We start from the raw sequence: 56,413 nt of genomic DNA on the forward strand, positions 1-56,413 counted from the left end.
CAACCGACCCCGCCGTATCCTCGGCTACAAGAAGCCCAAAGAAGTCTTCGCCGAACTGCTGACCAGCCAGATTGCTTCCACCGGCTGAGCACGGGCCCGCCATCCGTGAACCCGAGTCGATCAACCGGCGGCACCCGCGCCGGACCGGGCAGATCAGGCGAGCGGGAGGTACACCCGGCCGCCGCCGGAGACGAACTCCTCCGACTTGTCCTTCATGCCGCGTGCCGCGTACTCCTTCAGCTCTTGGGTGATCTTCATGGAGCAGAACTTCGGGCCACACATCGAGCAGAAGTGGGCGGTCTTCGCCGGCTCCGCGGGCAGGGTCGCGTCGTGGTACGAGCGCGCCGTCTCCGGGTCCAACGAGAGGTTGAACTGATCCTCCCAGCGGAACTCGAACCGTGCCTTCGAGAGGGCGTCGTCCCAGGCCTGCGCGCCGGGGTGCCCCTTGGCCAGGTCCGCCGCGTGCGCCGCGATCTTGTACGCGATCACGCCCGCCTTCACGTCGTCCCGGTCCGGCAGGCCGAGGTGCTCCTTCGGCGTGACGTAGCAGAGCATCGCGGTGCCGAACATGCCGATCATGGCGGCGCCGATCGCGGAGGTGATGTGGTCGTACGCCGGAGCGATGTCGGTGGTCAACGGACCGAGCGTGTAGAAGGGCGCCTCGTGGCACCACTCCTGCTGGAGGTCAACGTTCTCCTTGATCTTGTGCATCGGCACGTGACCGGGGCCCTCGATCATCACCTGGACGTCGTACTCCCAGGCGACCCTGGTCAGCTCGCCGAGGGTGCGCAGCTCGGCGAACTGCGCCTCGTCGTTGGCGTCCGCGATCGACCCGGGGCGCAGCCCGTCACCGAGGGAGAACGTCACGTCGTACCTCGCGAGGATCGCGCACAACTCCGCGAAGTTGGTGTAGAGGAAGTTCTCCTCGTGGTGCGCCAGGCACCACGCCGCCATGATCGAGCCGCCCCGGGACACGATGCCGGTCACCCGGTCCACGGCCAGCGGCACGTACGGCAGGAGCACCCCGGCGTGCACCGTCATGTAGTCGACGCCCTGCTCGGCCTGCTCGATCACGGTCTCCCGGAACACCTCCCAGCTCAACTTCACCGGGTCGCCGCCGACCTTCTCCAACGCCTGGTAGATCGGCACCGTCCCGATCGGCACCGGCGAGTTCCGGACGATCGCCTCCCGGGTCTCGTGAATGCGCTTGCCGGTGGACAGGTCCATCACGGTGTCCGCACCCCAGCGGGTGGCCCAGGTCAACTTCTCCACCTCCTCGGCCACCGACGAGCTGACCGCCGAGGTGCCGATGTTGGCGTTCACCTTGACCAGGAACGCCTTACCGATGATCGCCGGCTCGCACTCCGGGTGGTTCACGTTGAGTGGTAGCACCGCCCGACCGGCGGCGATCTCGGCCCGCACCAGCTCCGGGTCGACGTTCTCCCGGATCGCCACGAACTCCATCTCGGGCGTCACCACACCGGCCCGCGCGTACGCCAACTGGGTGGGCCGACGATTGCCCACACCGCCCAACGGCGTGCCGGCACCCCGCACCGGCGCCACGTCACCCCGCTCGGCGATCCACGCGCCCCGCAGTGCGGGCAACCCCACCGACGGGTCCGAACCAGGACCGGACGTGTCGTAGAGCCGCACCGGCGGTAGGCCCCCGGTCAGCCCCACCTCCGCGAACGGCACCCTGACGTCCGGCCGCGAACCCTCGACGTACACCTTGCCTCGTGCGTGCATGACAGCCTCCCTGGTGATCAGGCGGACCAGCCGAAGTGGTTCAACGGCCCGCGCCCCGTGCCCAGCTCCCAGCCCCGCGCGCCGGTCAGCGCGCGGAGCACGTACTCCTTGGCGGCCCCCACGGCGGCCGGCACCGGATCGCCCAGGCCGAGCCGCACCGCGATCGCCGCGGAGAACGAGCACCCGGTGCCGTGGGTGTGCCGGGTCGCCACCCGGGGCGCGCGCAACAGGGTGGTGACGCCGCCGCCGTGCAGCACGTCGACCGCCTCGCCCCCGTCCAGGTCACCGCCGGTGACCACCACGTACTCCGGGCCACCGGCCCCCAGGGCCTCGGCGGCCACGACCATCGCGGCCACGTCGTCCACCTGGCGTCCGGTGAGCGCCGCCGCCTCCGCACAGTTCGGGGTCGCCACCCGGGCGTACGGCAGCAGCCGCTCCACCGCGCCCACCACGCCGAGCCGGTGACCACTCGTGGCGACGAGTACCGGGTCGACGACGAGCTGAGGCAGCCGGCCGTCCCGCGCCGCCTCGGCCACCACGTCCGCGATCGCCGGGGTGCCGAGCATCCCCGTCTTCACCGCGCAGACGGCGAAGTCGCTGAGCACGCTGTCCAACTGCTCGGTGACCGTGCGCGGAGGCAACGGCAGTACCGCGTCGACACCCCGGGTGTTCTGCGCGGTGACCGCGGTGAGGACGCTGGTGCCGTACCCGCCCAACGCGGCGAAGACCTTCAGGTCGGCCTGGATGCCGGCACCGCCGCCGGAGTCCGAGCCGGCAATGGTCAGCAGTGTTCGCGGGGTCATCTTTCCTCTTTGGTTGCGGTTTGGGTCAGCACAGGGGTGACCGCCTTTGCGAAGGCGCTGGTCAGGGTGGCGGCTGTTTCGATGGTGTTCTCTGCTCGCATGAGGGCCCCTAGTACTGCTACTCCGGTGGCTCCTGTTTGGACACAGGCGGTTACCTGTTGTGGTGTTTCGATTCCGCCGAGGGCCAGCACGGGTACCGGGCTGACCTCGATCAGCGTGCGGAGGCCGTCGGTGCCCAGGGGTGGGCCGTAGCCGGGTTTGGTCTTCGTCAGCCAGACCGGGGAGACGGTGGCGTAGTGCTCGGTGGTCAGGCGGTTCAGCTCGCTCCGGTCGTGGCAGGAGCGGCCGACCAGGGGGCGGGTCGGCGGCGGGTACGGGCCGGCGGCGGGCAGGTGCACGGCGTCGCCGCCGAGCGGGTCGGGCCCGGCCACGACGAGGGTTCCGCCGACGTCGGCGAGGATGGCACGCAGGTCGACGGCGAGGGCGGCCCGCTCGGCGCGGGGCAGGTCCTTCTCCCGCAGCACCACCCAGCGCACTCCCCCGGCCACCGCCCCCGCCACGACCCGGTCGAGCCCACCCCGCGCGACGAGCCGATCGGTCAGGACGACGATCCCGGACGGCGCGGTCACAGCTCGGGTCTCCCCTCGTCGGGCGTGGAGGCGAGCGCGTGGAAGCGACGCTCGATCCGGCCGGCGCCGGCGGCCAGACGCCCGGCCTCGACCGCGTGCCGCATGGCGGTTGCCATCGCCACCGGGTCGGCCGCCCGGGTGACCGCGCTCGCCAGCAGCACCCCGTCGCAGCCCAGCTCCATGGCCAGGGCCGCGTCGGACGCGGTGCCGATGCCGGCGTCGAGGATCACCGGCACGTCCACGACCTGCCGGATGAGTCGAATGTGGTGCGGGTTGCCGACGCCGAGCCCCGACCCGATCGGGGAGCCGGCCGGCATCACCGCGGCGCAGCCCACGTCGGCGAGACGGCGGGCGAGCACCGGGTCGTCGCTCGTGTACGGCAGCACGGTGAACCCGTCGGCGACCAACTCCTCGGCGGCGCGGAGCAGTTCCACCCCGTCGGGCAGGAGCGTCCGCTCGTCGCCGATCACCTCCAGCTTGACCCAGTCGGTGTCGAACGCGTCCCGGGCCAGCCGGGCCACCGTCACCGCCTCGGCCGCGGTGTGGCAGCCGGCGGTGTTCGGCAGCAGCCGTACTCCGCACCGGTCCAGCAGCTCCAGCAGCCCGCCGGTGGAGCCCGGTGCGGTGCCGACCCGGCGCAGCGCCAGTGTGACCAGTTCAGTGCCGGACGCGCGGATCGCCTGCTCCAGCACGTGCAGGTTCGCGGCCCCGCCGGTGCCGAGGATCAACCGCGAGGTGAACGTCTGCCCGCCCAGTACGAACGACACCCCGCTCACCCGCCCTGCGCCGCGGTGAGCACCTCGACCCGGTCACCGTCGCGCAGCGCCCGCTCCGGCCAGCCGGCCCGGGGTACCACCTCGCCGTTGACCGCGACCGCCACGCCGCGCGCGTGCGGCACGATGGCGCTGACCAGGTCCGCCACCGAAGCGCCAGCGGCGATGCTGCGCTCGGCCCCGTTCACCGTCAACTCCACAGCTTCCCCTCCGTCATTGGGTCAGGCCCGCCCCGGGCGACAGCGCCGAAACGGTCGGCACGAAAGGGCCCGAGCATCGGGTCGGGTACGCCGCCGAGCACCAGATCGGCGATCAGATCGGCGGTGACCGGAGTGAGCACGATGCCGTGCCGGTGGTGCCCGGTGGCGGCCAGGACATCCGGCCGGTCGGGCAGGGGCCCGAGGATCGGCGCGTTGTCCGGGGTGCCGGGGCGCAGCCCGGCGACCGCCTCGACCAGCTCGTACTCGGCGAGTTCGGGCAGCAGGTCGACCCCGGCGCGCAGCAGCCGCTGCACGGCACCGGCGGTGACGGTGGTGTCCGAGCGCTCCTCGACCGTCGCGCCGAGCACCACCTCACCCCCGGTGCGGGGCACGAGGTAGACGTGCTCGCCGTCGGCGTACCCCCGGATGACGTGCCGGAAGCCCGGCGCGACGCCGTCGGGCGTGCGGAGCCGGAGGACCTGGCCCTTCACCGGCCGCACGGGCAGGCCGGTGAGCGCCGCGGCGCCGCAGCCGGCGGCGATCACGGTGACCCCGGCGTCCACGTCGGACAGGTGCCGAACCGGCTGCGGCACGAGCACCGCGCCGGCCCGCTGCGCGGCCGTGCGCAGCGCCGGCACCAGCAGCCGGGGGTCGACCTGGTGGTCGGTGGGTGCGAACGCGCCGCCGCGCACCCGTGGGGCGAGCGCCGGCTCGCGGTCGCGCAGCTCGCTGGGGCGCAGCGGCGTCACGGGCAGCCCCAACCCCTGCTGGTACGCCCAGAGCCGGCGCGCCTCGGCCAGGTCGTCGCCGGTGAGGCCGACCATCAGGGTGCCCTCGGTCCGGTAGCCGATCTCGACTCCGGTCGTCGCGGTCAGCTCGGCGGCGAACGCCGGCCAGCGGGTGGCGGACGCCAGCAGCAACCCGGTCAGCTGCCGCTCGCCGAAGTACGCCTCGGCGACCGGGGAGAGCATGCCGGCGGCGACCGCCGACGCCCCCGAGCCGGGTGCCGGATCGTGCACCACCACCCGCAGCCCACGAGCGGCGCAACGCCAGGCGATGGCGAGCCCGATGGGCCCCGCCCCCACCACTGCCACGTCCGGCCGGACCCGGTCGCTCGACGGCGGTGACGGGGACCGGCCGGTCAGCACGTCAGGGCCTCGATCAGCTCCGCGGTCGCCCGTGCCGGGTCGGCGGCGGAGGAGACGGCACCGACCACCGCCACCCCGTACGCCCCGGCGGCCCTCAGCGCCGGCACCCGGGCGGCGGTCACCCCGCCGATCGCGATGACCGGAACGTCGACGGCCTCGACGACGGCGCGCACCCCGGCGGGCCCGATGGGGTCCGGCAGCCCGGTCTTGGTGCTGGTGTGGTGGCACGGCCCGACGCCGAGGTAGCTGGCTCCCGCCGCGACGGCCTCGCCTGCCGGGCCCGGCGCGCGGGCGGTGGCTCCCAGCACGCAGGTGGGGCCGAGCACCCGGCGGGCGGCGGCCACCGGCAGGTCGTCGGCGCCGACGTGACCACCGGCGGCACCCACCGCAAGCGCCACGTGCAACCGGTCGTTGACCAGGCAGGTCGCCCCGTACGACACGCAGAGCGCCAGCACCCGCCGGGTCAGGTCGTACGCCTCGCGGTCGGTGGCGGAGTCCTCGACACGCACCTGCACCACCAGGTCGGCGCGGGCCACGGTGAGGGCGGCCTGAACCACGGCGAGTGGGTCACGACCGGGTCGGGTGTCGGTGATGAGATGCAATCGCCCCAGGGACGGCACGGCAACGCTCCTCCCTGCGCCGGCATTATCCGGATCAGGTTCGACGGTCGGGGGCTGTCAGCCCCCCTCTCAGCCCGGTACACCGGGCTCCCGTGGGTTACTTGCGTGTCACCGTACGACAGATTCGCCGGCCTGCCAAGGCGCGGTCGGCGACGGCCGGCGGGGCGGGTCGGCGGGGTGGGCCGCCGGGAAACGAGCGAGATCCATGGGGCACTTCATACGGTCCTGTTCGGAATGTCGCCCCCCGTTGCAGAACCGTTACCCGTCCGCATCTTGCCCGACATCGAACCAGCCGAATTAATTTGTTCAGCGATTCGACAAAATGTCGGTGGGGGCACCCTGGCACGGTGTGACCACCGACTCCATCAGGGACGGCCTTCGGCGAGCCGACTCCCGCGAGCCCTGTCACTACGACACAGGAGGCGGCGTGTCCCGTTCTCGTCGTGCCCGCGTACCAATCACCGCAACCCTGATCTCACTGGCCATGGCCTCGACCACCCTGTTCGGCGCGCCTGCCCAGGCGGCCGCCCAGGTTCCCCCACGGGATGCGCAAGCCGCAGCCCCGGTCAGCCAGGTGGTGCCGAAGGCGCCAAAGGCCGCAGCAGTCGATCCCTTCTCCGTCCTGATCTTCTCCAAGACCGCCGGCTTCCGGCACGACTCGATCCCCACCGGCATCGCGGCCATCCAGCAGCTCGGCGCTGCAAACGGATTCACCGTGGACAACTCCGAGGACGGCGCGTCATTCACCGACGCCAACCTGGCGAAGTACAAGGCGGTGATCTGGCTCTCCACCACGGGTGACGTGCTCAACGCCGACCAGCAGGCCGCGTTCGAGCGCTACGTGAAGGCGGGCGGCGGCTACGTCGGCATCCACGCCGCGTCGGACACCGAGTACAGCTGGGCCTGGTACGGCGACCTGGTCGGCGCGTACTTCGCCAACCACCCGCAGAACCAGACGGCCACGGTCAAGGTGGAGGACCACGCCCACCCGTCCACGGCCGGACTTCCGGACCGCTGGTCCCGGTTCGACGAGTGGTACAACTACCAGTCCAACCCCCGGCCGGACGTGCACGTGCTGGCCAGCCTGGACGAGAAGAGCTACACCCCCGGCGCCGGCGCGATGGGTGCGGACCACCCGGTCGCCTGGTGTCAGGACTACGACGGTGGCCGGTCCTGGTACACGGGCCTCGGGCACACCCGGGAGTCGTACGCCGAGCCCCAGTTCCTGTCCCACCTGCTCGGCGGCATCCGGACCGCGGCCGGCGTCGAGAACGCCGACTGCGGCGCCTCGAAGACGTCGAACTTCGAGAAGGTCACGCTGGACAGCAACACCAGCAACCCGATGGAGCTGGACATCGCCCCCGACGGGCGGGTCTTCTACATCGAGCGCGACGGTCGCGTGCAGATCGTGAAGCCGGACACCGGCAGCACCGTCACCGCCGTCGACCTGGACGTCTTCACCGGCAACGAGGACGGTCTGATCGGCATCCGGCTCGACCCGGACTTCGCCACGAACAACTGGGTGTACCTGTACTACGCCCCGAACGACGGGGTCACCCGCAACCTGCTGTCCCGCTTCACGGTCACCGGCGACACCATCAGCCTGGCCAGCGAGAAGCAGGTGCTCCGGGTCGACACCCAGCGCAACACCTGTTGCCACGCCGGCGGCAGCATGACCTTCGACGGCGACGGCAACCTGTACCTGGCCACCGGTGACAACACCAACCCGTTCGAGTCGAACTCGTACTCGCCGCTCGACGAGCGGGCGGGCCGCCAGGACTACGACGCGCAGCGCACCTCCGCGAACACCAACGACCTGCGCGGCAAGGTGATCCGGATCCACCCGGAGGACGACGGGACGTACACGGTTCCGTCGGGCAACCTCTTCCCGGCCGGCACCGAGAAGACCCGTCCCGAGATCTACGCGATGGGCTTCCGCAACCCGTTCCGGATCGGCACCGACCCGAAGACCAACACGCTGTACGTCGGCGACTACGGGCCGGACGCCAACACCGACAACCCGAACCGTGGCCCCCGCGGCCTGGTCGAGTGGAACATCGTCACCCCGGGCAACTACGGCTGGCCGTACTGCACGGGCACGAACGAGGCGTACAACGACTACACGTTCCCGTCCGGCCCGAGCGGCGCGAAGTTCGACTGCGCCGCACCGGTGAACAACTCGCCGAACAACACCGGCCTGACCAACCTCCCGCCGGTGGTCCCGGCGACCGTCGACTACGGGTACGCCGGTGACGCGCGCTACCCGGAGATCGGCGGCGGCGGTGCCCCGATGGGTGGCCCGGTCTACCGCTACGACGCCGACCTGAACTCGAACCGCAAGTGGCCGGCGTACTACGACGGCAAGGCTCTGCTCGGCGAGTGGAACCAGAACAAGATGTACACCATGCAGGTGACCCCCGACGGCAAGTCGTTGGTGGACATCAACCAGTTGCTCACCGGCATGAGCATGATCCGGCCGATGGACTTCGAGTTCGGCCCGGACGGCGCGCTGTACCTGATCGAGTGGGGCAGCGGCTTCGGTGGCAACAACGACAACTCCGGCGTCTACCGGATCGACTACACCGCAGGTGACCGTGCGCCGATCGCGGCAGCGTCCGCCAACCCGACCTCGGGTCCGGCGCCGTTGGCTGTCACGTTCTCCAGTGCCGGCTCCCGGGACCCGGACGGTGGCACGCTCACCTACGCCTGGACGTTCGGCGACGGGCAGACCTCGACCGAGGCCAACCCGACGCACACGTACGCCACGGCGGGCAACTACACCGCCCAGCTCACCGTCACCAACCCCAAGGGCCGGACCGCGGTGGCGAACGTGCCGGTCACCGTGGGCAACACCGCGCCGACGGTCTCCATCGAGTTCCCGCCGGAGGGTGGCTTCTTCAACTGGGGCGACCAGGTCCGCTACTCGATCAAGGTGACCGACCCCGAGGACGGGCAGATCGACTGTGACAAGGTGCAGCTGCAGGTGCTGCTCGGTCACGACGAGCACGCCCACCCGCTGGAGCAGCACACCGGCTGCACCGGCACCGTCCAGACGTCGCTCGCCTCCGGGCACGGCGCCGAGGCGAACGTCTTCGCGGTCTTCGAGGCCACCTACACCGACGAGGGTGGTGCCGGCGGGTCCGGTGCCCTCACCGGCCGGCAGATCGAGGTCCTGCAGCCGAAGCAGAAGCAGGCCGAGTACTTCACCGCCACCGGGCGTGCCCCGGTGAGCACCGGCGGCGGCGACGCCGGCGTGCAGCGGGAAGCCGCCACCGACACGGCCGGCGGCGGTCAGAGCATCGCGTTCATCGAGGACGGTGACTGGTGGTCGGTCGCTCCGGCGAACCTGACCAACATCACCGAGATCCGGTTCCGGGCCGCCTCGGCCGCCGCTGGCGGTCGGATCGAGGTTCGCGCGGGTGCTGTCGACGGACCTGTGGTCGCCACGGCCACCGTGCCGACGACCGGCGGGTGGCAGACGTACACGGACGTGAGCGCACCGGTCACCGGCGCCGCGAGCGGCTCGCTGTACTTCCTCGCCCGCGACCCGAACGGCGGAAGCGGTTCGCTGTTCAACGTCAACTGGATGGACTTCGTCGGCCGCGGTGTCACCGAGAACGGGCCGCCGGTGGTCAGTGCCACGGCCACCCCGGCCACCGGCACCGCACCGGTCACCGTCGCGTTCGACGGCACGGCCACCGACGCCGAGGGCGACACCCCGCTGACGTACGCCTGGGACTTCGGTGACGGCGGCACGGCGACCACCCTGGACGCCAGCCACACCTACACCACCGCAGGCACCTTCACGGCCACCCTCACGGTGACCGACAGCAAGGGCGCCAAGTCGTACGCCACGGTGCCGGTGCGGGTCGACGCTCCGGACACGTCCTGCTTCGGGGCGCGTTCGGACGACTTCAACGGCAACAGCCTCGACAAGGAGCGCTGGAGCGTCGTCCGGGAGAACCAGCTCTACTCGCTCAGTGGCGGCGCGCTCCAGCTGCCCACCGCGGTGGGTGACCTCTACGGCGCTCGCAACGACGCCACGAACCTGGTGCTCCAGCCGGCGCCGACCGGCGCGTGGGAGATGACCACCAAGGTCACCCTTCCGGTGACGGCCAACTACCAGCAGGCAGGTCTGCTGGTGTACGGCGACGACGACAACTACGCCAAGGTGGACCTGCTGTACAACGGCACTCGTCGGGTGGAGTTCATCCGCGAGACGGCCGGCACGCCTCGCAACGAGGGCGCCGACGCCACCAACGCACCGGCGGGTGACACCGTGTACCTGCGGGTCACCAGCGACGGGACGAACCTGACCGCGGCCTTCTCGGGCGACGGACAGACCTTCACCCCGGTCGGCCGTTCGGCCGCGCTCGCCGGCATCACCAACCCGCGCATCGGGGTCTTCGCTCTCAACGGCGGCACCGAGGCGCCGGTCGTCAACGCGGCCTTCGACTCGTTCCAGGTGACGCCGGACGCCCCGGCCGGGCCGGTCGACCCGTCGGACGAGTTCAACGGCAGCACGCTGGACAAGTGCCGCTGGGACGCGATCCTGCGGGAGGACCCGAACGGTTACCGGGTCACCGGTGGCGCGCTGCGCATCGACGTGCCGAACGGTGACATCTACGGCACCGACAACACCGGGCCGAAGAACTTCATCCTCCAGACCGCGCCGTCGGGCGACTGGACCCTGGAGACGAAGGTCGACGGCAGTCTGCTGAACGAGCAGTACCAGCAGGCCGGTCTGCTCGTGCAGGCCGACGACGACAACTACCTGAAGTTCGACTTCATCGCGGACAACACGGCCGGCTCGGCGGTGACGCGGCGGATCGAGTTCCGCAGCGAGATCGCCGGGGCGGTGCAGAACCCGCAGCCGGAGGTGACCGGGCTCACCACCGCCGTGTGGTTCCTGCGGTTGGCGCGCACCGGCGACACGTTCACCGCGTCGTACTCGGCCGACGGGACGACCTGGACCGCGTTGACGGCGCTCACCAACGCCACGGTCGGGGCGACCCCGAAGGTCGGGCTGTTCACCCTCGGCGCCAACCAGACGGCGTCGAAGACGGCAGCCTTCGACTACTTCCGGTTGAGCACGAAGGTGGCCGACGAGACCGCGCCGGTGACCACGTCGGCGGTGTCCGGCACCCCCACCGAGGGGTGGCACACCGGGCCGGTGACGGTGACCCTCACCGCCGCCGACGAAGCCGGCGGTAGCGGGCTCGCCAGCACCGAGTACCAGCTGGACGGGGCCACCACCTGGACGGCCTACACCGCTCCGGTGGCCATCAGCGGGGACGGCGAGCACCAGCTCCGGTTCCGCTCGACGGACAAGGCCGGCAACGTGGAGGCGACGAAGACCGTCTCGCTCAAGATCGATGCCACCGCGCCGGTGACCTCGGCGACGTTCGCTCCGGCGAACGACGCCGGCTGGCACAACGGCACGATCCCGGTCGTACTGGCCGCCACCGACGCCGGTTCCGGCGTCAAGACGGTGGAGTGGTCGCTCGACGGTGGCGCGTGGACGCCGTACACGACGCCGGTCGAGGTGACCGGCGACGGGCAGCACGAGCTGCTGTACCGCTCGACCGACAAGGCAGGCAACGCCGAGACGCTCAAGTCGGCGGTCTTGAAGATCGACGGCACCAAGCCGACGCTGCTGGTGTCCGGGCTGGCCGACGGTCAGCTCTACGGCGACAGCCAGGACGTCCGGGTGTCGTGGCAGGCCGTCGACCCGAGCTCGGGCATCGCGTCCGTGGTCGGCCAGTTGGACGGTCAGACGTACGCCAGCGGCACCCTGCAGGCCATGTACGACCTGTCACTCGGCCTGCACGAGCTGACCGTCACCGCGACCGACAAGGCGGGCAACAAGACCACCTCGACGGTCCGGTTCTTCGTCACCACCTCGTTCCGGGACATGCAGAGTCTGCTGGACCGGTTCAAGGCGACGGGGCGGCTCTCGACCAAGGCGCACAAGCAGTTGTCGAACAAGCTCGACGCTGTCCGCGCCTCCGAGGCGGCCGGCGACGACAAGGCTGCCGTCCGGCAGCTGACCGCGTTCCGGACGCTCGCCTCCGACACCGCGCTGGTGGGCGAGGCGGAGGTCCGGGACGTCCTGATCCGGGACGCCGACGCCATGATCGTCCGGCTCGGCGGTGCGGCCAGCAAGGCCGGGGTCAAGGCGAACGATGGTGACCCGGTCAAGGGCACCGGACGGCTCGGTGGCGATGCCACCCGGCTGGCACCCGGTCGCCAGCTCTGATCCGACGAGGCCCCTCCCCGGCGCTGCGGCGTCGGGGAGGGGCCTCCCTCATCGGTAGTGAGGAGATGTCCGTGACGGGTATCCGCAAGGTGCTGGCCGCCGTGTTCGCCGGACTGGCCCTGGCCCTGTTCGCCGGTGCCCCGGCGGCTCAGGCCGCGCAGGCCGCCCCGGCGGCTCAGGCCGCCCCGGCGGCGCAGGCCGCCCCGGCGGCGCAGGCCGACAAGCTCAAGATCAAGGTGGCCGGCGACGGCGCCGAGGGCGTCACCATCCAGGCCAGCCACCCCGATGGCCGCCGGCTGGAGCAGGTGGTGCGGCTGGTCCTCACCGCCACCGGCCCGGACGGGCAGCGGATCGGGCCGGTGCAGTTGGATCCACAGCCCGAGGGGCACGGCTTCTACAGCAGCGGCCCGCTGCTCTCCACCGGCACGTGGAAGGTGACGGTGAGTTCTCCCGCCCCGCTGGCGGGTAAGGCCACCGCGACGGTGCAGGCGAAGGCGGCACAGTCACCGCCGGCGCCCGAGCCGGTCGCGGTGACCACACCGACGGACGACGCCGGCGGCGCCGGCTGGTGGCCGTTCGCGGCGGCCGGTCTCGTGCTCGTCGCCGTCGCGATGGGGGTGGCCATGCTGTTCGGCCGTCGACGCACCACCTGACCGACCGACGCACCACCTGACCGACCGGCGCACCACCTGACCGACCGGCGCACCAAGCAGTGACAACGACCGGGCCGGGCCGCTACGAGCGGCCCGGCCCGGACTTGCTTGATCGCTTGGTGATCGACTCGACATCCCTGAAGTCGGGGGGTCCCGCACGAGCGGTCACCCCGACTTCAAGAAACGCGAGTGGATCACGCCCGCCGCCCGCCGCCCCGCGGCGCACGCCACCACGCGGCGCGCACGCCACCACGCGGCGCCCGCCGCCACGCGGCGCACGCCACCACGCGGCAGGGCACCGCGACAGCGCGCGGTCAGAGGATGGCGCGCAGTGCCGCCAGATCGTCGTCGCCGGGCTCCCAGGTGCCGGCGGCGGCGTTGGCACGCACCTGCTCCGGCGTGGTCGCACCGGCGATCACCGAGGTCACCGCCGGCTGGGCGGCCAGCCCGCCGATCGCGACCTGGAGCATTGTCAGTCCCCGCTCGGCGGCGTACGCCTCGATCGCCTCGATGGTGTCCCAGTCGGCCGCGGCGAACCGCTCCGCGTACCGGCCACCGCCGGAGAGCCGGCTGCCGGCCGGGGGCTGCTCACTGCGCTTGTACTTGCCGGTGAGCAGACCGTTGGCGAGCGGGAAGAACGGCAGCATGCCGAGGCCGAACCGCTCACACGCCGGGATCACCTCGGCCTCCACCGAGCGTTCCACCAGGCTGTAGTGGTTCTGCGCGCTGATGAAGCGGGACCGGCCGTTCGACGAGGCGACCCAGTCCGCGTCGGCGATCTGCCAGCCGGCGAAGTTGGAGTTGCCCAGGTAGCGCACCTTGCCGTCGCGGACCAGGTCGTCCAGGGCGGCGAGGGTCTCGTCGATCGGGGTGCCCGGGTCGGGCTCGTGCATCTGGTACAGGTCGATGTGGTCGGTGCCGAGCCGGCGCAGCGACGCCTCCACCGCGCGGGCGATGTACCGCCGCGCACCACGCGCGCCGTAGTCCGGCCCGTTGAGGCCGTTCATGTCCATGCCGAACTTGGTGGCCACCACCACGTCGTCCCGGCGGCCCTTGAGTGCCTGCCCGAGCAGTTCCTCGGAGCCGCCCTGCGGCTCACCGTAGATGTCGGCGGTGTCGAAGAGGTTGATCCCGGCGTCCAGGGCCGCGTCCACCACCGCCCGGGTGCCGTCGAGGTCGAGTTTGCGGCCGAAGTTGTTGCAGCCGATGCCGACCACGGACACCACGAGCCCGGAGTCGCCAAGCCGGCGATAGGTCATGTCAGTCACGCGATCCACCCTATGCCGGGCGAACGGCGGCCACCTCGGCGGCAGTTCAGCCGACCACCTCGGTGACCAGCTCACGGGCGGCGTTGAGGGTCGCTGCCAGCTCGGTCGGACTACGGCCGGCGGCGCCGAGCAGAGCCTGCGCTCGCTGCTCGAAGTGTGGCGGGGCCCCGGGCAGCCGCCCTGCGGCCGCGATCATCCCCTTCTCGTTGACCAACCACCGGCCCGCCCGGGCGTGCAGCACCTGGGCGAGTACCCCTACCACCCGGAACAGGCAGCCGGCGACGTACCCGCTGTCCCCGCCGACGCTGGCCTTGGCCGCGCCGGTCAACAGAAACCCGGCCTCCCAGCCGCTGGCCACCAGCGCGTCGGCCAGCGCGGGCGGGTACTCCCGGGTCTGCTCCCGCAGCCGGGTCAGGTGGCCGGTCGGGTCCGCCAGCACCTGGCACAGCGCCACCTCGCCGACATAGGCCGACGAGTAGAACCCGAGCGGGTGCCCGGCCTGCACCCCGACCTCGTACCGGCCGGCCCGGCAGTCCGTCCAGACCCGGTGCACCCGGTCGAGGTCACGGTAGATCCAGTCCACGGCGATCCCACCGATCCGCAGCCAAGCCCCGCCGTCGACCCAGGGGCCCCATCCACCCGGGGCGGTGAGCGCGACGTCGGCGTCGTCGCTGACTGTCGCGGCGACCGCACGCAGCGCCGGCACGTCAAGCTCGCCCCGGTAGTACAGGCCCAGGTCCCAGTCGGAGTCCGGGCGCTGCTCGCCACGTGCCCGGCTACCACCGAGCGCCACGGCGACCACCCCCCGGACGGCGCAGAGCCGGTCGGGGAGGTCGGCGGGGATCACCCGACGTCCCAGACCGGTTCCGGGGTCTCCACCACCTCGCTGTCGCCTCGGAACAGCACGAACCTGTCGAACGAGCGGGTGAACCAACGATCGTGGGTGACAGCGATCACCGTCCCCTCGAAGGCGTTCAGGCCCGCTTCGAGCGCTTCCGCGCTGGCCAGGTCGAGGTTGTCGGTGGGCTCGTCGAGCAACAGCAGGGTCGCCCCGGACAGCTCCAACAGCAGCACCAGGAACCGGGCCTGCTGCCCGCCGGAGAGCGTGCCGAAGCGCTGGTCGCCCTGCGCGGCCAGCTCGTAGCGACTGAGCACACCCATGGCCGCGTGCCGGTCCATCCCGGTGCGGTGCTCGTCGCCCCGCCAGAGGATCTCGACAAGCGTCTTCGACATCAGCTCCGGCCGGTCGTGCGTCTGCGAGAAGTGCCCGGGGCGGACCCGGGCACCGAGGCGCGCCACGCCGTCGTGCACCACCGGAGCGAGCGCCGCCGCGCCGTCGACCGGCCCGTTGGCCGGGTCCGGATCGGTGCCGCCGCGGGCCAGCAGCCGCAGGAAGTGCGACTTGCCGGTGCCGTTGGCACCGAGCACCGCCACCCGGTCGCCGTACCAGATCTCCAGGTCGAAGGGGAATGTCAGGCCGTCCAGCTCGAGCTGTTCGCAGACGACCGCGCGCTTGCCGGTCCGTCCGCCGCTGAGGCGCATCCGGATGTCCTGGTCCTTCGGGGGTACGGGCGGCGGCCCGGCCTCCTCGAACTTGCGCAACCGGGTCTGCGCGGCCTGGTAACGCGAGGCCAACCCGTCGTTGTACGCGGCCTTCTGCTTATACATCAGCATCAGTTCGCGCAGCTTCTGGTGCTCCTCGTCCCAGCGTCGGCGCAGCTCGTCGAGGCGGGCGTGCCGGGCCACCCGAGCCTCGTGCCAGCTCGCGAAGCCGCCGGGGTGCACCCAGGCGCTGCCACCCTCGACGGCAACCACCCGGTCGGCGCTCTGGGCCAGCAGCTCACGGTCGTGCGAGACGTAGAGCACCGACTTCGCCGACTCGCGCAGCCGCGCCTCCAGCCAGCGCTTGCCGGGCACGTCGAGGAAGTTGTCGGGTTCGTCGAGCAGCAGCACCTCGTCCGGGCCGCGCAGCAGCAACTCCAGGGCGAAGCGCTTCTGCTGGCCGCCGGAGAGGGTCCGCACCGGCCGGTCCCGGACGGCGTCCCAGGGCTTGCCGAGCACGATTGTCGCGACGGTGTCGAAGAGCACCTCGGCGTCGTAGCCGCCGGCCTCGCCCCAGGCGCCGAGCGCGTCGGCGTACGCCAACTGGGCCTTGCCCGCGGCGGTGCTGAACTTGCCGTGGGCCTCGGCCGCGCGCATGGCCGCCTCGGTCCCACCGAGCCGACGCCCGGCCTCGCGCAGTGCCGGCGGGGCCAGCGACAGCGCCAGGTCGGCGAGGGTCGACTCGTCGCCGATCATGCCGATGAACTGGCGCATCACGCCCAGCCCGCCGGCCCGCGCGACGACGCCGGTACGCACCGGCAGGTCCCCGGCGACCATCCTCAGCAGCGTCGTCTTACCTGCTCCGTTCGGCCCGACCAGGGCTACCTTGCTGCCCTCACCGACCCGGAACGACACCTCGGCGAAGAGTTCCCGGCCGTCGGGCAGGATGTGCCCGACCGCTGCCACGTCCACGTATCCCACGCCGGGATCCTGCCCCAGCGAGGGGCGCAGGGCATATCCATTTACCGGGTGACCCGCAGCACCCGGAAGCCCTTCTGACTGGCGTGCCGCTCGACCTGCCAGCCCTGTTCGGTGAGCCAGCGCTGCAGAGAGTCGCCGCCGAGGTGTCGGGCGACGACCAACCAGCCGACGCCGTCCGGGGCGAGTCGGGGCAGCCACCGCAGCAGGAGGTCGTGCAGCCCGTCCTTGCCGATCCGGATGGGTGGGTTGGACCAGAGCTGGGCGAAGCGGACGCCCTCCGGTACGTCGTCGGGTGCGCTGACCCGGACCCGGTCGCCGGCGCCGAGTCGGGCCGCGTTCGCGGCGGTCAGCTCACGGGCCCGGGCGTTGACGTCGACGGCCCAGATGGTGCTGGCGGGCGCGAGGTCGGCGAGCACGCAGGTGATCGGCCCGAAGCCGCAGCCGAGGTCGAGCAGGTCGCCGGTGGTGTCGGCGGCGGGCAGCTCGGCTTTGCGCAGGAGCACCGCGGTGCCCGGGTCGAGCCGGCTTGCGGAGAAGACCCCGCCGGCCGAGGTGAGCCGGTAGTCGCGGTCGGCGACGGAGAACTCGACCTCGCGCGCCGGGGCGTCGCTGGTGGGCTGAGCGGTGAAGTAGTGGTCGCCGGTCACCTGGCGATTCTCGCACCGGCCTGCGGTGGGCCCGACACGGCCCACGCGCACATTTCCCCGGTATTACCCCCTAAAGGGACAATAACTCCTACTCTGGGCGACATGGTGTATCGGTACCAGTCCGATGAGGACGCTTTCGAGGAGTACCCGGAGCCCGGGTCCGACCTGTCGGTGCTCGGCGCCGGTTCGCCGCCGCCGGCCGGGCCCTCTCCGTCGCGTTTCCCCACGCCGTCACTGCCCCGGCCCAACCAGCTCTCGCTGCCATCGTCGGGATCCGTCCCGACCCGTGGCGTGCCGCAGCCCGGGCCTGGTCGCGCCACCGTGCCGCAGCCACTGCCGGCTCACGCCGACGTCCCGCCGGCCCCGCCCCGCAGCCAGATCTACACCTCGGCGATGCCCGTGGAGCCGCCCGCCCGGCGCGGCGGTGGCCGACTGTGGCAGGTCCTGATCGGTGGCGCGGCAGTCCTGGTGCTGCTCGCCCTCTGCGGCCTCGGCGCCACCGCACTGCTCACCAACCGGAACGAAGCCCCGCAGAGCGACCCGACGTACCAGCCGAACGCCGCCCCGACGTCGGCCGCGGCGGATCGGCTGGCCCTCGACTCCCGGGACACCGACCAGGCTCCGCTCACCGCCAAGGAACTCTTCCCCGGCAAGGAGCTGAAGCTCACCGACGGCCAGCCGAGCTATCAGGTGCTCAAGACCCAGTCCAGCGGCAGTTGCGCCGTCGCCGCCACCGACGAGGTCGCCGACCTGCTCGTCCGCCTCGGCTGCAATCAGATCGTCCGGGCCACGCTGAGCACACCCGACGACAGCCACCTGGTCACGGCCGGTCTGTTCAACCTCACCGACAAGGTCACTGCGGAAAGAGTCCGCGACCGGCTCCGGCAACTGCTCGACGAGCGGCAGGGACGGTTCCGTGGTCTCACCGCAGACGACGGTGACGGCACCGACGTCCTGGCCAGCGCTCCGGCCCGCGTCGGCTGGCAGGTCCGCGGCCACTACCTGGCGTACGCCCTGGTGGTCCGCAAGGACGGGACGGCGATCAAGGCTGGTGACGCCAAGGTCCGCGAGATCCTGTTCGACATGATCGAGCTGCACCTCAGCCGGGGCGTGCTGCAGAGCCGAGCCGACGGCGGCACCGCCGCCCAACCGACCGCCGCCCCGACCGGCAGCAACGCCAACCAGAGCGGCGACGGCGGTCTGCCTGGCGACTGACCCGACAGCCGGTCAGCCCTCGACCGGCACCCGCAACCGCCGGGTGAGGGTGGCGCGGTCGGCGTACTCGGCCGGATCCGCCGGGTAGCCGACGGCGACCAGGGTCAGCCCTCGCGCGGGCGCCACGGTCACCTCGCTGGACCGCTCCCGCTGGCTGAGCAGGGTGCCCGGCCACTCCACCGGACGGCGGCCGTCCCCGGCCACCAGCATGGCCCCCACCAGGCTGCGCACCATCGCCTGGCAGAACGCGTCGGCCTGCACGGTGGCGACCAGGATCCCGTCCGGGTCGCGACGCCAGTCCAGCCGGGTCACCTCGCGCAGCGTGGTCGCGTTCTCCTTGCGCCGGCAGTACGCGGCGAAGTCGTGCTCCCCCACCAGCCCGGTCGCGGCGGCGTTCAGCGCGGCCAGGTCCAACGGCCTCGGCCAGGACAGCACCTCGTGCCGGCGCAGCGGTTCCGCACCAAAGGGCGCATCGGTGACCCGGTACTCGTAACGCCGGAAGGTGGCCGAGAACCGGGCGTCGAAGTCGGCCGGCACCTCGGTCATCGCGCGTACCCGAACGTCGGTCGGGAGCAGCCGGGCCAGGCGACGCAGCAGCCGGCCCTCGTGCTCTCGCCACACCTCCACCGGCAGGTCCAGGTGGCACACCTGCCCGCTGGCGTGCACCCCGGCGTCGGTGCGCCCGGCCACCGTCAGCCCGGTGACCGTACCGGCGCCGAGGACCAGGTCGAGGGTCTCGACGAGCACCCCCGCGACGGTGCGCCGGGTCGGCTGGGCCGCCCAACCGGAGAAGTCGGTGCCGTCGTACGAGACGTCCAGCCGCAGCCGGATCCGCTCGTCCACCTCGTACCTCCCGTTACGGGTCGGGCCCGGCACCCCAGTGGGGTGCCGGGCCCGACGATGCCCTTGATCAGGCCTTGTTCTCGGTGGCCTCGTCGCTGTCCTCGCGGGCGGCGTCGGTGTCACCGGACGCCGACACCGGCGCCTCGGAGTCCTGGTCGGCCGGGGCCGACTTCGGGGCCTCGTCGGCCGGGGCGAGCGCCTCGACCTTGTCCTGCTGCGCGGCCTTGCGGGCGGCGGTCTTCTTGTTCACCTTCGGCTCGGCGACCTCAAGGGCCTCCACCAGCTCGATGATGGCCATCGGCGCGTTGTCACCCTTGCGCGGGCCGGTCTTCACGATCCGGGTGTAACCGCCGGGGCGGTTGGAGTACCGGGGCGCGATCTGGTCGAACAGGGCGTAGACCACGTCCTTGTCCTTGACGACACCCAGCACCCGCCGCCGCGAGGCGAGGTCACCGCGCTTGGCCTTGGTGATGAGCTGCTCGGCCAGCGGGCGCAGCCGCCGGGCCTTCGTCTCGGTGGTCTGGATCTTGCCGTGCTGGAACAGCGCGGTCGCCAGGTTGGCGAGCATCAGCCGCTCGTGCGAGGGGCTGCCGCCGAGGCGGGGGCCCTTGGTGGGCGTGGGCATTTTTGGTGCTCCTCAGTTGTGGCGGCAGCGCGGACTAGAGCTGCTCGGTCTCGCGGTAGTCGTCGGTGTCGTAGTCGGCCTCGCCGAAGGTGTCCACGACGTGCGCCGGGTCGAAGTTCGGAGCCGAGTCCTTCAGCCCGAGACCCATCCCGGCGAGCTTCATCTTGACCTCGTCGATCGACTTCTGACCGAAGTTGCGAATGTCGAGGAGGTCGGCCTCGGTACGCCCGATGAGCTCACCAACGGAGTTGATGCCCTCGCGCTTGAGGCAGTTGTAGGAGCGGACGGTGAGGTCCAGCTCCTCGATCGGCAGGGCGAGGTCCGCCGCCAGCTGGGCGTCCTGCGGGGACGGCCCGATGTCGATGCCCTCGGCGGTCTCGTCCAGCTCCCGGGCGAGCCCGAACAGCTCCACGAGCGTCGAACCGGCGGAGGCCAGCGCGGTACGCGGGCCCATCGACGGCTTGGTCTCGACGTCGATGATCAGCCGGTCGAAGTCCGTGCGCTGCTCGACACGGGTCGCCTCGACGCGGTAGGTCACCTTCAGCACCGGCGAGTAGATCGAGTCGACCGGGATGCGGCCGATCTCGGCGCCGGACTGCTTGTTCTGCGCCGCCGTCACGTAGCCCCGGCCCCGCTCGACGGTCAGCTCCATGTCGAGCCGGCCCTTGCCGTTCAGGGTGGCGAGCTTGAGATCCGGGTTGTGCACCGAGACTCCGGCCGGCGGCTGGATGTCGCCGGCGGTGACGTCGCCCGGACCCTGCTTGCGCAGGTACATGCTGACCGGCTCGTCGTGCTCGGAGCTGACGCACAGCTCCTTGATGTTCATGACGAGCTCGACCACGTCCTCCTTGACACCGGGGATCGTGGTGAACTCGTGCAGCACACCGTCGATCTTGATCGAGGTGACGGCCGCGCCCGGGATCGACGACAGCAGCGTGCGCCGCAGCGAGTTGCCCAGGGTGTAGCCGAAGCCCGGCTCGAGCGGCTCGATGGCGAACCGGGAGCGGGTCTCGTTGATCGACTCCTCGGAGAGGGAGGGTCGCTGACTGATGAGCATCTTGTCTCTTCTCTTCCGGGACGCCCGCTATTTGACGCCCACGACACAAACTGTTCCGGTGGCCCGCCCCGAAGGGCGGGCCACCGCAACGAGCCCGACTACTTGGAGTAGAGCTCGACGATCAACTGCTCCTGGACCTGCGTGTCGATGACCTGCCGGGCCGGGAGGGAGTGCACGAGCACCTTCATCTGGCTCGGGATGGCCTCGAGCCACGCCGGAACCGTCTTCGAGCCGGCCTGAGCCTGCGCGACGATGAACGGGGTGAGCTCCTTGCTCTTGCCCCGAACCTCGATGATGTCGTGCTCCTTGACGCGGTACGACGGGATGTCGACCTTCTTGCCGTTCACCGTGAAGTGACCGTGCTTGACCAACTGGCGGGCCATGTCCCGCGAGTGGGCGTAGCCGGCCCGGTAAACGACGTTGTCCAGCCGCGACTCGAGGATCTGCAGGAGGACCTCACCGGTCTTGGCCTGCTTGCCAACGGCTTCCTCGTAGTAACCGCGGAACTGCTTCTCCAGCACGCCGTAAACCCGACGGGCCTTCTGCTTCTCACGGAGCTGGAGCAGGTACTCCGTCTCCTTGGTGCGGCCGCGGCCGTGCTGCCCGGGCGGGAACGGCCGGGACTCGAACGGGCACTTCGGACCATCGCACTTGCTGCCCTTGAGGAACAGCTTCATCTTCTCCCGCCGGCAACGGCGGCAGTCAGCACCGGTGTAACGAGCCATCTCTCTCTACCTCTCAGACCCGGCGACGCTTCGGCGGACGGCACCCGTTGTGCGGCTGCGGCGTGACGTCGGCGATCTGCCCGACCTCGAGGCCCACAGCCTGCAGCGAACGGATGGCGGTCTCCCGGCCGGAGCCGGGGCCCTTGACGAACACGTCGACCTTGCGCATGCCGTGCTCCATGGCACGACGCGCGGCAGCCTCGGCGGCCAGCTGCGCGGCGAACGGAGTCGACTTGCGGGAGCCCTTGAAGCCGACCTGGCCGGCGGAGGCCCAGGAGATGACCGCACCGGTCGGGTCCGTGATGGACACGATGGTGTTGTTGAACGTGCTCTTGATGTGCGCCTGCCCGTGGGCGACGTTCTTGCGTTCCTTGCGCCGGACCTTCTTTACAGCGGCTCCGGCACGAGCCTTCGGTGGCATAAGTCTTCTGCGCTCCTAGTTGACTTCCGATACAGGTTGCGGCCTGGCCGTGCTCGGCGGACCTAGACCCGTATTCCGGTCTACGTCTTACTTCTTGCCGGGCTTCTTCTTGCCGGCCACGGTCCGCTTCGGGCCCTTGCGGGTCCGGGCGTTGGTCTTGGTCCGCTGGCCACGCACGGGCAGGCCCCGGCGGTGCCGGATGCCGGCGTAGCAGCCGATCTCAACCTTGCGGCGGATGTCAGCGGCGACCTCGCGGCGCAGGTCGCCTTCAACCTTGTAGTTGCCCTCGATGTGGTCGCGGAGCTGCACGAGCTCCTCGTCCGTGAGGTCCCGAGCGCGCTTGTCCGGCGAGATGCCGGTGGCGGCGAGCGTCTCCAGGGCGCGGGTGCGACCGACCCCGAAGATGTAGGTGAGCGCGATCTCCAACCGCTTTTCGCGGGGGAGATCCACGCCGACTAGACGTGCCATGTGCGGGCGTACTCCTCGTGTTGTGTGGCGGAGGTGTGGACCCGTCCCACCCCGCTACCGGCCGTCCCGTCTTTCCGACGCGGTGCGCGCCGGCGACCGGGATCGGTCGCTGCCCGAGCGGGCCCCGGCCTCCGACCGGGGGTCAGCCACGAAGGAGTACGTCTCGCGTACCGCTCGCGGCTGGGACGAGCATGTGTGATGTGTGTGTCGCTGGGGATCTGCCTGGACCAACGCCACCCGGCCGTGCTCCGGCCGGACGGGCTGAATCAGCCCTGGCGCTGCTTGTGGCGCGGGTCGCTGCAAATGACCATGACCCGGCCGTGCCGGCGGATAACCCGGCACTTGTTGCAGATCCTCTTGACGCTCGGCTTGACCTTCACGGTTGCCTTACTTCCCATCTGGCCCGGCGACGCGCGTTGCGCGAGACCGGACGTCGAAGACGGACACGGGACTTCCCGGCCGTCGTCAGGACTACTTGTAGCGGTAGACGATGCGCCCGCGGGTCAGGTCGTACGGCGAGAGTTCGACGACGACCCGGTCCTCCGGAAGGATGCGGATGTAGTGCTGCCGCATCTTGCCGCTGATGTGAGCCAACACCTTGTGGCCGTTCGCGAGCTCCACCCGGAACATGGCGTTCGGCAGGGGCTCGATGACCCGACCCTCGATCTCAATGGCTCCGTCTTTTTTCGGCATGTCCTCCGCTGTCCTGACGTCGATTGCTCCGGGCGGCCCACAACGTCTTACACGGAAATCTGATCAGAATCAGAAGCCCGCGCCAGCCGCGGCTCCAGCTCCCACCGAAGCGCAGGGTGGGCATGCCGGAGTGGACGCTGTGCGCCGATCTGAAAGTGTACGCCCGCCAGCAGGCCCCCGCCAAACCGACCACCCATCGAACCGCAGGCCCACCCGAACGACCCCCCACCCAGCCCCGTTGATCATGAAGTTGTTGACACGACACGGCGGAGCCGGCGGCTACAACTTCATGATCAACGGGCGGTGCGGGGGCCTCGGGGCCTGGACGGGCGGGGTGGTTCAGGGGGTTGGTGGGGGGTCCTGCGGTTTCTGGGCGCGCTTTGCCTGTTTGCGCTCTCGGCGACGTTGGCGCTTGATGGCCTCGCGTTGGGGCTCTCTCGCGGCGAGCCCTGTGACCGACCGCACCACGAGCACCGCGCCCCACGGGCCCGCCACCCAACCCGGCCAGAAGTAGAGCAGGTCCTGACTGAGCAGTGACGTGACCGCCCAGATGGCCACCACGATCGGGACCACCCGCAGGTACGGGAACCACACCTCCCCCAACCAGCGGGCGGTGACGCCCCTGGCGAGGGCCTGACCCGGCTGGTCACCCGGCAGGCCCGCCGTGGGCCCGACGGCTGGCGCAAGGGCCGACCTCTGCGCCGGCGCCACCGGCGGCAGGTCGACCAGCAGCGGGGCCAACTCGGCGTAGGTGCGCGCGGCATATGCCCGTTGCAGACGCTCGTCGTACTCGTGCAGGTCCAGACGGCCCTCGCCCAGAGCTACCCTCAACCGCTCGGCCACCGCCTCCCGGTCCGCGTCGGCCGCCCGCATCCCGTCGCGCTCGTCCATGCCGGCAAGCATGCCACCGCCACGCCAGCCGCGCTCCCCACGAATCGATCCGTTGATCAACTCGGCTTCCAGGAAGTCGGGGTGTCACCGGCGGTCAGACCGCGCAGCTTGCAGGTAACCGAGTCGACCAAGCGCACCATACGGCCCGTGCCCGGCCGGACCGGCCGCCGGCGGGGCGGTCAGGAGGTCGTCGAGGCGGCGGGCTGGCGGGCGGTGACCAGATCGCCCAGGCGGGCACGGCCACCGTCGAACGCGGTGAGCACCCAGACCCCGTCCGGTAGCAGCGCCATCGAGTGCTCGACGTGCGCGGCCACCGAGCCGTCCCGGGTGACGACCGTCCACCCGTCGGCCAACTCGACGGTACGCGGCGACGCCATGGTGATCATCGGCTCGATGGCGAGCGCCATGCCGGGGACCAGTCGCGGGCCCTTGCCCGGCCGACCGTGGTTGAGCACGTGCGGATCCTGGTGCATCTCGGTGCCGATGCCGTGCCCGCCGTAGCCGTCGACGATGCCGTACCGGCCGCCCTTGCGTACCGCGGTCTCCACCGCGTGCGAGATGTCGGTGAGCCGCCCCTTGCCGCTCGCCGCGCCGCGTGCGGCGGCGGCGATGCCGGCCCACATGGCGTCCTCGGCGACCTCCGCCATCTTCAACAGCGCCGGGTCGACCTCGCCGACCCCGACCGTGATCGCCGAGTCGCCGTGCCACCCGTCCAGCACCGCGCCGCAGTCGATGGAGATCAGGTCACCGGCCTGCAGCACCTGCTTCGGCGACGGGATGGCGTGCACGATCTGCTCGTTGACCGAGGAGCAGATCGACGCCGGAAAACCGTGATAGCCCTTGAACGACGGGACCCCACCCGCCTCCCGGATCGTCGCCTCGGCGATGGCGTCCAGATCGGCGGTGCTGACGCCGGGGGCAACAGCCTCCCGCATCCGGCGGAGCGCCTCGGCCACCACCAGCCCGGCGGCCCGCATCTTCTCGATCTGGTCAGGGGTCTTCAGCTGGATGTCCAGCTGGGGACGACGCATGGAGCGGTTACCTTTCGTTGCCGAACAGCGGGGCACGTGTCGCGTACCCCGCTGTTCGCACTCTATCCGCCGTGGCCCGGCCGGACCTCAGCCGTTGTACGACCGCAAGGCGTCGATGGCCCGGGTGGTGACGTCCTCCACCGGCCCGGTGGCGTCGATCCCGACGAGCTTGCCCTGGGCGCCGTAGTAGTCGACCAGGGGTGCGGTCTTCTCGCTGTACTCGCGCAGCCGCGTGGCGATCGTCTCCGGCTTGTCGTCGTCGCGCTGGAACAGCTCGGCGCCGCACCGGTCACAGATGCCGGGCCGGGTCGTGGCGTCGAACTCGACGTGCCAGATCTTGCCGCAGCCCCGGCAGGTACGCCGACCGGAGAGCCGCCTGATCACCTCGTCGTCGTCGACGACCAACTCCAGGACCAGATCCAGGGCGGTGCCCAGATCGGCGAGGAGCTTGTCCAGAGCGGCCGCCTGCGGGGTCGTCCGCGGGAAGCCGTCGAGCAGAAAACCCTCGCTGGCGTCGGGCTCGGCCAGCCGGTCCCGGACCATGTTGATGGTGACCTCGTCCGGAACCAGCTCGCCCGCGTCCATGTACCGCTTCGCCTCGACACCGAGCGGCGTGCCCTGGGTGACGTTCGACCGGAAGATGTCTCCGGTCGAAATCTTCGGCACCGAGAGGTGCGCGGCGATGAACTCGGCCTGAGTGCCCTTGCCCGCGCCCGGCGGGCCAACCAGAACGAGTCTCATCTACCGCAGGAACCCTTCGTAGTTCCGCTGCATGAGTTGGCTCTCGATCTGCTTCACGGTCTCCAGACCGACGCCGACCATGATGAGCACAGCGGTGCCGCCGAACGGGAAGTTCTGGTACTGCTGGTTGTCGAGCCAGATGAAGAAGAAGTTCGGCAGGATCGAGATGACACCGAGGTAGAGCGCGCCCGGCAGGGTGATCCGGCTGAGGATGAAGTCCAGGTAGTCGGCGGTCGGCTTGCCCGGGCGGATGCCCGGCACGAACCCGCCGTACTTCTTCATGTTGTCCGCGACCTCGGTCGGGTTGAACGTGATCGAGACGTAGAAGTACGTGAAGAAGATGATCAGCAGGAAGTAGACCGAGATGTAGATCGGGCTGCTCGGGTTGACCAGGTTGTTCTGGATCCACGACTGCGTCTTGCCCGGGTCGGTCTGGTCGAAGAACTGCAGCGCCAACTGCGGCAGGTAGAGCAGCGACGAGCCGAAGATGACCGGGATCACACCCGCCTGGTTGACCTTCAACGGGATGTAGGTCGAGGTGCCGCCGTACATCCGCCGGCCGATCATCCGCTTGGCGTACTGCACCGGGATCCGGCGCTGGGCCTGCTCGATGAAGGTGACCGCGGTGATGACCACCAGGACCAGCGCGATGACCAGGGCGAACATGTCCCAGCCCTTGCTGGTCTTGATCTGCCAACCCTCGCTGGGCAGCCGCGCCGCGATCGAGGTGAAGATCAGGACGGACATGCCGTTGCCGACGCCGCGGTCGGTGATCAGCTCGCCGAGCCACATGACCATGCCGGTACCGGCGGTCATCGTCATCACCAGGATGGACAGGGTCAGCCAGTCCGGGATGCCGGTGCCGGTGGGGATGATCGGGTACTGGTCGCACTTGTTCTGGAAGAGCTGGCCCGAGCGGGCCAGGGCCACGAACGCGGAGGCCTGCAGCACACCGAGACCGAGAGTCAGGTAGCGGGTGTACTGGGTGATCTTCGCCTGACCGGCCTGGCCCTCCTTGCGGAGCTGCTCCAGGCGCGGGATCACGACGGTCAGCAGCTGCAGGATGATCGACGCGGTGATGTAGGGCATGATGCCCAGCGCGAAGACCGAGAGCTGTAGCAGCGCTCCGCCGGAGAAGAGGTTGAGAAGGTTCACCACCCCGGTGGTGTCACCCTGGATGGTGTCGAGGCACTTCTGCACGTTGCCGTACGAGACGCCCGGGCTGGGGAGCGTTGCACCCAGCCGGTAGACCGCGATGATGCCTACTGTGAACAGCAGCTTCTTGCGCAGGTCAGGCGTACGGAACGCACTGAGAAAGGCGGACAGCAACTTCTTCCTCCTGCGCGAGGCGGGCCGCCGGTGATCCCTGGCGGGTCGGGGTGGATCACGGGCGAGTGCCCGCAATCCATGGCTGGGATGGGACTCTAACAGCCTCACCCCGGTCCGGGCAGATGCGCCCGACTACATAAATCGATTCCGATGTTACAAGGCCCTCAGGCCCCAGGCAGACCATGGCGCCCGCCAGTTGCTCTCAACTGGACGGGCGCCATGGTCGTAGGCCTTACAGCTCGGTGACGGAGCCACCGGCGGCGGCGATCTTCTCCTTGGCCGACGCACTGAACGCGTGCGCAGACACCTGGAGCGCCACACCGCCGAGATCCCCGGTGCCGAGGACCTTGACCGGGTGACCCTTGCGGACCGCGCCGGACTCAACCAGCTCCTGCGGGCCGACCTGACCACCATTCGGGAACAGCTCAGCGAGTCGGTCCAGGTTGACCACCTGGAAGACCACCTTGAACTTGTTCTTGAAGCCCTTCATCTTCGGCAGGCGCATGTGGATGGGCATCTGCCCACCCTCGAACGCCGCCGAGATGTTCTTACGGGCCTTGGAGCCCTTCGTACCGCGACCAGCGGTCTTGCCCTTGGAACCCTCACCGCGACCCACACGGGTCTTCGCGGTCTTGGAACCGGGCGCCGGGCGCAGGTGATGCACCTTGATCGTCATTACTCGACCTCCTCGACCTTCACGAGGTGGCTCACAGTGAAGATCATGCCGCGGATCTCGGGCCGGTCCTCCTTGACCACCACATCGTTGATCCGCTTGAGACCGAGGGAACGCAGCGACTCACGCTGGTTGTGCTTGGTCCCGATACCGGATCGGAGCTGGGTGACCTTCAGGCGTGCCATCAGGACGCCACCCCCGCCCGCGACGCCAGCATGGCGGCCGGCGCGACGTCCTCCACCGGCAGGCCACGACGCGCCGCGACCTGCTCGGGGGACTCGAGCCCCTTCAGGGCCGCCACGGTGGCGTGCACGATGTTGATCGGGTTCGACGAGCCGAGGCTCTTGGAGAGCACGTCGTGGATCCCAGCGCACTCCAGCACGGCACGCACCGGTCCACCGGCGATGACACCCGTACCGGCCGAGGCCGGCTTGAGCAGCACCACACCAGCGGCGTCCTCACCCGTCACCGGGTGCGGGATCGACTGACCGATCCGCGGAACCTTGAAGAAGTGCTTCTTGGCCTCCTCGACACCCTTGGCGATGGCCGCGGGCACCTCCTTGGCCTTTCCGTAGCCCACGCCGACCGTGCCGTCGCCGTCGCCCACGATCACCAGGGCGGTGAAGCTGAAGCGACGACCACCCTTCACGACCTTGGCGACGCGGTTGATCGCGACGACCCGCTCAAGGTGCGGGGTCTTCTCGACGGGCGCGTTTCCGCGGCCGCCCTCACGGCGGTTGTCGCGGCGACCACCCTCGTTGCCACCGGACCCGCCGCCACGGCGCTGTTGACCTGGCATCAGCAGCCTTCCTTCTCTCTCGTGACGGGGTTGTTAGAACTCGAGCCCGGCTTCGCGGGCAGCATCGGCAAGCGCGGCGACCCGCCCCGCGTACCGGTTGCCACCGCGGTCGAAGACGACCTTGGAGACGCCGGCGGCCTTGGCCCGCTCGGCGAGCAGCGCGCCCACCTTGCCAGCCAGGGCGCTCTTGTCGCCCTCCGCACCACGCAGCGAGGCGTCCAGGGTCGACGCCGACGCCAGGGTGTGACCCTTGGTGTCGTCGACGACCTGGGCGACCATGTGCCGCAGGGAGCGGGTGACGACCAGGCGCGGACGCTCGGCCGTACCGCTGACGTTCTTGCGGACGCGGAAGTGTCGACGCGCACGCCCAACGGCGCGCTTGGCGGCGACACCGCGGCGGCGCTTGAGCAGCGTGGCGCTCACTTCTTACCTGCCTTTCCAGCCTTGCGGCGGATGACCTCGCCCTGGTACTTGACGCCCTTGCCCTTGTAGGGCTCCGGCGGGCGGATCTTCCGGATGTTTGCGGCGACCTCACCGACCTGCTGCTTGTCGATGCCAGCCACGTGGAACAGCGTCGGCCGCTCCACCGTGAAGGTGATGCCCGCCGGAGCGGAGACGACCACCGGGTGCGAGAACCCGAGCGCGAACTCGAGGTCCGAACCCTTGGCGGTGACCCGGTAACCGGTGCCGGCGATCTCCAGGCTCTTGCGGTAGCCCTCGGTGACCCCGACGATCATGTTGGCAACCAGCGTACGGCTCAGGCCGTGGAGTTCCTTGGCCTTGCGCTCGTCGTTCGGCCGGTTGACGCTCAGCTGGCCGTCCTCGGCCCGCTCGATCGTGATCGGCTCGGCGAGGATGTGCTCAAGCTGGCCCTTGGGCCCCTTGACCTTGACGGTCTGCCCGTCGATCGTGATGTCGACGCCGGCTGGCACCGGGATCGACTTACGTCCAATTCGCGACATTTCTACCTGTCTCCCGTTACCAGACGAAGGCGAGGACTTCCCCGCCAACACTCCGCTTGCGGGCCTGCCGGTCGGTCAGCAGCCCCTGGGACGTCGAAATGATCGCCACGCCCAGCCCACCGAGCACCCGCGGGAGCCCGTCCGACTTGGCGTACACCCGGAGACCGGGCTTGGACACGCGCTTGATGCCGGCCAGGCTCCGCTCGCGGTTCTGGCCGTACTTCAGCTCGACGACCAGTCGCTTGCCGACGGCGCCCTCCTCGGGCTCCTCGACCGACCAGGTGGCGATGTAACCCTCGGCCTTCAAGACCTCGGCGATGTTCGCCTTGATCTTGGAGTAGGGCATCTTCACCTGATCGTGGTACGCCTGGTTGGCGTTACGCAGACGCGTGAGCATGTCTGCGATCGGGTCGGTCATCGTCATGGATTTCGTCAGCCTTTCTCGCCGGGGTTCCCGGGGCATCAGCCCCGGGCCTACGGCGAAGAGCAATACCTAATCGGTGCAGGAGTTCCCGGCCGACGGCCGGGACGCGGTCGCCCTTACCAGGAAGCCTTGGACACGCCCGGCAGCTCACCGCGGTGAGCCATCTCCCGGATGCAGACCCGGCAGAGCCCGAACTTGCGGTAGACCGCCTTCGGACGCCCGCACCGCTGGCAGCGGGTGTACGCGCGAACCGAGAACTTCGGCTTCGCGGCCGCCTTGATGATCAGCGCCTTCTTGGCCATCTCAGTTCTCCTTGAACGGGAAGCCCAGGAGCTTGAGCAGCGCCCGGCCCTCGTCGTCGGTCGTGGCGGTCGTGACCACCGTGATGTCCATGCCCCGCTGGCGATCGATCCGGTCCTGGTCGATCTCGTGGAACACCGACTGCTCGGTCAGACCGAACGTGTAGTTGCCGTGCCCGTCCAGCTTGCGCCCGTCCAGGCCGCGGAAGTCGCGGATACGCGGCAGCGCGATGGAGAGCAGCCGGTCCATGAACTCCCACATCCGGTCACCGCGAAGGGTGACCTTCGCGCCGATCGGCATGCCCTCGCGGAGCTTGAACTGCGCGATGGACTTGGTCGCCCGCCGCACCTGCGGCTTCTGGCCGGTGATCGTGGCGAGGTCGCGGACCGCACCGTCGATCAGCTTGGCGTCGCGAGCAGCCTCGCCGACACCCATGTTGACGACGATCTTGACCAGCCGCGGCACCTGCATGGGGTTGCCGTAGCTGTGCTGCTCGCGCAGCTGGGCCACGATCTCGTTGCGGTACCGCTCCTTGAGGCGCGGCAGGGTCTTTTCGGTAGCCGTGGTCATCACAGGTCCTTACCGGTGCTACGCGCGATGCGGACCTTCTGGCCGTTGTCGTCGATCCGGTAACCGACGCGGGTCGGCTTGCCGTCGGAGTCCAGGACCTGCACGTTCGAGACGTGGATCGGGGCCTCCTGAGTGACGATGCCGCCGGTCTTGGCGCCACGCTGGGTGGTGCTGATGCGGGTGTGCTTCTTGACCCGGTTCACGCCCTCGACCAGGACCTTGTCCTGCCGCGGGTAGGCCGCAATGACCTTGCCCTTGGCACCCTTGTCCTTGCCGGCGATGACGACGACCGTGTCGCCCTTCTTGACCTTCACGGTCACAACACCTCCGGCGCGAGGGAAATAATCTTCATGAACCGCTTGTCCCGCAGCTCCCGGCCCACCGGGCCGAAGATACGGGTTCCACGCGGGTCCCCGCCGTCCTTGATGATGACGGCGGCGTTCTCGTCGAAGCGGATGTACGAGCCGTCCGGGCGCCGCCTCTCCTTGGCGGTGCGAACGACGACCGCCTTGACGACGTCGCCCTTCTTCACACCGGCACCCGGGATGGCGTCCTTGACCGTGGCCACAATGACGTCGCCGATGCTCGCGTAGCGCCGACCCGAGCCGCCGAGAACCCGGATGCACAGGATCTCCCGAGCACCCGTGTTGTCGGCGACGCGCAGTCGCGACTCCTGCTGAATCACGTCTATCTCCTATGTCTGCCGGTTCTCCGGCCGCCGTGGCGGCCGGAGCCTGGCGGAACCAACGCCCGACGCAACGCCGGGCGAGCTCGAGCCTTCGCTACTTGGCCTTTTCCAGGATCTCCACGATCCGCCAACGCTTGGTGGCGCTCAGCGGCCGGGTCTCCATGATGAGAACCCGGTCACCCGTGCCAGCGGCGTTCTGCTCGTCGTGCACCTTCAGCTTGGCCGTACGGCGCATGATCTTGCCGTACAGCGCGTGCCGAACCCGGTCCTCGACCTCGACCACGACGGTCTTGTCCATCTTGTCGCTGATCACCAGGCCCTCGCGGACCTTGCGGCGCGACCGCGCGGCGGCGGTGGCGGTCTCTTCGGTCATGATGCAGTCACCTCAGTCGGCGCGGCCGAGAGCCCCAGCTCGCGCTCACGCATGATCGTGTAGATCCGGGCGATCTCCCGACGGATGACCTGCAACCGCCGGTTGTTGTCCAGCTGCCCGGTTGCGGCCTGCACGCGGAGGTTGAACAGCTCCGCCTTGGCCTCCCGCAGCTTCGTGACCAGCTCCTCCTCGGAGAGCTCACGCAGCTCGGTCGCCTTAACGCCCGCTGCCATCAGGATTCACCCACTTCGCGCGTAACAATGCGGCACTTCATCGGGAGCTTGTGGATCGCGCGACGCATGGCCTCTCGCGCGATCTGCTCGTTGGGGAAGGACATCTCGAAGAGAACCCGCCCCGGCTTGACGTTGGCGACCCACCACTCGGGCGAACCCTTACCGGAACCCATCCGAGTCTCGGCAGGCTTCTTGGTGAGGGCCTGGTCCGGGAAGATCGTGATCCAGACCTTGCCACCACGCTTGATGTGGCGAGTCATCGCGATACGTGCCGACTCGATCTGCCGGTTCGTCACGTACGCCGGCTCGAGAGCCTGGATCCCGAACTCGCCGAACACCACCCGGTTACCACCCTTGGACGCGCCACTGCGGTCCGGGTGGTGCGGCTTGCGGAAGCCCTTCGGGGGCTTGCGCGGCATCAGCATCTGTCAGCCCTCCTGCTGCGTTTCTGCCGGAGCAGCAGTGGCGGCGACAGCTGCGCTGTCGACCGGCTCGCCGCTCGGCGTCTCGGCCTGCTGCGCGATGGTGGTCGCAGCAGCCCGACCGGCCTCGGTGCCACCAGCCGTGGTGCCGGACGAACCCGACCGGCCACGGCGCGGACGCTCGGGACGGTCGCCGCGCTCACCACGACGCGGGCGGGACGGACCGGCCTCGGCCGGAGCCTCCCGGCCCGGGACGGCGTCGCCCTTGTAGATCCAGACCTTCACACCGATCCGACCGAACGTGGTACGGGCCTCGAAGAAGCCGTACTCGATGTTGGCCCGCAGCGTGTGCAGCGGAACCCGGCCCTCACGGTAGAACTCGGTCCGGCTCATCTCGGCGCCGCCGAGGCGACCCGAAACCTGAACCCGGATGCCCTTGCAGACCGGGTTCTTCATCGCCGACTGCATGGCCTTGCGCATCGCCCGACGGAAGCTGACCCGGCTGGACAGCTGCTCGGCCACGCCCTGCGCGACCAGCTGAGCGTCCGACTCGGGGTTCTTCACCTCGATGATGTTCAGCTGGACCTGCTTGCCGGTGAGCTTCTCCAGCTCGCCGCGGATCCGGTCGGCCTCCGCACCCTTACGGCCGATGACGATGCCCGGCCGGGCGGTGTGGATGTCGACCCGGACCCGGTCGCGGGTGCGCTCGATGTCGACCTTGGAGATGCCGGCACGCTCGAGGCCCTTGGACATCATGCGGCGGATCTTGACATCCTCGCCGATGTAGTCCTTGTAGAGCTTGTCCGCGAACCAGCGGGACTTCCAGTCGGTCGAGATGCCGAGCCGGAACCCAGTGGGGTGAACCTTCTGACCCATTACTCGGCGTCCTCCGTCTTGCTCTGCGCTTCGGCCGGTGCGGCCTCCGTGGCCGGGGCGGCCTTCTTCGCCGCGGCCTTCCTCGGCGCTGCCGGCGCGACCGCTTCGACCGCCACGGTGATGTGGCAGGTGCGCTTGCGGATTCGGTACGCCCGACCCTGCGCCCGCGGCTGGAACCGCTTCATCGTCGGGCCCTCGTCCACGAAGGCCTCGCTGACGAGCAGCGCGTCGGGGTCCAGCCGCTCGTTGTTCTCCGCGTTGGCGATCGCGCTAGCGAGCACCTTGTACACCTGCTCGCTCGCAGCCTGCGGCGCGAACTGCAGCACCGTGAGCGCCTCCTTCGCGGGCAGGCCGCGGACGAGGTTGACCACCCGGCGCGCCTTCATCGGCGAGATGCGCACGTGCCGCGCAACCGCCCGCGCGCCCGGAAGCACCGGAGCGTCGCCCTTTCCTGGCATCGCTGTAACCCCTTGTTCCCTCTATCCGTATGCCTGGCGGCGTCAGCGCCGACGGCTCTTCCGGTCGTCCTTCTCGTGACCCTTGAACGTGCGGGTCAGCGCGAACTCGCCGAGCTTGTGCCCGACCATCGCCTCGGTCACGAACACCGGGACGTGCTTGCGTCCGTCGTGCACGGCGATCGTGTGCCCCAGCATCTCGGGGATGATCGTCGAGCGCCGCGACCAGGTCTTGATCACGTTCTTGGAGCCCTTGTCGTTCTGAACTTCCACCTTCTTGAGCAGGTGGTCGTCGACGAACGGGCCCTTCTTCAGGCTGCGAGGCATGTCTTATCTCCCTCAGCCGCGCTTACGCGTGGCGTAGCGACGGCGGACGATCAGCCGGTCACTCGGCTGGCCCTTACGGCGGGTGCGGCCCTCGGGCTTACCCTGCGGGTTGACCGGGTGGCGACCACCGGAGGTCTTACCCTCACCACCACCGTGCGGGTGGTCGACCGGGTTCATGGCGACACCACGGACGGTCGGGCGCTTGCCCTTCCACCGCATCCGGCCGGCCTTACCCCAGTTGATGTTCGACTGGTCGGCGTTGCCGATCTCGCCGATGCTGGCGCGGCAGCGCACGTCCACCCGCCGGATCTCACCGGACGGCATACGCAGGGTCGCGTACGCGCCCTCACGGCCGAGCAGCTGGATGCCGACGCCGGCGGAACGGGCCAGCTTGGCCCCGCCACCCGGGCGCAGCTCCACGTTGTGGATCGTGGTACCGACCGGGATGTTGCGCAGCGGGAGGTTGTTACCCGGCTTGATGTCAGCGCCCGGGCCGGACTCGACGCGGTCGCCCTGCTTCATGTCCTTCGGCGCGATGATGTACCGCTTCTCGCCGTCGGCGTAGTGCAGCAGCGCGATGCGCGCGGTGCGGTTCGGGTCGTACTCGATGTGAGCGACCTTGGCCGGCACGCCGTCCTTGTCGACCCGCTTGAAGTCGATCAGACGGTACTGGCGCTTGTGACCGCCGCCGTGGTGCCGCGTGGTGATCCGGCCGTGGGCGTTACGCCCGCCCTTCTTCGGCAGCGGAGCCAGCAGCGACTTCTCCGGCGTGGACCGGGTGATCTCGGCGAAGTCAGCGACACTCGAGCCACGTCGGCCCGGCGTCGTCGGCTTGTACTTACGGATAGCCATTGTCTACACCCCTCAGCTGACCGGGCCGCCGAAGGCCTCGATGCGGTCACCGTCAGCCAGCTTCACGATCGCCCGCTTGGTCGCCTTGCGCTGACCGAAGCCGGTCTTGGTGCGCTTGCGCTTACCCTGGCGGTTGAGCGTGTTGACCGTCAGGACGCGGACGTTGAAGATCTGCTGGATAGCGATCTTGATCTCGGTCTTGTTCGCGTCCGGGTGCACCAGGAAGGTGTACCAGTTCCGGTTCAGCTCGCTGTAGCTCTTCTCCGAGACGACCGGCGCCACGATGATGTCGCGCGGGTCGGCGATCGTGCTCACTTGCCACCCTCCTCGGTGGTCTCGGCGGGCACGCCCAGGAACTCGTCCAGGGCGTCCTTGGTGAAGACCACGTCGTCGGCCACCAGCACGTCGTACGTGTTCAGCTGGCCGGACTCGATCAGGTGCACCCGCGGCTCGTTGCGCAGCGACACCCAGTTCAGCTCGTCGGTGCTGCTCAGCACGACCAGGACCCGACGGGCCTCGGTGAGCTTGGTCAGCGTGGCCAGGGCCGCCTTGGTCGACGGCTTCTCGCCCGAGACGAACGCCTCGACGACGTGCACCTGCCCGGCGCGGGCCCGGTCGGAGAGGGCACCGCGGAGAGCGGCGGCCTTCATCTTCTTCGGGGTCCGCTGGCTGTAGTCGCGCGGCACGGGACCGTGCACGACGCCACCGCCGGCGAACTGCGGCGCGCGGATCGAGCCCTGCCGGGCGCGACCGGTGCCCTTCTGCTTGTACGGCTTCTTGCCGCCACCGGCGACCTCGCCGCGGGTCTTGGCCTTGTGCGTGCCCTGTCGGGCCGCCGCGAGCTGGGCCACCACGACCTGGTGCATCAGCGCGACGTTGGCCTGCACGTCGAAGATGTCCGCCGGCAACTCCACGGAGCTGCTGGTGGTGCCTTCGACGGTGCGCACGTCAACGGTGGTCACTTGGCCGCACCGCCCTTCTTCACCTTGCTCTTGGCCGCGGTACGGACCAGAACGAGCGCGCCCTTGGGACCAGGAATGGCACCCCGGACGAGCAGCAGGTTGTTCTCGGTGTCGACCGCCTGGACGGTGAGGTTCTGCACGGTGTACCGCACGCCACCCATCCGGCCGGCCATCCGGGTGCCCTTGAAGACACGACCCGGAGTGGCGCAGGCGCCGATGGAACCGGGCGAGCGGTGCTTGCGCTCGACACCGTGGCTGGCGCGCAGACCGTGGAAGCCGTGCCGCTTCATCGGGCCGGCGTAGCCCTTGCCCTTGGTCTTGCCGGTGACGTCGATGGTGACGCCGGCCGGGAACTCCTCGACCGTGACTTCCTGGCCGAGCGAGTATTCCCCAGCGTTCGTGGTGCGCAGCTCGACGATGTGCCGGCGCGGCGCCACGTCCGCCTTGGCGTAGTGACCGCTGATCGGCTTCTTGACCTTGCGCGGGTCGATGGTGCCGTACGCCAGCTGGACCGCGGAGTAACCGTCCTTCTCGGCGCTACGAACCTGGCTGATGACGCACGGGCCGGCCTCGACCACGGTCACGGGAACAACGCGGTTGTTGTCCCAGACCTGGGTCATGCCGAGCTTGGCGCCCAGGATCCCCTTGACTTGCCTGTCCATTTGTCCGGTCCCTACAGCTTGATCTCGATGTCGACGCCAGCCGGCAGGTCGAGGCGCATGAGCGAGTCGACCGTCTTCGGGGTCGGGTCGATGATGTCGATCAGCCGCTTGTGCGTGCGCATCTCGAAGTGCTCGCGCGAGTCCTTGTACTTGTGCGGCGAGCGGATAACGCAGAAACGGTTGATCTCCGTGGGCAGCGGCACCGGGCCCGCGACCTGCGCCCCGGTGCGCGTCACCGTCTCGACGATCTTCCGAGCCGAGGAGTCGACGACCTCGTGGTCATAGGCCTTGAGCCGGATGCGGATCTTCTGTCCCGCCATGGTGGCTTCTGTTCCTTCTCTCGATGCCGCTGTGTTGCGGGCGCCTGTACCGGCTGGCACAGGCCCACTTCGCCGACCCCCGCGGTCGGGCGTGTCGCGCCCTCGGGCCGAGCTCCGCCCCTTGGTTCCGGAGTGGTGCTGACCGCGCGGTGGGTCAAGGCGTCGATCGCACTACCGCGACCTGAACGCCGTGCGAGGGTGGTTGGCGACTGGGCCGCCAACCACCCTACGCTCGACTGCATCGCCACCCGGAGGTTCAGCGAAAGCCGAACACAGGCGACGAACTGTCGTTACGCAACCTGACTAGTATGCCGCACGACCGGCGGCGGGTCTAATCGGGGTTACCTAGCTCACTTGTTGATCTTGGTGACGAACCCGGCGCCGACGGTGCGGCCACCCTCGCGGATCGCGAACTTGAGGTTCTCCTCCATGGCGATGGGCTGGATCAGCTTCACCGACATCGAGGTGTTGTCACCAGGCATGACCATCTCGGTGCCCTCGGGGAGGGTGACGACACCGGTGACGTCCGTGGTCCGGAAGTAGAACTGCGGACGGTAGTTCTGGAAGAACGGGGTGTGCCGGCCGCCCTCCTCCTTGGAGAGGATGTAGACCGTCGCCTCGAACTCCGTGTGCGGGGTGTTCGAGCCCGGCTTCACGACGACCATGCCGCGCTCGACCTCGTCGCGCTTGGTACCACGCAGCAGCAGGCCGACGTTCTCGCCTGCGCGGGCGTCGTCCAGGGTCTTCCGGAACATCTCGATCGCGGTGACCTTGGTCTTGAAGCTCTTCTCCTTGATGCCGACGAGCTCAACATCCTCGTTCGGCAGGAGAACGCCGCGCTCCACCCGGCCGGTGACGACGGTGCCACGACCGGTGATCGTGAAGACGTCCTCAACCGGCATCAGGAACGGCTTGTCGACCTCGCGCTCCGGCTGCGGGATCGAGGTGTCGACAGCGGTCATCAGGTCCAGCAGCTTGCCGGTCCACTCGGGGTCACCCTCGAGGGCCTTCAGCGCCGAAACCCGAACGACCGGCAGGTCGTCACCCGGGTACTCCTGCGAGGAGAGCAGCTCACGGACCTCGAGCTCGACGAGCTCCAGGAGCTCCTCGTCATCGACCATGTCGCTCTTGTTGAGCGCCACGACGATGTACGGCACACCGACCTGACGGGCCAGCAGCACGTGCTCGCGGGTCTGCGGCATCGGGCCGTCGGTCGCCGCGACCACCAGGATCGCGCCGTCCATCTGCGCGGCACCGGTGATCATGTTCTTGATGTAGTCGGCGTGCCCAGGGCAGTCGACGTGCGCGTAGTGCCGCGACTCGGTCTGGTACTCGACGTGCGCGATCGAGATCGTGATACCGCGGGCCTTCTCCTCCGGCGCCTTGTCGATCTCGTCGAACGGCGTGTAAGGGTTCAGGTCCGGGTACTGGTCGTGCAGGACCTTGGTGATGGCCGCCGTCAGCGTCGTCTTACCGTGGTCGATGTGACCAATGGTGCCGATGTTGACGTGCGGCTTAGTCCGCTCGAACTTAGCCTTCGCCACTGGTGTCCTCCTGTGGACTTCTTGGTTCGTACGCCCGGCGCGCCGGTCGGCGCTTAGGACTCTGTCGACAGCCTTTCCGGCCTGACGGCCGGAGAGCCTTTGTGGGTTCTGCGGCGATGAAGCCTACAGGCCCGGTCTCACGCGATCCGATCGTGGTGGCCGCGGGCGGGTGAACCCTCCCGCGACCGACCACGAATCACCTGCTCAGAGCGCTACTCGCCCGTTGCCTTGGCGATGATCTCCTTCGCGACGCTCTGCGGAACCTCGGCGTAGGAGTCGAACTGCATGCTGTAGCTAGCCCGGCCCTGGGTCTTCGACCGCAGGTCGCCGACGTAGCCGAACATCTCCGACAACGGCACCAGAGCCCGGACGATGCGGGCGCCGCTGCGCTCCTCCATCGCCTGGATGATGCCGCGGCGGGAGTTGAGGTCACCGATGACGTCACCCATGTTCTCCTCAGGAGTGGTGACTTCAACGGCCATCATCGGCTCGAGCAGTGCCGGATCGGCCTTGCGGGCCGCGTCCTTCATCACCATCGAACCGGCGATCTTGAATGCCATTTCCGACGAGTCGACCTCGTGGTACTGGCCGTCCAGCAGGGTCAGCTTCACGCCGACCAGCGGGAAGCCCGCGAGGATGCCGTACTGCAGCGCGTCCTGCGCACCGGCGTCCACCGAGGGGATGAACTCCCGGGGGATGCGGCCGCCGCTGACGGCGTTGGCGAACTCGTAGGTCGGCGAGTCGTTGTCCAGCGGAAGCGGCTCGACGCTCACGATCACGCGGGCGTACTGGCCGGAACCACCGGTCTGCTTCTTGTGCGTGTACTCGACCTTCTCCACCTTGCGGCGGATGGTCTCGCGGTACGCCACCTGCGGCTTGCCGACGTTGGCCTCGACGTTGAACTCGCGGCGCATCCGGTCGACCAGGATGTCCAGGTGCAGCTCACCCATGCCGGAGATGACCGTCTGACCGGTCTCCTCGTCCAACTGGACGCGGAAGGTCGGGTCCTCCTCGGCCAGGCGCTGGATGGCAGTGCCCAGCTTCTCCTGGTCGGACTTGGTCTTCGGCTCGATCGCCACCGAGATGACCGGCTCCGGGAAGGTCATCGACTCCAGGATGACCGGGTTCGCCGGGTCGGAGAGAGTGTCGCCGGTGGTGGTCTGCTTGAGACCCTGCACGGCGATGATGTCGCCGGCCTGCGCCGACGGACGCTCTTCCCGCTTGTTGGCGTGCATCTGGTAGATCTTGCCGATCCGCTCCTTGCGGTCCTTGGTGGAGTTGACCACCTGGGAACCGGAGTCGAGCGTGCCGGAGTAGACCCGCACGTAGGTGAGCTTGCCCAGGTGCTTGTCCGTCTGGATCTTGAAGGCCAGACCGGAGAACGGCTCCGAGTTGGACGGCTTGCGCAGCAGCGGGGTCTCGCCGTCGGTGGCCGTACCCTCGATCGCCGGAACGTCGAGCGGCGACGGCAGGAAGTCGACCACGGCGTCGAGCATGGGCTGGACGCCCTTGTTCTTGAACGCCGAGCCGCACAGCACCGGGTTGGCCTTGCCGGCGATGGTGGCACGCCGGATGGCGGCCTTGATCTCCTCGACGGAGACCTCTTCGCCTTCCAGGTACTTCTCCATCACCGAGTCGTCGACGTCGGCGAGGGTCTCCATCAGCTTCTCGCGCCACTCGGCCGCGGAGTCGACCAGGTCGGCCGGGATCTCCTCGATCGCGTAGTCCTCACCCTTCTGGGTCTCCCCACGCCAGGTGAGAGCGCGCATGCCGACCAGGTCGACGACACCGATGTGGTCGCCCTCGAGCCCGATCGGGATCTGGAGCACCAGCGGGGTGGCGTTCAGCCGGTCGATCATCATCTGCACGCAGCGGAAGAAGTCGGCGCCGGTCCGGTCGAGCTTGTTGACGAAGCACATCCGCGGGACGTTGTACTTGTCGGCCTGCCGCCAGACGTTCTCCGTCTGCGGCTCCACGCCGGCGACACCGTCGTAGACCGCGACCGCACCGTCCAGCACGCGCAGCGACCGCTCGACCTCGACCGTGAAGTCGACGTGGCCGGGCGTGTCGATGATCTGGATCGTGTGGTTCTTCCACTCACACTTGGTAGCAGCGGAGGTGATGGTGATACCACGCTCCTGCTCCTGCTCCATCCAGTCCATGACGGCGGCGCCCTCGTGGACCTCACCGATCTTGTACGTGATGCCGGTGTAGAACAGGATCCGCTCGGTGGTCGTGGTCTTACCGGCATCGATGTGCGCCATGATGCCGATGTTGCGTACGTTGGCGAGCGCGTCTGCGGCGGCCACTTCAATCCCTACTTATCGTCGTCTCGACACAACTGGTGGCGGTTCCGGCGCCCGGAGGCGCCGGAACCAGGGTGTTACCAGCGGTAGTGCGCGAAGGCCTTGTTCGACTCGGCCATCTTGTGCGTGTCCTCGCGCCGCTTGACGGCGGCACCGAGGCCGTTGCTCGCGTCCAGCAGCTCGTTCATGAGCCGCTCGACCATGGTCTTCTCACGCCGGGCGCGGGAGTACGTCACCAGCCAGCGCAGGCCCAGGGTGGTCGCCCGGGTCGGGCGGACCTCGACCGGAACCTGGTAGGTGGCGCCACCGACACGACGGCTACGCACCTCGAGGGTCGGCTTGACGTTGTCCATCGCCCGCTTGAGGGTGACGACCGGGTCGGTGCCGGACTTCTCGCGGCAGCCCTCGAGGGCCGCGTACACGATGGACTCGGCGAGCTGACGCTTGCCACGGAGCAGGATCTTGTTCACCAGCTGGGTGACCAGCGGCGAGTTGTACACCGGGTCAGCGACCAGTGGCCGCCGCGGAGCGGGTCCCTTACGCGGCATGTCAGCTCTTCTCCTTCTTCGCGCCGTAACGGCTGCGCGCCTGCTTGCGGTTACGGACACCCTGGGTGTCCAGCGAACCGCGAACGATCTTGTAACGCACGCCGGGGAGGTCCTTCACCCGGCCACCGCGAACGAGCACGATCGAGTGCTCCTGCAGGTTGTGACCGACACCGGGGATGTAGGCGGTCACCTCGATCTGGCTGCTGAGCTTCACGCGAGCGACCTTGCGCAGCGCCGAGTTCGGCTTCTTCGGGGTGGTGGTGTACACGCGGGTGCACACGCCGCGCCGCTGAGGAGAACCCTTCAGCGCCGGGGTCTTGGTCTTGGTCGTCTTCGCCTGGCGGCCCTTTCGGACCAGCTGCTGGATCGTGGGCACCGGGTTTCTCCGCTCCCTTCGGCCGCATCCGCGGCCGCGCCGTCTGCTCGTTAACCGGCCTGATGACCGGCTCTCCTACATTCCGACCAGGGTCACCTCGCGGAGACCCCGGCACCCGCGGTCGGGCGTGTCGCCCTCGTCACGGCCCCGTTGCGCCGCTCTCGCGTGCGTACCGGGTTTGTCACCGGCGCGCGGGTCGCCCCGCTCCGGGTCCTTTGGCTTGTCGCACCGCCGCCCGTAAGCCGGAAACAGCGCACGCACAATTTGCCCGGGCATGCCCGGGCACAAGGGGAAAGAGTACCTACCACAACCGCCCAGGTCAAAACGGAACGGCCCGGCGACTTCTCACACCCGCCGACCGGATCTCGTCCTGCCCCGTCGCCCGCGATGGGCACCTACGAATACAAGTGTACCGGCTCCCCCGCAGAAGCACCCATCACCCCCGGCGGGACCGGAAGCCTTCCGCGAGACACCCCCGTCAGGTGCCGGATCTGTCGCGGGTCACCGTCACGTCAAGGCGAGGAGCAGAGCCAGACCCAGGCCCAGGAGGCTGATCAACGCTCCCGCCGCGCCGCAACTGATCCCGGCCATCGCCAACCCTCGGCCGGTGAACTGGACCGTGGAGGGCGCGGCCGGGCGACGGATCTGCCGCCGGCCGAGGAGCCCGATGACGACCGCCGCGCCACCGGACAGCACACCCAGCGCGGCGAACGCCCCGGAGGCCCAGGCCCCGCCGTCGTTCTTGAAGGCCACGCCGAAGCACACCACGAGCAGCGACACCAGGACCGAGGCGACCCCCGCCACCAGCGCCCCGACGGCCAGCCCGGAGGTGACCGGCGGCACGTCCAGGTGCACGACACCGTACGGCGTACCCGAGACCGTCTCCACCCGCTTCGGCGGCCGGCGTTGGTCATCGCTGGGAGGCGGAACCGAACGCCCCGGTGTCCCACCCCACCCGGGGCCGTGCCCCGGCGGCGGACCCCACCCGGGCGGCACACCGGGCCCCGACGACGGCGGACCCCAGCCGTACGGCACTCCCGGCCCACCTGCCGGCGGACCCCAACCCGGCACCGCAGACGTCGGTCCGCCTGCCGGCGGACCCCAACCGTGCGGCACCCCGGCCCCCGGCGCGGGCGGGCCTGAGCCCGGCGGCACACCGGGCCCCGATCCGGGCGGGCCCCAGGCGTGCGGCGTCGGGGCCGGCGCGCTCGAGACCGGGTACGGCTGCGCCGAGCCGGGCGTCGTGGGCGCACCCCAACCGGTCGGACCCTCGCCGGGGTGCGGTGCCGGAGGTGGCGTCGGGAGCGTGGGGGACGCCTGCGGGTCTGGCTCGTCGCCCGGGCCGGGTCGCGCCCAGTCACTGGGCTGGGACGGAGGAGCCGGCGGGTCCGGAGGGCCGGCCGGTTCGTCCGCAGCGGGGCGCACCGGTTCCGTCACGAGGTCCTCCTGTCGAAAAGGCCGCCACCGTCGCACGGCGGACACCGGCCAGGCTACCGCCGCCGGGGCCGCCACCCGCGCCCGGCGCGGCAGCCGCCGGCTCAGTCCATGTTCGCCGGGTAGTCGTGACCGAACGGCGCGCCGGCCAGGCGGACCACCCCGACGACCACCGCGGCCACCACGCTGACCGCGACCAGGACCAGGCCGGCCCAGGCCATCCACTCTCCCCGACGCAGCCAGACGCCGCCGGTCAGGAAACCCCCCGAGGCGTACGCCTCGCGACGCGCCTGCCGGGCCAGTTGCAGGGCCACCGTGGCCGGCACCACACCGCCGATGAACAGCCCGGTCAGCATGCCGATGAGGCCCAGCGCGAAGACCGCCCGTGCCTTCGTGGCGCGCGCCGGGTCCGGGTCCAGCGGGTGGCGCAGGCCCTGCTGGGCGACGGACACCTGCCCGGGTGCGGTCGTCATCCCCCCATCATGCCGAACCCGGCCCGGGGGTGGGTGGGCACGGACACGACGAGGCCCCCGGCTTTCACCGGGGGCCTCGTCGTGTTACTGGTGCTTAGCGGTACGACCCGAAGTCGAAGTCGTCCAGCGGCACTGCCTGCCCGCCGGCCGGCCCGAACCCGTAGTCGGTCTCCGGGTAACCGGTCATCGAGTAGACCTTGGCCTTGGCCTCCTCGGTCGGCTCGACCCGGACGTTGCGGTACTTGCTGATGCCGGTACCCGCCGGGATGAGCTTTCCGATGATCACGTTCTCCTTGAGGCCGACGAGCGAGTCGCTGCGCGAGTTGATCGCAGCGTCGGTCAGCACCCGGGTGGTCTCCTGGAAGGAGGCCGCCGAGAGCCAGGAGTCGGTGGCCAGCGAGGCCTTGGTGATACCCATCAGCACCGGACGACCAGCGGCGGGCTCGCCGCCCTCCGAGACGAGCCGGCGGTTCTCCGACTCGAACAGCGCCCGGTCGACGAGCACACCCGGCAGGAACTCGGTCGAGCCGGAGTCGATGACCGTCACCCGCTTGAGCATCTGGCGGATGATGATCTCGATGTGCTTGTCGTGGATGAGCACACCCTGCGAGCGGTAGACCTCCTGGACCTCACTGGTCAGGTGGACCTGGACCGCCCGCGGACCCATGATCCGCAGCAGCTCGTGCGGGTCGATGGTGCCCTCGGTCAGCTTCTCGCCGACCGCGACGTGACCGCCGTCGTGGGTCCGGAGCTTGACCCGCTTCGAGATCTTGTCGTAGACGATCTCTTCGCTGCCGTCGTCCGGTACCACAATGATCTTGCGCGAGCGCTCGCCGTCCTCGATCCGGATCCGACCGGGGGTGTCGGCGATGGGCGCCTTACCCTTCGGGACCCGGGCCTCGAAGATTTCCTGCACACGCGGCAGACCCTGGGTGATGTCCTCACCCGCGACACCACCGGTGTGGAAGGTACGCATCGTCAGCTGCGTACCGGGCTCACCGATGGACTGGGCGGCGATGATGCCGACCGCCTCGCCGATGTCGACCGACTTACCGGTCGGCAGCGAACGGCCGTAGCAGGCCGCGCAGACGCCCAGCTTCGACTCGCAGGTGAGCACGCTGCGCACCCGGACCGTCTCCACACCAGCGGCGACGATCTTGTCGACCCCGATGGAGTTGATGTCCTGACCGCGCTCGGCCACCACGGTGCCGTCCGGCCCCTTGATGTCGTCGGCCAGGGTACGGGCGTGCACGCTGGTCTCGGCGTGGGTGTGGACGACGAGCTTGCCGTCCAGCTTCTCGCCGATCTGCATCGGGATCGCCCGGTCGGTGCCGCAGTCTTCCTCGCGGATGATGACGTCCTGCGACACGTCCACCAGACGACGGGTCAGGTAACCCGAGTCGGCGGTCCGCAGCGCGGTGTCGGCGAGACCCTTACGGGCACCGTGCGTGGAGATGAAGTACTCCAGCACGGACAGACCCTCCCGGTAGCTGGCCTTGATCGGCCGCGGGATGATCTCGCCCTTGGGGTTGGCCACCAGACCACGGATCGCCGCGATCTGCCGGAGCTGGAGCAGGTTACCGCGAGCACCCGAGTTGATCATCTTCCACAGTGGGTTCTCCTGCGGCAGCGCGGTGTCCATCTCCTTGGCGACCTCGTTGGTCGCCTTGGTCCAGATCTCGATGAGCTCGCCGCGACGCTCCTCGGCGGTCATCAGACCACGCTGGTACTGCTTGTCGATCTGGTCGGCGTCCTTCTCGTACCGCGCCAGGATCTCCGCCTTACGCGGCGGAGCGATGACGTCCTCCATGCCGATCGTCACGCCGGACCAGGTGGCCCAGTGGAAACCGGCCTCCTTGAGCCCGTCCAGGGTGGCGGCCAGCGCCACCTTGGGGAAGCGCTCGGCGAGGTCGTTGACGATCGCGGAGAGCTGACCCTTGCGGATCTCGTAGTTCACGAAGCGGTAGCCCTGCGGCAGCGTCTCGTTGAACAGCACCCGACCCAGGGTGGTCTCCACGGTCAGCGGGTCGCCCTCGACCCAGCCCTCCGGGGCGGTCCACGCCTCGGCACCGGAGCCGTTGTCGACACCGACCACGTTCCGAAGACGGATCTTCACCGGCGCCTGCAGGTGCAGCTCGCCGTTGTCGAAGGCCATCCGCGCCTCGGCGTCCGAGCTGAACGCCCGGCCCTCGCCCCGCTCACCGGCGGTGCGGTGGGTGAGGTGGTAGAGACCGATGACCATGTCCTGGGTGGGCATGGTGACCGGCTTACCGTCGGCCGGCTTGAGGATGTTGTTCGACGACAGCATCAGGATCCGGGCCTCGGCCTGTGCCTCGGCGGACAGCGGCACGTGCACCGCCATCTGGTCACCGTCGAAGTCGGCGTTGAACGCGGTGCAGACCAGCGGGTGGATCTGGATCGCCTTGCCCTCGACCAACTGCGGCTCGAAGGCCTGGATGCCCAGGCGGTGCAGGGTCGGTGCACGGTTGAGCAGCACCGGGTGCTCGCCGATGACCTCTTCGAGCACGTCCCACACGACCGGGCGCTGACGCTCGACCATCCGCTTGGCGGACTTGATGTTCTGTGCGTGGTTGAGGTCGACCAGCCGCTTCATCACGAACGGCTTGAACAGCTCCAGTGCCATCTGCTTGGGCAGACCGCACTGGTGCAGCTTGAGCTTCGGGCCGACCACGATGACGGAACGGCCCGAGTAGTCGACGCGCTTGCCCAGCAGGTTCTGCCGGAACCGGCCCTGCTTGCCCTTGAGCATGTCGGACAGCGACTTGAGCGGGCGGTTACCCGGACCGGTGACCGGCCGGCCGCGACGGCCGTTGTCGAACAGCGCGTCGACGGCCTCCTGGAGCATCCGCTTCTCGTTGTTGACGATGATCTCGGGAGCGCCGAGGTCGATCAGCCGCTTGAGACGGTTGTTCCGGTTGATCACGCGGCGGTACAGGTCGTTCAGGTCCGAGGTCGCGAAGCGGCCACCGTCGAGCTGCACCATCGGGCGCAGGTCCGGCGGGATGACCGGGACGCAGTCCAGCACCATGCCGAGCGGCGAGTTGCGGGTGTTCAGGAACGCCGCGACGACCTTGAGTCGCTTGAGCGCCCGGATCTTCCGCTGGCCCTTGCCGGACCGGATGGTCTCCCGCAGGCTCTCGGCCTCGGCGTCGAGGTCCATGTTCTGGACCAGCGCCTTGATCGCCTCCGCGCCCATCGAGCCGGTGAAGTACTCACCGAACCGGTCGCGCAGCTCGCGGTAGAGCAGCTCGTCGGTGACAAGCTGCTTCGGCTCCAGCTTGCGGAAGGTGTCCAGCACCTCGTCCAGGCGGTCGATCTCGCGCTGGGCCCGGTCGCGGATCTGGCGCATCTCGCGCTCTCCGCCCTCCTTGACCTTGCGCCGGACGTCCGCCTTGGCACCCTCGGCCTCCAGCTCGGCCAGGTCGGCCTCGAGCTTGGCGGCCCGCTTCTCGATCTCCGAGTCGCGGCTGTTCTCGGACTGCCGCTTCTCGGCCAGGATCTCGTTCTCGATCGTCGAGAGGTCACGGTGACGCGACTCCGCGTCCACGCTCGTCACGACGTACGAGGCGAAGTAGATGATCTTCTCGAGGTCCTTGGGGGCGAGGTCCAGCAGGTAGCCCAGCCGGCTCGGAACGCCCTTGAAGTACCAGATGTGGGTCACCGGAGCGGCGAGCTCGATGTGCCCCATCCGCTCACGGCGCACCTTGGAGCGGGTCACCTCGACGCCGCAGCGCTCACAGATGATGCCCTTGAACCGCACGCGCTTGTACTTACCGCAGTAGCACTCCCAGTCCCGCTGAGGACCGAAGATCTTCTCGCAGAAGAGCCCGTCCTTTTCCGGCTTCAGGGTGCGGTAGTTGATGGTCTCAGGCTTCTTGACCTCGCCGTGCGACCACTGACGGATGTCGTCGGCGGTGGCGAGACCAATGCGCAGCTCGTCGAAGAAGTTGACGTCGAGCACTATGTCCCCTATGTCGTCGTCTGTACTGCTAATTCTCGGGTGGAGTCGGGGGGGGGGGGGGGGGGCCCCCCCCCCCCCCCCCCGACCGCTCACCTCAGACCTCTTCGACCGAGCTCGGCTCGCGCCGGGACAGGTCGATGCCCAGCTCCTCAGCGGCCCGGAACACCTCGTCGTCGGTCTCGCGCATCTCCAGGGCCACACCGTCGCTGGAAAGCACCTCAACGTTGAGGCACAGCGACTGCAGCTCCTTGAGCAGCACCTTGAACGACTCCGGGATGCCCGGCTCCGGGATGTTCTCGCCCTTGACGATGGCCTCGTAGACCTTCACCCGGCCGAGCACGTCGTCGGACTTGATCGTGAGCAGCTCCTGCAGGGCGTAGGCAGCGCCGTACGCCTGCATCGCCCAGCACTCCATCTCACCGAAACGCTGACCACCGAACTGCGCCTTACCACCCAGCGGCTGCTGCGTGATCATCGAGTACGGGCCGGTCGACCGAGCGTGGATCTTGTCGTCGACCAGGTGGTTGAGCTTCAGGATGTAGACGTAACCGACCGCGATCGGGTCCGGCAGAGGCTCACCGGAACGACCGTCGAACAGCTGCGCCTTACCTGTGCGCCCGATCAGCTGCTTGCCGTCCCGGTTGGGCAGGGTCGACTCGAGCAGACCGGAGATCTCCTCCTCGCGGGCACCGTCGAAGACCGGGGTGGCCACGTTGGTGTCCCCCACGGACTCGTGCGCGTCGATCGAGCGAAGCTGGCGCTTCCACTCGGCGTCGTCGCCCTCGACCTTCCAACCGGTCTTGGCGACCCAACCGAGGTGGGTCTCCAGCACCTGGCCGATGTTCATCCGGCTCGGCACACCGAGCGGGTTGAGCACGATGTCGACCGGGGTGCCGTCCTCGAGGAACGGCATGTCCTCGACCGGCAGGATCTTCGAGATGACGCCCTTGTTGCCGTGCCGGCCGGCGAGCTTGTCGCCGTCCTGGATCTTGCGCTTCTGGGCGACGTAGACCCGGACCAGCTCGTTGACACCCGGCGGCAACTCGTCGCCGTCCTCGCGGGAGAACGTGCGCACACCGATGACCGTGCCGGTCTCGCCGTGCGGCACCTTCAGCGAGGTGTCCCGAACCTCACGCGCCTTCTCACCGAAGATCGCGCGGAGCAGCCGCTCCTCCGGGGTCAGCTCGGTCTCGCCCTTGGGCGTGACCTTGCCGACCAGGATGTCGCCGGGGACGACCTCGGCGCCGATCCGGATGATGCCGCGCTCGTCGAGGTCAGCGAGCATTTCCTCGCTGACGTTCGGGATGTCGCGGGTGATCTCCTCCGGACCGAGCTTGGTGTCCCGGGCGTCGACCTCGTGCTCCTCGATGTGGATCGAGGTGAGCACGTCCTGCTGCACGAGGCGCTGCGACAGGATGATCGCGTCCTCGTAGTTGTGGCCCTCCCAGCACATGAACGCCACCAGCAGGTTGCGTCCGAGTGCCATCTCGCCCTCGTCGGTGCACGGACCGTCGGCGATGACCTGACCGGCCTCGACGCGGTCGCCCTCGAAGACCACCGGCTTCTGGTTGACGCAGGAGCCGGCGTTGGAGCGGCGGAACTTGTGCAGCAGGTACGTCCGGCGGTGGCCGTCGTCCTGGTGGATGGTGACGTAGTCGGCGCAGAGATCCTCGATCACACCGCCGACCTCGGCGACCACCACGTCGCCAGCGTCGACCGCGGCCCGGTACTCCATGCCCGTACCCACGAGCGGCGCCTCGGCCTTGACCAGCGGCACCGCCTGGCGCTGCATGTTCGCGCCCATCAGTGCCCGGTTGGCGTCGTCGTGCTCGAGGAACGGGATCATGGCGGTCGCGACCGAGGTCATCTGCCGGGGCGAGACGTCCATGTAGTCGACGGCACCGGGGACGACGTCCTCGGTCTCGCCGCCCTTACGACGGCAGAGCACCCGGTCCTCGGCGAACGTGCCGTCAGCCTTCAGGCGCGCGTTGGCCTGGGCCTTGACGAACCGGTCCTCCTCGTCCGCGGTCAGGTAGTCGATCTGGTCGGTGACCCGACCCTCGACGACCTTCCGGTACGGCGTCTCGATGAAGCCGAACGGGTTGACCCGGGCAAAGGTGGACAGCGCGCCGATCAGGCCGATGTTCGGGCCTTCAGGCGTCTCGATCGGGCACATCCGGCCGTAGTGGGACGGGTGCACGTCGCGGACCTCGAAGCCGGCCCGCTCCCGGGACAGACCACCCGGGCCGAGCGCGCTCAGCCGACGCCGGTGGGTCAGGCCCGCCAGCGGGTTGGTCTGGTCCATGAACTGGGACAGCTGGGACGTCCCGAAGAACTCCTTGATCGCCGCCACCACCGGGCGGATGTTGATCAGGGTCTGCGGGGTGATCGCCTCGACGTCCTGCGTGGTCATCCGCTCGCGGACGACCCGCTCCATCCGGGACAGGCCGACCCGAACCTGGTTCTGGATCAGCTCACCCACGGTGCGGAGGCGCCGGTTGCCGAAGTGGTCGATGTCGTCGGCCTCGTAGCCGTCCTCACCGGCGTGCAGCCGGCACAGGTACTCCACGGTGGCGACGATGTCGTCCTCGGTCAGCGTGCCGGTGGTGATCGGCACGTCGACTTCCAGCTTCTTGTTGAACTTGTAGCGCCCGACCTTGGCGACGTCGTACCTCTTCGGGTTGAAGAAGAGGTTGTCGAGCAGGGTCTGGGCGTTCTCGCGCGTCGGCGGCTCGCCAGGGCGCAGCTTGCGGTAGATGTCGAGCAGGGCCTCGTCGGCGCCGGCGATGTGGTCCTTCTCGAGCGTGGTCATCATCAGCTCGGACCAGCCGAACTTCTCACGAATACGCTCGGCCGACCATCCGATGGCCTTGAGCAGGACGGTGACGGCCTGCCGACGCTTACGGTCGATGCGTACGCCGACCGTGTCGCGCTTGTCGATGTCGAACTCCAGCCAGGCACCCCGACTCGGGATGACCTTGACGCTGGAGAGGTCGCGGTCGGAGGTCTTGTCCGGCTGCTTGTCGAAGTACACGCCCGGGGACCGGACGAGCTGGCTGACCACGACGCGCTCGGTGCCGTTGATGACGAAGGTGCCCTTGGGCGTCATCATCGGGAAGTCACCCATGAACACCGTCTGGCTCTTGATCTCGCCAGTGGTGTTGTTGGTGAACTCCGCGGTCACGAAGAGCGGAGCGCAGTAGGTCAGGTCCTTCTCCTTGCACTCCTCGATCGAGGCCTTGACCTCATCGAAGCGCGGCGCTGAGAAGGAGAGCGACATGGTGCCGGAGAAGTCCTCAATGGGACTGATCTCTTCAAGGATCTCCGCGAGACCCGAGCGTGCGTGCGGGTCGTCCGCCGACCGGCCCTGCCAAGCCTCGTTGCCGACGAGCCAGTCGAAGGACTCGTTCTGAATGGCAAGGAGGTTGGGGACCTCGAGGTGTTCGGTGATCCTGCCGAATGAAACTCGGCGGGGAGCGAATGCGCTCGACGTACGACTGGTCTTCGCAGGGCGGGAAGCTGCCAAGATGCGTCCTTCCGAGGACCGGTGCTGCAGAACGGCTGGTACGCGTGCACTCCAATGACCCCACCAGAAATATCCGTAAACGGACATTTCCGAGCAGGGGTCAAGTCGGAAGGCAGCGCAAACTAGCAGTGTAGCCGAGAGGCTAACCGCTGTCCAGCCCACCCCGCAGGTTGTTTGCGGAGCGCACCTCGACCCCCGTCAACCGGGGTCTGCCGGGCCGCTCAGAACGCAACTCCCCACTGGGCCGCTCGGGTTACCGCGACCGATGGTGCCGTCGCTGTCATACCCACGTCGTGGCCGTCGCAAGCGCGGTGTCTTGCTGGTGTCAGCGTGCCTGGCAGCCCCGGGCCGCGTCAAGGGCCGGTATTGCCCTCGCGCCGTGTTTCCCCCTGGAGGGCGACCCGCCGCCCGCACTTCGGTCGACGGCGGCGCTGGTCGGAGCCCAGCTCAGGGCCGATCGGAGTCAGCCGCACCAACACGGCGGGCGGTGATCCGTGTCGGATCACCGCCCGCCGCGACGCGATGGTGTCCCAGCTCACGAGCCGGGCACGCGTGTGTGGAACGTCAGGTCACTTGAGGGTGACCTTGGCGCCCTCACCCTCGAGCTTGGCCTTCGCCTTGTCGGCGGTCTCCTTGTTGACCTTCTCCAGGATGGCCTTCGGCGCGGACTCGACCGCGTCCTTGGCCTCCTTGAGGCCCAGGCCGGTCAGCTCACGCACGACCTTGATGACCTGGATCTTCTTGCCGCCGTCAGCCTCGAGGATGACGTCGAACTCGTCCTGCTCCGGCTCGGCCTCGGCAGCGGCGCCGCCGCCACCGCCACCCGGGCCCGCGATCGCGACCGGAGCGGCCGCGGTGACCTCGAAGGTCGTCTCGAACTGCTTCACGAACTCAGAGAGCTCGATCAGCGTCATCTCCTTGAACGCGTCGAGCAGCTCGTCGGTGCTGAGCTTCGCCATATCTGGCGTCCTTTCCTGATTCTGTTAAGTAAGAACTGGTGCGCCGTGGGGGCCTCAGGCCGCCTCGGCGCCCTCCTTCTCGCGCTTGTCCTGCAGTGCAGCCGCCAGACGGGCGGTCTTCGACAGCGGGGCCTGGAACAGGGCCGCGGCCTTGCTCAGGTTGCCCTTCATCGCGCCGGCCAGCTTGGCCAGCAGCACCTCGCGGGACTCCAGGTCGGCAAGCTTCGTGACCTCGGCCGCGGTGATGGCCTTGCCCTCGAAGACACCGCCCTTGATGACGAGCTTCGGGTTGGCCTTCGCGAAGTCGCGAAGCCCCTTCGCCGCCTCGACGACGTCGCCCGAAACGAAAGTCAGCGCGGTAGGACCGGTGAACAGCTCGTCGAGGCCGGTGATGCCCGCGTCCGTCGCAGCACGCTTGGCCAGCGTGTTCTTCGCGACCGTGTAGCTGGTGTCGGCGCCGAGCGAGCGCCGAAGCTGGGTGAGCTGGGAAACCGTCAGACCGCGGTACTCGGTCAGCACGGTGGCGCCCGAGCTGCGGAAGCTCTCGGTCAGCTCAGCGACGGCCGTGGCCTTGTCGGCCCGGATCGGCTTGTCCGCCATGTCCCTCCTCTCTCGTTACTCGAGGCTGGTCCCCGTCTCAGCCGAAGCCGGAACGGGGGCGGAGGCAGCACGACAACGAAAAAGCCCCGGCGCAGGGCGCACGGGGCGAGGGCCGGCGGATCATCGTGGTCGGCGGACCACGTTCACTGCCGAGTTACGCTTGCCGCCCTACGCGGGTCGCCCGTTGTCGCGGGACCTTCGACCGTGCCGGAGCACGGTGACCAGCGGTCTCTGGGTGGTTCCTCATCCATGAGAACACGGATGACTGTTGAAGACTACGCGCCCAGCTCACCAGCGCCAAATCGCCCCTGGTGAGCTGGGTCACCGGACGGGGTCAGCCCTGGGGGCGCCGCCGCCACAGGTAGCCACCGACGACCGCGGCGCTCCAGGCCAGCGCCCACCCGGTCAACCCCAGCAGGGTCAGCGCGGCCGCGTCGCCCGCGGTGGTGCGGGCGACCGCCATGATCGGCGGTGCCAGCCAGGGGGCCACCGAGTCGGTCAGGCCGAACACCACCGCGCCGACCCCGCCGAGGGCCAAGACCGCGACGCCGTACCCCGCGCCGCCGACCGAGGCCCGGCTGGCCAGCGCCCCGAGAGCAACCGCAGCGGGTACGACGAGCAGGTGCGCCCACAGCCCCAGCGCGAGACCGACCGGAATCGAACGGTCTCCCGGGTCGACCGGACCGGACACCCCGCCCACCAGCCACGGGAAGAGCAGCGCGACGGCCACCGTCACCAGCGCCGCCACCGCGGCGGCGAACAGCCCGGCCAACCGCTCCCGGGCCACCCCGACCGTCACCTGCGCCAGCCGACGCTGCACGTCCGGCTCGACGTCCAACAGGATCTTGGTCTGCCAGGCGAGCACCGGGAACAGCACGACCGCGGAGACGCCGTACGCCTCCGCCGGCTGGGCGCGGCCACCGCCGTAGAGGATGCCGAGCGTGATCAGGCCGGCGAGGATCGGTGCCACCGCTCGGCCGGTGCGCAGGAGACCGGCCAGCCGCATCCGGACCAGGGCGGTCACCGGGCCTCCCCCGTCGCCGGCTCGACCATGGCGTCGGGGGCGTCCGGTCGCTCCGCTGGCGACTCCCCGGCCACGTCGAGCGGCGGCTCGGCGGGTCGGGCAGCACCTGCCGCCCGGAACGGCTCGGCCGGTCGGGCCTGGAGTCCGGCGGTGGAGGCGTCGGCGCGTACCCGAAGCACCTGATGGCCCTCGGCGCGCAACCGGGCGACGGTGCCGGCGACCCGCGCGGCCGGCACCGCGACCTCGACCACCGCGATCGTCTCGTCCGTCGACGACGTCCCCTCGGAGAGCGTGCCGTCGGCGACCACCAGGCGTCGCGCGGACGGCAGGCGGACCGTCTCGCCACGATGGTCGCTGACCAGGACGGACCCGTTGGCGGCGAGCACCTCGGCGATCAACTCGGGCACCAGTTCGCGGGTGGTGGCGTCCAGCCCCTCCCACGGCTCGTCGAGCACCAGCAGGCCCGGCGGGCGCAGCATCGCCTGGGCCAGGCCCACCTTCTGCGCGGTGCCCTTGGACAGCTCCGGTAGCCGGACCGAGCGGAAGGCGGACAACCCGAGCCGGTCGGTCCAGGAGGTCACCGCCTCGTCGGCCGCAGCCCGGCCCAGCCCCGCCACCCGGGCCATCCCGGTCAGGTAGCGGGTCACGGTGAACGGTTGGTCGGCGGGGAAACGCTCCGGCACCCACCCCACCCGCGCCGGCCGGTCGGTGACCCGACCCCGGCCCGGCCGGAGGACCCCCGCGGCCACCTGGAGCAGCGTCGACTTGCCCACCCCGTTGCGGCCCAGCACGATCGCCACCTCGCCGGGACCGATCCGCACGTCGACACCCCGCAGCACCCACGGCCCCCGCCGGTGGTACCGCAACCAGACATTCTCCAGCCGCATGGGGTCGAGCGTGCCACACCTCGAACGCGCCGGGGCGCCGCCACAGTCGTGGCGGCGCCCCGGTGGAGCGAACTGTCGACTCAGGCGTCGGCCTGGTCCTCCCGGAGGTTCTTCACCAGGTTCGGGTCGACCGGGACACCCGGGCCCATCGTGGTGGTCAGGATGACCTTGCGGAGGTACTTGCCCTTGGCCGCGGACGGCTTGGCACGCAGCACCTCGTCGAGCACCGCGGCGTAGTTGTCCACCAGCTGGCTCTCGGTGAAGGAGGCCTTGCCGATGATCAGGTGCAGGTTGGAGTGCTTGTCCACCCGGAAGGTGATCTTGCCGCCCTTGATGTCCGACACCGCCTTGGTGACGTCCATGGTCACCGTGCCGGTCTTCGGGTTCGGCATGAGACCGCGCGGGCCCAGGATCCGCGCGATCCGGCCGATCTTGGCCATCTGGTCCGGCGTGGCGATCGCCGCGTCGAAGTCGAGCCAACCACCCTGGATCCGGGCGACCAGCTCGTCGGTGCCCACCTCGTCGGCACCCGCGGCGGCGGCCTCTTCGGCCTTCGCGCCACTGGCGAACACGATCACGCGGGCGGTCTTACCGGTGCCGTGCGGCAGGTTGACCGTGCCGCGGACCATCTGGTCCGCCTTGCGGGGGTCGACGCCGAGGCGCATGGCGACCTCGACCGTGGCGTCGAACTTGACGTTGGTGGTCTCCTTGGCCAGCTTCACGGCCTCGGTGGGGGTGTACAGCTTCGACCGGTCGATGACATCGGCGGCCTTGCGGTAGCTCTTGCTGCGCTGCATTGCTGATTACTCCTGTGGTCTCTGGCGGGCCGCTCGGCGCGAGCCCTCCCACGGTCGGAACGAAGGTCGGGGCAGACGTCAGTCGTTGACGGTGATGCCCATCGACCGGGCGGTGCCGGCGATGATCTTCTCGGCCTGCTCGAGGCTGTTGGCGTTGAGGTCGGCCATCTTCTTCTCGGCGATCTCACGAAGCTGGCCACGGCTGACCGCGCCGACCTTGTCGGACTGCGGAACGCCAGACCCCTTCTGCACACCGGCGGCCTTGAGCAGCAGCCGGGCGGCGGGCGGGGTCTTCAGCACGAACGTGAAGGACCGGTCCTCGTAGACGCTGATCTCGGCGGGGACGATGTCGCCCCGCTGGGACTCGGTCTGCGCGTTGTAGGACTTGCAGAACTCCATGATGTTCACGCCGTGCTGGCCGAGCGCGGGGCCGACCGGCGGCGCCGGCGTGGCCTGGCCCGCAGGCAACTGAAGCGTGAACGTCTTGACGAGCTTCTTCTTCGGAGGCATGTCACTTCCTGGGGCTTGGAGCTGGGAAAATGCGGCTGTCGCCGCCCTCGGGCGCGCACGGTCAGCGCGGTGGGACAGCGGCGACATTCAAGAGTAGCGCAGGCCGCAGCCCACTCGTCCGCCGAGGTCGAGCGGGAGCGCGTACGCCGACGTCGGCGGCGGGTCGGACCCGCCGCCGACGACCAGTCAGATCTTGGCGACCTGGTTGAAGTTGAGCTCCACCGGAGTCTCGCGACCGAAG

The 56,413-nt window shown here is 69.4% G+C and carries 62 protein-coding genes and 1 riboswitch (1 of these 63 cut by a window edge); of the genes, 3 read left to right on the forward strand and 59 right to left on the reverse strand.

The window, feature by feature from the left end; all coding sequences use genetic code 11:
- Positions 1–153: 153 nt before the first annotated feature.
- The 7 genes from thiC to thiE all read right to left on the reverse strand — a co-directional run bounded on the left by thiC (position 154) and on the right by thiE (position 5,919).
- Entirely contained in the window at positions 154–1,746 is a 1,593-nt protein-coding gene (gene thiC / locus AB0C15_RS22715) for a phosphomethylpyrimidine synthase ThiC (protein ID WP_357354964.1), read from the reverse strand.
- Positions 1,747–1,763: 17 nt separating this feature from the next.
- Positions 1,764–2,549: a bifunctional hydroxymethylpyrimidine kinase/phosphomethylpyrimidine kinase gene (gene thiD, locus AB0C15_RS22720; RefSeq protein WP_357354966.1), complete on the reverse strand. Its 786-nt coding sequence runs from the start codon at positions 2,547–2,549 to the stop codon at positions 1,764–1,766.
- Positions 2,546–3,178, reverse strand: a complete 633-nt coding sequence (locus tag AB0C15_RS22725) for a thiamine phosphate synthase (protein WP_357354968.1) — start codon at positions 3,176–3,178, stop codon at positions 2,546–2,548. The genes thiD and AB0C15_RS22725 overlap by 4 nt, the downstream gene beginning before the upstream one ends.
- Positions 3,175–3,954, reverse strand: a complete 780-nt coding sequence (locus AB0C15_RS22730) for a thiazole synthase (RefSeq protein ID WP_357354969.1) — start codon at positions 3,952–3,954, stop codon at positions 3,175–3,177. Before AB0C15_RS22730 ends, AB0C15_RS22725 begins: the two co-directional genes overlap by 4 nt.
- Positions 3,951–4,151 (reverse strand): sulfur carrier protein ThiS, encoded by a 201-nt coding sequence (gene thiS, locus AB0C15_RS22735; RefSeq protein WP_357354971.1) that lies wholly within the window; start codon positions 4,149–4,151, stop codon positions 3,951–3,953. The genes AB0C15_RS22730 and thiS overlap by 4 nt, the downstream gene beginning before the upstream one ends.
- On the reverse strand, positions 4,142–5,296 hold the full coding sequence (gene thiO / locus AB0C15_RS22740; protein ID WP_357355113.1) for a glycine oxidase ThiO: 1,155 nt from the start codon (positions 5,294–5,296) through the stop codon (positions 4,142–4,144). The genes thiS and thiO overlap by 10 nt, the downstream gene beginning before the upstream one ends.
- On the reverse strand, positions 5,293–5,919 hold the full coding sequence (gene thiE / locus AB0C15_RS22745; RefSeq protein WP_357354973.1) for a thiamine phosphate synthase: 627 nt from the start codon (positions 5,917–5,919) through the stop codon (positions 5,293–5,295). The genes thiO and thiE overlap by 4 nt, the downstream gene beginning before the upstream one ends.
- A riboswitch (TPP riboswitch) is annotated at positions 5,914–6,023 on the reverse strand. It overlaps the preceding gene by 6 nt.
- 323 nt (positions 6,024–6,346) lie before the next feature.
- Between thiE and AB0C15_RS22750 the strand changes: the two genes are divergently transcribed.
- Positions 6,347–12,178, forward strand: coding sequence for a ThuA domain-containing protein (locus AB0C15_RS22750; RefSeq protein WP_357354975.1), 5,832 nt, complete (start codon positions 6,347–6,349; stop codon positions 12,176–12,178).
- Positions 12,179–12,249: 71 nt separating this feature from the next.
- Positions 12,250–12,831 (forward strand): hypothetical protein, encoded by a 582-nt coding sequence (locus AB0C15_RS22755; protein WP_357354977.1) that lies wholly within the window; start codon positions 12,250–12,252, stop codon positions 12,829–12,831.
- A gap of 314 nt (positions 12,832–13,145) precedes the next feature.
- Here the strand turns inward: AB0C15_RS22755 and AB0C15_RS22760 are convergent, their stop codons facing one another.
- From AB0C15_RS22760 to AB0C15_RS22775, 4 genes are read right to left on the reverse strand one after another with little or no spacing between them, the layout of a single operon-like run.
- On the reverse strand, positions 13,146–14,108 hold the full coding sequence (locus AB0C15_RS22760; protein ID WP_357354979.1) for an aldo/keto reductase: 963 nt from the start codon (positions 14,106–14,108) through the stop codon (positions 13,146–13,148).
- Positions 14,109–14,145: 37 nt separating this feature from the next.
- On the reverse strand, positions 14,146–14,946 hold the full coding sequence (locus tag AB0C15_RS22765) for a nucleotidyltransferase domain-containing protein (RefSeq protein WP_357354981.1): 801 nt from the start codon (positions 14,944–14,946) through the stop codon (positions 14,146–14,148).
- Positions 14,943–16,622 carry an ATP-binding cassette domain-containing protein gene (locus AB0C15_RS22770; protein ID WP_357354983.1) on the reverse strand — a complete coding sequence of 560 codons (1,680 nt, stop codon included), beginning with the start codon at positions 16,620–16,622 and terminating at the stop codon, positions 14,943–14,945. The genes AB0C15_RS22765 and AB0C15_RS22770 overlap by 4 nt, the downstream gene beginning before the upstream one ends.
- A 41-nt stretch (positions 16,623–16,663) precedes the next feature.
- The gene (locus AB0C15_RS22775) at positions 16,664–17,269 is read right to left on the reverse strand and encodes a methyltransferase (RefSeq protein ID WP_357354985.1); all 606 of its coding nucleotides are present in this window, start codon (positions 17,267–17,269) and stop codon (positions 16,664–16,666) included.
- A gap of 102 nt (positions 17,270–17,371) precedes the next feature.
- Between AB0C15_RS22775 and AB0C15_RS22780 the strand changes: the two genes are divergently transcribed.
- Positions 17,372–18,484 (forward strand): hypothetical protein, encoded by a 1,113-nt coding sequence (locus tag AB0C15_RS22780; RefSeq protein ID WP_357354986.1) that lies wholly within the window; start codon positions 17,372–17,374, stop codon positions 18,482–18,484.
- A 12-nt stretch (positions 18,485–18,496) separates the two neighbouring features.
- On the opposite strand, the gene truA is transcribed toward AB0C15_RS22780, so the two are convergent.
- From truA to nusG, 48 genes are all read right to left on the reverse strand, one after another.
- Positions 18,497–19,327, reverse strand: coding sequence for a tRNA pseudouridine(38-40) synthase TruA (gene truA / locus AB0C15_RS22785; protein WP_357354988.1), 831 nt, complete (start codon positions 19,325–19,327; stop codon positions 18,497–18,499).
- A gap of 67 nt (positions 19,328–19,394) precedes the next feature.
- The gene (rplQ, locus tag AB0C15_RS22790) at positions 19,395–19,952 is read right to left on the reverse strand and encodes a 50S ribosomal protein L17 (protein WP_357354990.1); all 558 of its coding nucleotides are present in this window, start codon (positions 19,950–19,952) and stop codon (positions 19,395–19,397) included.
- A gap of 34 nt (positions 19,953–19,986) precedes the next feature.
- Positions 19,987–21,009, reverse strand: a complete 1,023-nt coding sequence (locus tag AB0C15_RS22795) for a DNA-directed RNA polymerase subunit alpha (protein ID WP_007465227.1) — start codon at positions 21,007–21,009, stop codon at positions 19,987–19,989.
- 98 nt (positions 21,010–21,107) lie between these two features.
- The gene (gene rpsD / locus AB0C15_RS22800) at positions 21,108–21,734 is read right to left on the reverse strand and encodes a 30S ribosomal protein S4 (protein WP_030489600.1); all 627 of its coding nucleotides are present in this window, start codon (positions 21,732–21,734) and stop codon (positions 21,108–21,110) included.
- A 13-nt stretch (positions 21,735–21,747) separates the two neighbouring features.
- A complete protein-coding gene (gene rpsK / locus AB0C15_RS22805; protein WP_030329919.1) occupies positions 21,748–22,155 on the reverse strand; it encodes a 30S ribosomal protein S11 in 408 nt (135 codons plus the stop codon).
- Between the two features lie 87 nt (positions 22,156–22,242).
- Positions 22,243–22,623 (reverse strand): 30S ribosomal protein S13, encoded by a 381-nt coding sequence (rpsM, locus tag AB0C15_RS22810; RefSeq protein WP_030329917.1) that lies wholly within the window; start codon positions 22,621–22,623, stop codon positions 22,243–22,245.
- A 266-nt stretch (positions 22,624–22,889) separates the two neighbouring features.
- Entirely contained in the window at positions 22,890–23,003 is a 114-nt protein-coding gene (gene rpmJ, locus AB0C15_RS22815; RefSeq protein WP_043965539.1) for a 50S ribosomal protein L36, read from the reverse strand.
- Positions 23,004–23,094: 91 nt separating this feature from the next.
- Complete coding sequence (gene infA / locus AB0C15_RS22820; RefSeq protein WP_007073013.1) at positions 23,095–23,316, reverse strand: translation initiation factor IF-1; 222 nt, start codon at positions 23,314–23,316, stop codon at positions 23,095–23,097.
- A 339-nt stretch (positions 23,317–23,655) separates the two neighbouring features.
- Positions 23,656–24,207 carry a DUF1707 domain-containing protein gene (locus AB0C15_RS22825; RefSeq protein WP_357354992.1) on the reverse strand — a complete coding sequence of 184 codons (552 nt, stop codon included), beginning with the start codon at positions 24,205–24,207 and terminating at the stop codon, positions 23,656–23,658.
- Between the two features lie 179 nt (positions 24,208–24,386).
- Positions 24,387–25,238, reverse strand: coding sequence for a type I methionyl aminopeptidase (gene map, locus AB0C15_RS22830; RefSeq protein WP_357354994.1), 852 nt, complete (start codon positions 25,236–25,238; stop codon positions 24,387–24,389).
- A gap of 87 nt (positions 25,239–25,325) precedes the next feature.
- Positions 25,326–25,979: an adenylate kinase gene (locus AB0C15_RS22835; protein ID WP_357354996.1), complete on the reverse strand. Its 654-nt coding sequence runs from the start codon at positions 25,977–25,979 to the stop codon at positions 25,326–25,328.
- Positions 25,980–27,308 carry a preprotein translocase subunit SecY gene (gene secY, locus AB0C15_RS22840; protein WP_357354998.1) on the reverse strand — a complete coding sequence of 443 codons (1,329 nt, stop codon included), beginning with the start codon at positions 27,306–27,308 and terminating at the stop codon, positions 25,980–25,982.
- Positions 27,309–27,540: 232 nt separating this feature from the next.
- On the reverse strand, positions 27,541–27,984 hold the full coding sequence (rplO, locus tag AB0C15_RS22845) for a 50S ribosomal protein L15 (RefSeq protein WP_357355000.1): 444 nt from the start codon (positions 27,982–27,984) through the stop codon (positions 27,541–27,543).
- Positions 27,984–28,166, reverse strand: coding sequence for a 50S ribosomal protein L30 (gene rpmD / locus AB0C15_RS22850; RefSeq protein ID WP_007465262.1), 183 nt, complete (start codon positions 28,164–28,166; stop codon positions 27,984–27,986). The genes rplO and rpmD overlap by 1 nt, the downstream gene beginning before the upstream one ends.
- Complete coding sequence (gene rpsE, locus AB0C15_RS22855; RefSeq protein ID WP_013288621.1) at positions 28,166–28,780, reverse strand: 30S ribosomal protein S5; 615 nt, start codon at positions 28,778–28,780, stop codon at positions 28,166–28,168. Before rpsE ends, rpmD begins: the two co-directional genes overlap by 1 nt.
- 33 nt (positions 28,781–28,813) lie before the next feature.
- Positions 28,814–29,191 carry a 50S ribosomal protein L18 gene (rplR, locus tag AB0C15_RS22860; RefSeq protein ID WP_181518401.1) on the reverse strand — a complete coding sequence of 126 codons (378 nt, stop codon included), beginning with the start codon at positions 29,189–29,191 and terminating at the stop codon, positions 28,814–28,816.
- Between the two features lie 8 nt (positions 29,192–29,199).
- Positions 29,200–29,742, reverse strand: a complete 543-nt coding sequence (gene rplF, locus AB0C15_RS22865; protein WP_357355002.1) for a 50S ribosomal protein L6 — start codon at positions 29,740–29,742, stop codon at positions 29,200–29,202.
- A gap of 16 nt (positions 29,743–29,758) precedes the next feature.
- Positions 29,759–30,166 carry a 30S ribosomal protein S8 gene (rpsH, locus tag AB0C15_RS22870; protein ID WP_007465270.1) on the reverse strand — a complete coding sequence of 136 codons (408 nt, stop codon included), beginning with the start codon at positions 30,164–30,166 and terminating at the stop codon, positions 29,759–29,761.
- A gap of 116 nt (positions 30,167–30,282) precedes the next feature.
- A complete protein-coding gene (locus AB0C15_RS22875) occupies positions 30,283–30,468 on the reverse strand; it encodes a type Z 30S ribosomal protein S14 (RefSeq protein ID WP_007465272.1) in 186 nt (61 codons plus the stop codon).
- A 1-nt stretch (position 30,469) separates the two neighbouring features.
- Positions 30,470–31,036 (reverse strand): 50S ribosomal protein L5, encoded by a 567-nt coding sequence (gene rplE / locus AB0C15_RS22880; RefSeq protein WP_196919809.1) that lies wholly within the window; start codon positions 31,034–31,036, stop codon positions 30,470–30,472.
- Entirely contained in the window at positions 31,036–31,356 is a 321-nt protein-coding gene (gene rplX / locus AB0C15_RS22885; RefSeq protein ID WP_007465276.1) for a 50S ribosomal protein L24, read from the reverse strand. Before rplX ends, rplE begins: the two co-directional genes overlap by 1 nt.
- A complete protein-coding gene (gene rplN, locus AB0C15_RS22890) occupies positions 31,353–31,721 on the reverse strand; it encodes a 50S ribosomal protein L14 (RefSeq protein WP_007465279.1) in 369 nt (122 codons plus the stop codon). The genes rplX and rplN overlap by 4 nt, the downstream gene beginning before the upstream one ends.
- 97 nt (positions 31,722–31,818) lie before the next feature.
- Positions 31,819–32,097: a 30S ribosomal protein S17 gene (gene rpsQ / locus AB0C15_RS22895; protein WP_030489590.1), complete on the reverse strand. Its 279-nt coding sequence runs from the start codon at positions 32,095–32,097 to the stop codon at positions 31,819–31,821.
- Positions 32,094–32,330 (reverse strand): 50S ribosomal protein L29, encoded by a 237-nt coding sequence (gene rpmC / locus AB0C15_RS22900; RefSeq protein WP_007465283.1) that lies wholly within the window; start codon positions 32,328–32,330, stop codon positions 32,094–32,096. Before rpmC ends, rpsQ begins: the two co-directional genes overlap by 4 nt.
- Positions 32,330–32,755, reverse strand: a complete 426-nt coding sequence (gene rplP, locus AB0C15_RS22905; protein WP_007465292.1) for a 50S ribosomal protein L16 — start codon at positions 32,753–32,755, stop codon at positions 32,330–32,332. The genes rpmC and rplP overlap by 1 nt, the downstream gene beginning before the upstream one ends.
- Positions 32,756–32,758: 3 nt before the next feature.
- Positions 32,759–33,628: a 30S ribosomal protein S3 gene (gene rpsC / locus AB0C15_RS22910; RefSeq protein ID WP_091402401.1), complete on the reverse strand. Its 870-nt coding sequence runs from the start codon at positions 33,626–33,628 to the stop codon at positions 32,759–32,761.
- On the reverse strand, positions 33,628–34,086 hold the full coding sequence (gene rplV / locus AB0C15_RS22915; protein ID WP_007465297.1) for a 50S ribosomal protein L22: 459 nt from the start codon (positions 34,084–34,086) through the stop codon (positions 33,628–33,630). Before rplV ends, rpsC begins: the two co-directional genes overlap by 1 nt.
- Before the next feature lie 42 nt (positions 34,087–34,128).
- On the reverse strand, positions 34,129–34,410 hold the full coding sequence (gene rpsS / locus AB0C15_RS22920; RefSeq protein WP_007465299.1) for a 30S ribosomal protein S19: 282 nt from the start codon (positions 34,408–34,410) through the stop codon (positions 34,129–34,131).
- Positions 34,411–34,422: 12 nt separating this feature from the next.
- Positions 34,423–35,262, reverse strand: coding sequence for a 50S ribosomal protein L2 (gene rplB, locus AB0C15_RS22925; RefSeq protein WP_030329891.1), 840 nt, complete (start codon positions 35,260–35,262; stop codon positions 34,423–34,425).
- Between the two features lie 12 nt (positions 35,263–35,274).
- Positions 35,275–35,577 carry a 50S ribosomal protein L23 gene (gene rplW, locus AB0C15_RS22930; RefSeq protein ID WP_007465304.1) on the reverse strand — a complete coding sequence of 101 codons (303 nt, stop codon included), beginning with the start codon at positions 35,575–35,577 and terminating at the stop codon, positions 35,275–35,277.
- Positions 35,574–36,224, reverse strand: coding sequence for a 50S ribosomal protein L4 (gene rplD / locus AB0C15_RS22935; protein WP_007465305.1), 651 nt, complete (start codon positions 36,222–36,224; stop codon positions 35,574–35,576). Before rplD ends, rplW begins: the two co-directional genes overlap by 4 nt.
- Positions 36,221–36,886, reverse strand: a complete 666-nt coding sequence (gene rplC / locus AB0C15_RS22940) for a 50S ribosomal protein L3 (RefSeq protein ID WP_357355005.1) — start codon at positions 36,884–36,886, stop codon at positions 36,221–36,223. Before rplC ends, rplD begins: the two co-directional genes overlap by 4 nt.
- Positions 36,887–36,897: 11 nt before the next feature.
- On the reverse strand, positions 36,898–37,206 hold the full coding sequence (gene rpsJ, locus AB0C15_RS22945) for a 30S ribosomal protein S10 (protein ID WP_007073037.1): 309 nt from the start codon (positions 37,204–37,206) through the stop codon (positions 36,898–36,900).
- 350 nt (positions 37,207–37,556) lie between these two features.
- Positions 37,557–38,750 carry an elongation factor Tu gene (gene tuf, locus AB0C15_RS22950; RefSeq protein WP_030489585.1) on the reverse strand — a complete coding sequence of 398 codons (1,194 nt, stop codon included), beginning with the start codon at positions 38,748–38,750 and terminating at the stop codon, positions 37,557–37,559.
- Positions 38,751–38,962: 212 nt separating this feature from the next.
- Positions 38,963–41,059, reverse strand: a complete 2,097-nt coding sequence (fusA, locus tag AB0C15_RS22955; RefSeq protein ID WP_357355006.1) for an elongation factor G — start codon at positions 41,057–41,059, stop codon at positions 38,963–38,965.
- A 74-nt stretch (positions 41,060–41,133) separates the two neighbouring features.
- Positions 41,134–41,604, reverse strand: coding sequence for a 30S ribosomal protein S7 (rpsG, locus tag AB0C15_RS22960; protein WP_007465317.1), 471 nt, complete (start codon positions 41,602–41,604; stop codon positions 41,134–41,136).
- A 1-nt stretch (position 41,605) separates the two neighbouring features.
- Positions 41,606–41,980 (reverse strand): 30S ribosomal protein S12, encoded by a 375-nt coding sequence (gene rpsL, locus AB0C15_RS22965; protein ID WP_007465318.1) that lies wholly within the window; start codon positions 41,978–41,980, stop codon positions 41,606–41,608.
- Positions 41,981–42,487: 507 nt separating this feature from the next.
- Positions 42,488–42,868 carry a hypothetical protein gene (locus tag AB0C15_RS22970; RefSeq protein WP_357355008.1) on the reverse strand — a complete coding sequence of 127 codons (381 nt, stop codon included), beginning with the start codon at positions 42,866–42,868 and terminating at the stop codon, positions 42,488–42,490.
- A 650-nt stretch (positions 42,869–43,518) separates the two neighbouring features.
- Positions 43,519–43,887: a hypothetical protein gene (locus tag AB0C15_RS22975; RefSeq protein ID WP_357355009.1), complete on the reverse strand. Its 369-nt coding sequence runs from the start codon at positions 43,885–43,887 to the stop codon at positions 43,519–43,521.
- Between the two features lie 94 nt (positions 43,888–43,981).
- The gene (locus tag AB0C15_RS22980) at positions 43,982–47,869 is read right to left on the reverse strand and encodes a DNA-directed RNA polymerase subunit beta' (RefSeq protein WP_357355011.1); all 3,888 of its coding nucleotides are present in this window, start codon (positions 47,867–47,869) and stop codon (positions 43,982–43,984) included.
- Positions 47,870–47,963: 94 nt separating this feature from the next.
- A complete protein-coding gene (locus tag AB0C15_RS22985; protein ID WP_354819619.1) occupies positions 47,964–51,395 on the reverse strand; it encodes a DNA-directed RNA polymerase subunit beta in 3,432 nt (1,143 codons plus the stop codon).
- A 569-nt stretch (positions 51,396–51,964) separates the two neighbouring features.
- Positions 51,965–52,354, reverse strand: coding sequence for a 50S ribosomal protein L7/L12 (gene rplL, locus AB0C15_RS22990; protein WP_357208428.1), 390 nt, complete (start codon positions 52,352–52,354; stop codon positions 51,965–51,967).
- Between the two features lie 54 nt (positions 52,355–52,408).
- Positions 52,409–52,954: a 50S ribosomal protein L10 gene (gene rplJ, locus AB0C15_RS22995; protein ID WP_112584808.1), complete on the reverse strand. Its 546-nt coding sequence runs from the start codon at positions 52,952–52,954 to the stop codon at positions 52,409–52,411.
- 334 nt (positions 52,955–53,288) lie between these two features.
- Positions 53,289–53,978, reverse strand: coding sequence for a hypothetical protein (locus tag AB0C15_RS23000; protein WP_357355014.1), 690 nt, complete (start codon positions 53,976–53,978; stop codon positions 53,289–53,291).
- On the reverse strand, positions 53,975–54,865 hold the full coding sequence (locus tag AB0C15_RS23005) for an ATP-binding cassette domain-containing protein (protein ID WP_357355016.1): 891 nt from the start codon (positions 54,863–54,865) through the stop codon (positions 53,975–53,977). The genes AB0C15_RS23000 and AB0C15_RS23005 overlap by 4 nt, the downstream gene beginning before the upstream one ends.
- Before the next feature lie 80 nt (positions 54,866–54,945).
- Entirely contained in the window at positions 54,946–55,662 is a 717-nt protein-coding gene (gene rplA, locus AB0C15_RS23010) for a 50S ribosomal protein L1 (protein WP_357355018.1), read from the reverse strand.
- Between the two features lie 78 nt (positions 55,663–55,740).
- The gene (gene rplK / locus AB0C15_RS23015) at positions 55,741–56,172 is read right to left on the reverse strand and encodes a 50S ribosomal protein L11 (protein WP_357355020.1); all 432 of its coding nucleotides are present in this window, start codon (positions 56,170–56,172) and stop codon (positions 55,741–55,743) included.
- A 186-nt stretch (positions 56,173–56,358) separates the two neighbouring features.
- Positions 56,359–56,413: the 3' end of a transcription termination/antitermination protein NusG gene (gene nusG / locus AB0C15_RS23020; RefSeq protein ID WP_112584800.1), read on the reverse strand. It continues 668 nt past the right edge of the window; only the last 55 of its 723 coding nucleotides appear in the window; its start codon lies off the right edge, out of view — the gene reads right to left on this strand; it ends in the stop codon at positions 56,359–56,361.

Source organism: Micromonospora sp. NPDC048835, from assembly GCF_040649995.1.
Classification (GTDB): domain Bacteria; phylum Actinomycetota; class Actinomycetes; order Mycobacteriales; family Micromonosporaceae; genus Micromonospora.

Bases quoted from the DNA above. Each gene is read 5' to 3' on its own strand.
- thiC (WP_357354964.1), bottom strand. From the start codon at position 1,746: ATGCACGCACGAGGCAAGGTGTACGTCGAGGGTTCGCGGCCGGACGTC.
- thiD (WP_357354966.1), bottom strand. From the start codon at position 2,549: ATGACCCCGCGAACACTGCTGACCATTGCCGGCTCGGACTCCGGCGGC.
- AB0C15_RS22780 (WP_357354986.1), top strand. From the start codon at position 17,372: ATGGTGTATCGGTACCAGTCCGATGAGGACGCTTTCGAGGAGTACCCG.
- rplQ (WP_357354990.1), bottom strand. From the start codon at position 19,952: ATGCCCACGCCCACCAAGGGCCCCCGCCTCGGCGGCAGCCCCTCGCAC.
- AB0C15_RS22795 (WP_007465227.1), bottom strand. From the start codon at position 21,009: ATGCTCATCAGTCAGCGACCCTCCCTCTCCGAGGAGTCGATCAACGAG.
- rpsD (WP_030489600.1), bottom strand. From the start codon at position 21,734: ATGGCTCGTTACACCGGTGCTGACTGCCGCCGTTGCCGGCGGGAGAAG.
- rpsK (WP_030329919.1), bottom strand. From the start codon at position 22,155: ATGCCACCGAAGGCTCGTGCCGGAGCCGCTGTAAAGAAGGTCCGGCGC.
- rpsM (WP_030329917.1), bottom strand. From the start codon at position 22,623: ATGGCACGTCTAGTCGGCGTGGATCTCCCCCGCGAAAAGCGGTTGGAG.
- infA (WP_007073013.1), bottom strand. From the start codon at position 23,316: ATGCCGAAAAAAGACGGAGCCATTGAGATCGAGGGTCGGGTCATCGAG.
- AB0C15_RS22825 (WP_357354992.1), bottom strand. From the start codon at position 24,207: ATGGACGAGCGCGACGGGATGCGGGCGGCCGACGCGGACCGGGAGGCG.
- map (WP_357354994.1), bottom strand. From the start codon at position 25,238: ATGCGTCGTCCCCAGCTGGACATCCAGCTGAAGACCCCTGACCAGATC.
- AB0C15_RS22835 (WP_357354996.1), bottom strand. From the start codon at position 25,979: ATGAGACTCGTTCTGGTTGGCCCGCCGGGCGCGGGCAAGGGCACTCAG.
- rplO (WP_357355000.1), bottom strand. From the start codon at position 27,984: ATGACGATCAAGGTGCATCACCTGCGCCCGGCGCCCGGTTCCAAGACC.
- rpmD (WP_007465262.1), bottom strand. From the start codon at position 28,166: ATGGCACGCCTGAAGGTCACCCAGCTCCGATCCGGTATCGGGACCAAG.
- rpsE (WP_013288621.1), bottom strand. From the start codon at position 28,780: ATGCCAGGTCAACAGCGCCGTGGCGGCGGGTCCGGTGGCAACGAGGGT.
- rplF (WP_357355002.1), bottom strand. From the start codon at position 29,742: ATGTCGCGAATTGGACGTAAGTCGATCCCGGTGCCAGCCGGCGTCGAC.
- rpsH (WP_007465270.1), bottom strand. From the start codon at position 30,166: ATGACGATGACCGACCCGATCGCAGACATGCTCACGCGTCTGCGTAAC.
- AB0C15_RS22875 (WP_007465272.1), bottom strand. From the start codon at position 30,468: ATGGCCAAGAAGGCGCTGATCATCAAGGCGGCCGCGAAGCCGAAGTTC.
- rplE (WP_196919809.1), bottom strand. From the start codon at position 31,036: ATGACCACGGCTACCGAAAAGACCCTGCCGCGCCTCAAGGAGCGGTAC.
- rpsQ (WP_030489590.1), bottom strand. From the start codon at position 32,097: ATGACCGAAGAGACCGCCACCGCCGCCGCGCGGTCGCGCCGCAAGGTC.
- rpmC (WP_007465283.1), bottom strand. From the start codon at position 32,330: ATGGCAGCGGGCGTTAAGGCGACCGAGCTGCGTGAGCTCTCCGAGGAG.
- rplP (WP_007465292.1), bottom strand. From the start codon at position 32,755: ATGCTGATGCCGCGCAAGCCCCCGAAGGGCTTCCGCAAGCCGCACCAC.
- rpsC (WP_091402401.1), bottom strand. From the start codon at position 33,628: ATGGGTCAGAAGGTTCACCCCACTGGGTTCCGGCTCGGCATCTCGACC.
- rplV (WP_007465297.1), bottom strand. From the start codon at position 34,086: ATGCCAGGAAAGGGCGACGCTCCGGTGCTTCCGGGCGCGCGGGCGGTT.
- rpsS (WP_007465299.1), bottom strand. From the start codon at position 34,410: ATGCCTCGCAGCCTGAAGAAGGGCCCGTTCGTCGACGACCACCTGCTC.
- rplB (WP_030329891.1), bottom strand. From the start codon at position 35,262: ATGGCTATCCGTAAGTACAAGCCGACGACGCCGGGCCGACGTGGCTCG.
- rplC (WP_357355005.1), bottom strand. From the start codon at position 36,886: ATGGACAGGCAAGTCAAGGGGATCCTGGGCGCCAAGCTCGGCATGACC.
- rpsJ (WP_007073037.1), bottom strand. From the start codon at position 37,206: ATGGCGGGACAGAAGATCCGCATCCGGCTCAAGGCCTATGACCACGAG.
- rpsG (WP_007465317.1), bottom strand. From the start codon at position 41,604: ATGCCGCGTAAGGGACCCGCTCCGCGGCGGCCACTGGTCGCTGACCCG.
- AB0C15_RS22975 (WP_357355009.1), bottom strand. From the start codon at position 43,887: ATGACGACCGCACCCGGGCAGGTGTCCGTCGCCCAGCAGGGCCTGCGC.
- rplL (WP_357208428.1), bottom strand. From the start codon at position 52,354: ATGGCGAAGCTCAGCACCGACGAGCTGCTCGACGCGTTCAAGGAGATG.
- rplJ (WP_112584808.1), bottom strand. From the start codon at position 52,954: ATGGCGGACAAGCCGATCCGGGCCGACAAGGCCACGGCCGTCGCTGAG.
- AB0C15_RS23005 (WP_357355016.1), bottom strand. From the start codon at position 54,865: ATGCGGCTGGAGAATGTCTGGTTGCGGTACCACCGGCGGGGGCCGTGG.
- rplA (WP_357355018.1), bottom strand. From the start codon at position 55,662: ATGCAGCGCAGCAAGAGCTACCGCAAGGCCGCCGATGTCATCGACCGG.
- rplK (WP_357355020.1), bottom strand. From the start codon at position 56,172: ATGCCTCCGAAGAAGAAGCTCGTCAAGACGTTCACGCTTCAGTTGCCT.